A 57671-nucleotide genomic window follows, 5' to 3' on the forward strand; every position below is an offset into this window, starting at 1 on the left:
CTGGAACTCTTCGAAGTCGGGCTTGTACAAGCGGTCGTGGGTATCAAGGGCCACCGGCTCCAGGATCGGGGCAGGGGAGGGGGCGGCAATGGTGACGTCCAGCAGTTCGGGAACATCGATATGCTTGCTGGTCAGGCCTCCACGCAGCACATTATCCGAATTGGCCATGACCTCGATTCCCAAACCGCGCAGGTAGGCGTGGACGTTGCCGGCACCTAGGCTGATGGCCTGGCCAGGCTCCAGGAAGATCAAATTCAGCAGCAGTGCGACCAAGACCCCCGGATCGCCAGGATAGATCTTGTTGATCGAGGCTAGCTCGGCGAAATGGGCATTGCCGTGCAATTCGGGGCTGCCTGCCACTGCTTCGCTGATCTGCGCTACCAGCTGGGAAATTTCGTCCCCCGCGGTCAGCACATGCTTGAAAGTCCGGGCCAGCGGATCGGTGCCCTGCAGCAGGTCGAGCAGCTGGCCTATCGGTGCATGCGCCGAGTCCGGCAGCTGCGCGGCCAGGATCTGCAGGTCTTCAACAATCTGCGCTGGTTGGCGGAAGCCCGATAGCGCCACGAAGTCGGTCAGGGCAAAGAGCATCTCCGGCTTGTGGTTGTCATCGCGGTAGTTGCGGTCAGCAGCATCCAAAGGCTTGCCGTCCGCGTTTTCCCGGGCGAAACGCTCTTGCGCCTGCTTCAGCGTGGGGTGCGTCTGGATCGACAGCGGCTGGGTCGCCGAGAGCACCTTGAACAGGTAGGGCAGACGTCCGTAGCGCTGGGCGACTGCTGAACCCAATATGTGCTCTGGATCCTGGGCGATGAAATCATTGAGCGCTGTCCCGCTATCGGAGATCCGGCTCGGGCACCCGGGATGGGCACCGAGCCACATCTCGGCCTGCGGGGTGGTTTCCGCGGGCAGATCGAGCAGATCGGAAATCTGCGAAGCAGATCCCCAGTGGTAGTCCCTAATCGCGTTTTTCAACTCGAACACGTCTTTTGACCATAGCCTTTCAGGAGCGGTAGTTGGGTCGCATGGCGGTCGGGGGGTCTTGACCGTTTACGGAACCGAGCATTCGTCGTTATTGGCTGCGATCTCTGAAATCAACGTGCGGTAGCCGGCCATTTCCAATTGCACCAAGTACTCTTCGGTGATCGGGCTGCCATCTGGCTGGGTGAATTCCGGGCTGTCCTCTTTCGACAGCTTCGGAGCATTGTTCACGTCAGTGGTTTCCGGCGCTTCTTCGGAAGCCTGGGTTGTTTCTTCCGGAGCCGAGGACTTGGAGGTGTCCTCGCTCTTTTCAGGATTGTCCTTCTTCTTTTCCTTCTTCTTCTCCGGCTCGTTCTGCTTTGCGATCAACGTCTGGATACGCTCTTGCAGCTTGTCGAAGTCGGGGTAGGTGGAGAAGCTGCGTTCGAAGTCCGGCGCACCGAGGGTCAAGCGGGCCATTGGCTCCTTGGAGACTTTCTCGGCCAGGGATACGAAGGAACCGAGCTGACCTGCTGGAATGTCGGTTTCAACCAGCTGTTCACCGGCGGACATGATCGAAGTGAAATTGCTCAGGATCGTTTGCGGCTTGAACTGCTTGATGATTCCCTGCTGCAAGCACTGCTGGCGCTTGATGCGGTGGTAGTCATCGGTGAAGTCGCGTGAGCGAGCAAACCACAATGCCTGCTTGCCGGTGAATTCGTGGGTGCCCGGTGCGAACCAGTGCGTGCGCACGGTGCTGTTTTCGTGGTATTTCCCGTTGTAGGGAACCCATCCGCCGGAGTCGATGGTGACCCCGCCCAATGCGTCGACAAACTGCTCGAACCCGGCCATGTTGATCATGACGTAGCCCTGGACAGGGAGCCCCGTGGTGCCTTCCAGCGCGTCCATGGCAGCTTGCGCGCCGACGTTCTTCACGGTCTCGGGGAAAGCATCCGCGTGCTCGGTTTCGGCATTGCGGTAGATGGCGTTGAAGATGCATTCGTCGCCGCAGTTGTAGCCTTCGGGCCAGATCTTCTCCATGGGCGAGCCCGGGGCGAAGCGTGCGCTCTGGAAGTTGCGCGGCACCGAGATCAGCAAGCTCTTGCCGGTTTTGGCATCAACAGAAAGCAGAGCCGCAACGTCGGTGCGGACGCCTTCGCGGTTGGCACCGGAGTCGGCACCGAACACTGCGATGTTGTAGCGCCCGTCGACTGGCTCGAAGGCGGGTCCTTCATCGAATACGGCCACAATGGTTTCGCGTCCGGTATTCAGCAGCGAGGCGCCGTAGATGAAGACACCGCTGGTGGCCACCACGGCTGCCAGGGTGAAAATGGTAACGATGGCACGCATGCCAGGGGCCAGCAGCTTAGGCCGGATAATCACCAAGGTATTGATGAACATGATCAGCCAGCCCAGGGCCAGCGTGCCGAGCACAATGATCAAGAACAGCTGGAAGTTCGGGTGGGCAACCCAGCCGAGAATGATCGAACGATCAATGAAGTACAGGGCAACCAGCGCAAGAATGGCCAGCCAGCAGGCCATGGTGATGGACACTGCGATCCGTCCAAGCTTGCGATTTCCCGCGACCAGCTGAGCGCCGCCGGGGAAGAAGATGGTCAGCAGGACCAGGATCAGAGCCCGCTTGCTGCGCTGCGGAGAGCTGATGGTCTCCGGCTGGCGCAACGGACTTGGTGCGCGGTGACTGGCAGAACCCATGTACTTTTGGACTTTCCCTAGGAAGCGAAATTCTCGTTGGCAACTTCAGCGCGCAAAGCCGAACCCTTGGCATGGGCTTGCTCGCGCAGTGAATCTGCAAACTGAAGCAACTTTACCTGTAACGATTCGGCTAGCTCATCGGTTCCCGCTGCGAGCATGCGCACAGCCAGCAGGCCGGCATTGCGTGCTCCGCCAATGGAAACAGTTGCTACGGGGACTCCTGCAGGCATCTGGACGATGGAGAGCAGGGAGTCCATTCCATCTAGTTTAGCCAGTGGAACTGGAACTCCGATCACCGGCAGCGGTGTAACAGCTGCAAGCATGCCCGGAAGATGCGCGGCACCGCCTGCGCCGGCGATGATTGCGCGCAGTCCGCGTTCGTGGGCTTTCTTGCCGTAATCGATCATTTCTTCTGGCATGCGGTGCGCCGAAACGACGTCCGCTTCAAAAGGGATTCCGAATTCGGCCAGTGCCTGTGCGGCCAGGCGCATGACCGGCCAATCGGAATCAGAACCCATTACGAGGCCGACCAGTGGTGCTTCAGACATGAGATATTTCCTTGCGGTGTTCTAGTAAGAGCCGCTGCCCGGTACGCGGCAGCGGCTCTTGATCAAAATAAAGTCTAGACGGCGGCTTCGATGCCGTCGCGGATGAGCGCGGCAACCTTATTGGCCTGCGAACGAAGTTCATCTACGCTTTGCCCGGCGTTAGCCACAACGTTGACGTGGCCGATCTTGCGGCCCGGGCGCACGGACTTGCCGTAGGCATGGACTTTGACTTCTGGCGCTGCGGCCAAGGCGGCTTGGAAAGCCGAGTAGAGGTCCTGGTTGGCGCCGCCGAGGTAGTTCTTCATCACAGTCACGCCCAGCTCGCGGGTTTCGCCCAGCGGCAGATCCAGAACCGCACGCAGGTGCTGCTCGAATTGGCTGGTGACCGAACCGTTCATGGTCCAGTGGCCGGTGTTGTGCGGGCGCATGGCCAATTCGTTGATCACGAAACCGGCTCCTGAACCCGGGGTTTCAAAGAGCTCTGCGGCCATGACTCCGGTGACGCCGAATTCTTCGGCGATGCGCAAGGCCGCATCGGCTGCGGTGGCCGCGGTGGCTTCGTCAATATCCTGGGCAGGCGCGATCACTTCATCGCAGACTCCATCAACCTGGATGGTGTGGACCACGGGCCAAGCCTTGGCCTCGCCTGAAGGGGTGCGGGCTACCAACGCGGAAAGTTCGCGGGAGAACTCGACCTTGTCCTCGGCCAGCAGCGGGCCATGGGCGAACCAGTCGGCGGAATCCTTGGCGTCTTGGGCATTGTCCAGCATGCGCACGCCCTTGCCGTCGTAGCCGCCGCGCGGGGTCTTGAGCACAATGGGCCAGCCGGTCTGCTCACCGAAAGCGATCAGGGCATCGACATCGTCAACCTTGGCCCACGCAGGGTTCGGAAGTCCGAGGCGTTCGATGGCCTCGCGCATGACCAGCTTGTCCTGGGCATGGATCAGCGCAGCCGGACGGGGCTGGATGTTGACGCCCTCATTGATCAGGGTGGTCAAGAATTCGTTGGGCACGTGCTCGTGGTCAAAGGTGACAACGTCCTTGCCCTTGGCGAATTCACGCAGGGTTTCGAGGTCTTTGTAGTCGCCTACAGGAGCGTCGGGAACGCTTCGCGCAGCTGAAACATCAGGACCTTCGGCAAGAACATGCAGTTCGAAACCTAGGTTCAGGGCCTCGGGGGCCATCATTCGGGCTAGCTGCCCGCCACCAATCACACCAATTTTTGGAAAGCTCACGATTACAAGGGTATCGAAAGCGACGTTGAGAATCGCATGCGCGTTGTCTGATTACTCTCACAATTCGGTCAATTTCCAGAAAGTGCCGATAAAATAGCAAGATCGCGCGCTTCTCGTAGTGCTTAGCGCGCCTTGTTACTGCTAGCCAGACGGGAACAATATTCCCTGGAGGACAATTGCTCGAGCGCATCAAACTCAAAATAGCCGGACTCATCTCGTTGCTGTGGCGCGAGGTGGCGAAGTTCGGCGTCGTCGGTGGCGTTGCGTTCATCATCGACTCGGGGATCTACGTCTGGCTCCTGCACGGTTCCATGAGCGATTCCCAGGTTAAAGCGAAAATCATTGCTGGCGTCGTCGCGACGATGTTCTCTTGGGTGGCCAACCGCTACTGGACTTTCCGCCACCGCCGCCAGGCCAATGTGGTGCGCGAGCTCGTGATGTTCATCATCATGAATGCCATCGGCTTGGGCATTGCCGCGGCCTGCGTATGGGTCACCAAATACTGGCTGGGCTTGACCGATCCCACCTCGGTGTTCATTGCCGGTTCGGTAGTCGGCTTGGTGCTCGGCACCATCTTCCGTTTCTTCGCCTACCGTTTCTGGGTCTTCGGCAGCGCGATGGATGCGGAGGAAGAATTCGCCCACGACCACGAAGTTCTGGGCAATCACAAGGCCGATACCGGCGCTGACGCAGCGCACTCCGCTGGCCAGGCCGATACCGGCACGGTACCGACGGTGGCTCGCTAATCCGCTGGTTGGTAGTCGAAGTTAATGCGTTCGCCGTCGCGCAGGCGCTGGGTCACTTCCATCCCGTCCTCTACTAGCACAATTCCGTCACCCGCTGCCCACTGGCCAATGGCGAAGGGCAGCAAGGAGAGCACGGGTTGCTGAGCACGCACTAGAATTGTTCCTTGCGCCTTAGCTTCGGTATCGAATAACGCAGCAAGGCTGACCGGGGTGTCACCATTGGTTGCGATGGCTGAGGCATCACCAGTTACTGGCGAGGGATAGAACTGATCCCCGTAGGTACGCACGGAGGCATTGAAGTCTTCTGCGACAGGGCCGAGATCCGAGCCGAAGGACAGCGCGAGAGCTGCCGGGTTCACGGCAAGGATTTCAGAGCTGCTGGGGATGCGCTCATCATCCGGTTGGGCCGTCACCCACACCGATGCCTGCTGTGCATCATCATGCCCAGCATCGACCAGCGTGGCGCCATGGTGCAGCGCGGCCAGGGCCACGACCAGGGACTTCCAATGCGCCGGCAAATCGAGCACCACGATCGAGTCTTCATCGAGGTCGAAAACCTCGCCCAAGAGATTGGCGCTTTTCGCGACCCAATTGTCAAATACCCGTCCGGACAGCTCGATGCGTTCCCCGCTGACGGAGTACCAGGTGAGCCATGGGGAGGCTGAACTGCGCCGCGGCGCGAGAAGATTCTCGACAAATGTTCGTGATTGTAGGCTATTGCTCATTGGATGTCCTTAAATTTAATTACTGAGAATTCACCGAGAATTCAGCCAAGACGGGACTCGCCCACCTCATGTGCGTCTTTTGACGGCGTGTTGTGCCGGGAGTTTCCTGAGAACTCTTCTTAGAATGACCTCCCCGCTTGACTCTAGCGGAGTTACACGGCTGTAATTAGATGGTGAGTCCGGGCAGGTTCATCACTTTTCGCTAGTTCGATGGAATAAATGCTGCCGGATGGATCGGGAGCAATGACGGCCCGATCTCCTCAAACCAATCGAAAGGTCAACATCACCATGGCGAATCTGGAGCAGGGGTACTCCGAATTTTCGACCTCGGCTGTTGCGTCGGCTCAATATGGGCTGGAGGACGCACCATCCGACTGGTTTGTCGATCCTCAAGCCGGTGAGTCCGCACGGGTTGCAGTTGCAGCCGATCTGGAGACCGCGGCCGACAGCTTCCTGAAAGAGCACGACACGTTATCCGACACCGAAGAAATCTCCTCGGTTGGCTCGTGGGCTCCTGAGCTCGACGAGGATGACGAAGTGCGCGAAACCATCAAGGCAGTTTGGCTTGGTGTTGGCGGCGAAGTTGACGAGGGCGAGCTGGGCTGGCAGGCCCGTGCTCTGTGCGCACAGACTGACCCCGAAGCGTTCTTCCCTGAAAAGGGCGGATCGACTCGCGACGCGAAACGCGTCTGCGGCGCATGTGTTGTCCGTTCGGAATGTCTAGAATATGCCTTGAGCAATGACGAGCGCTTCGGAATCTGGGGAGGGCTCTCAGAGCGCGAACGTCGCCGTCTACGGAAACGAGCAATCTAATTCGTCCGCCAATTCACGTCACCGCCATCGTTGCTTCGCACGATGGCGCTGACTTTTTACCACGCACTTTGGCCGCACTGCGAAACCAGTCCCGGCCTATCGAACGCTTCGTCGGAGTTGACGCTTCGTCCTCTGACGCATCGCTAGAGGTCCTGCGGGCGAACTTGCCTTCCAACTCCGCCTTGCTGGTCGCCGATGAAGGATCCTTGGGGCTGTCGCTGGAAGTAGCGGTTTCGCAACTGCCCGAAGCGCGTTTGGACCGTGATGAATGGCTATGGATTATCCATGATGACTCCATGCCTGCTCCCGACGCGCTGGAACAGCTGACTCGGACCGTTGAGGCCTCCGAATCGGTATCCATTGCCGGTTGCAAGCTGCTGGACATCGATAACCCGCGCCACCTGGTCGAGGTGGGGTTGAGCGTGGACCGCAAGGCCCAGCGCCTGACCATGATCGATATCGACGAAGTCGACCAGGGCCAGTACGACGGACGAAGCGATTACTTTGCCGTGTCCTCGGCCGGCATGTTTATCCGGCGCGAGGTCTTTGAGCAGCTGGGCGGATTCGACCCGGCTATTCCGGGCCGTGGCGACGACGTGGACCTATGCTGGCGCAACCGCCTGGCCGGTCACCGCGTGGTCGTGGTGCCAAGTGCCAAGATGTACCACCAGGTCGAGGTTGTCGACTCGCTGGCAGGCCCGCGCGAAGCCAAGCGCTCGGAGGTCTTCCAGCGCTTGAAGTTCGCTTCGCCTTTGGAACTGCCGTTCTTGTGGATTGGATTGCTGCTCGGCGGCATCGGCCACTTCCTCGTAGCATTGCTGGCCAAGGACCCGGGCCATGGCTTCAGCCACCTGGCTTCGGTCCTGCGCGGACTGTTCTCCCCGGGCAAGCTGGCCGCTTCACGTCGCAACGTCGCCCAGATCCGCGAGATTCCACGCCGCCAGGTCCGCAAGCTGATGGTCTCCGGCGCACAGGTGCGCGAATACCGCCGCAATGTGAACACCGGGCGTGCCGATGGCGAGGTCTACGGGGATGGCAGTGGCGCCGACGCGATGGTTGAACCTAGCGGTGACAACTTCTCCGACTTCGTGCGAATCGCCCGTCCGCCGCGCACCACCGCAGTACTCTCGCTGATTCTGGCACTCTTGCTCTCCGGGGCCGCTTCGCTGGTTGCTTGGCGCAGCCTGCTTGGATCCACTGCTTTGTCCGGCGGCGCGCTGCGCCCGCTGTCCAACAGCAACCAGGAAATCGGCGCCAACGCCCTATCGTGGTGGCAGAACATCACCACCGGATTGAGCGCTCCGCCGGATAACTCCGATGTGCTGTTCTGGCTTTTCTCGCTGGTGACTTTCAACCATGCCAACGAAGCTTCGATCTATCTCTTCTTCGCCGCGATGCCGTTGGCCGCGCTGACCGCGTGGTGGGGCATTGGCGCGGTGAGCCGTTCGCGTGCTGTCCGGTTCTTCGCCGCATTGATCTGGGCCCTGTTGCCTTCGCTGGTCTCTTCGCTGGCCTCGGGACGAGTCGGCTCGGTATTGATCCACATCTTGCTGCCGCTGTTCTTCCTGGCAATTATCCGTGCCATGAATGCCCATGTGGCCATCGAAGGCGCGAAGCCCAAGAACCCGAAGCAGCAGTCCGTATCCGCATGGACCGCTTCGGCTAGCGCCGCCTTGCTGCTCTGGGTGATCTCCGCCGGTTCCGTTTCATTCTTCCTGACCGCCAGCATCCTGATTTACGTTTTGGCCATCTTCTCGGTGCGCCGCGCACGCAGCCTGTGGTGGATCCCGCTGCCTGCAATCGTGTGGAATCTTCCGCTGCTGTTTGCCGGCCTGGGCGATCTGCGGCTGCTGTTCACCGAGCCCGGTGCGGCGCGCGCGTTCTCGCCAGCTGCCCCATGGCAGATGCTGCTGGGCTTCCCGGAATCCTTCAACACCAACGCCTCGCTGGTGGGTTGGGACTTCCTGCCCGCCGGTCCGTGGGCTTTGGTCGCCGCACTGCTGGTCGGGGCTCCAATCATCGTGCTGGCTGTTTTCGGGACCTTGAGTTCTTCGCTCAGCCACAGTTCCAGCATGCGCCGGAACTCCCGCCGCCTGCTGTGGGGCGCAGTCCTGTCGCTGGCAGCGGGATGGGCCGTCGGTTTTGTCCCGTTCACCTTGGACTCGCACACCGCGGTGAGCGCCTACACCGGTCCGTTCGTCTCCTTTGCCATGTTTGCATTGCTTGCAGCTGCCGCCAACGCGCTAGCTGCCCTGCGCCATGAAGATCAGCCGCGCTCGATGCGGACGCAGGGTTCTCGTCCGGCGATGAGCCTGATGGCCGCATTCAGCGTGATCGCGGTTCTCGCTTCCGGCGCCGTGCTGCTTGGCGCCCAGCTGAATCCGGCCGCGGAGTCCGAAACGCTGACGTCCCTGAATTCGGCCCAGCAGGTCCACAGCTCCCAGCCTCGCACACTGCCTGCCACGGCAGCCGATGCGGGCCGCTCCGAATTCCAGAAGCGCACCTTGGTGCTCAGCCCGCGTTCCTCCGGTGAAATCGACAGCCAGTTGGTTTCGGGTTCCGGTGAAACCCTGGACAGCATCAGCCGCTACTCGCAGGTCAAGCAACTGACCGGACCGCTGCTGGATCCTGAACGCAATGAAGCTTCTGCCACCGCGCAGGTTCAGAGCAAAGCCGTAGCGATGCTGCTCTCCGAGTCTGCATTGGATTCGCGCGAATCGTTGCGCGACTTGGGCGTGGGCTTTGTCGTGCTCAACGAGACTGGTGAATCTGTCCCAGCGACCGTTCGCATCCTGGATGCGGCCACTGGGCTGGCATCGGTCGGCCAGACCGACAGCGGCTGGTTGTGGCGAGTGGATTATGAAGCCGATGAAGAGAATCAGGGCGCTGGATTTGCCCGCGTTGTCGCTGAAAACGGAGACGTGAGCGTATTGCCGACCCAGCGTGGCAAGATCGCCAATCTGGAAATTCCGGCTTCTGATGCCAAGCGGACCCTGGTCCTTGCAACAGCGTCGGATCCGAAGCTGCGGGCCAGCGTTGATGGCGAATCCCTGCGTTCGGTGTCCTATCCCGAGGATTCGGAAACTCGATGGGCCCAGGCTTACGAGCTTCCTGCCAAGGGCGGCAAGCTGACGTTGTCGCACAAGGACTCCACGGCCATACCGGTTCTGGTGCTCAGCGCGATAGTTCTGCTGATTACCGTCCTCTTGGCCATTCCGGTGCCAAGCTCGCGGCGATTCGCCAACTACCGCAACAACGAATACCGCTTCCGTGAACCACGCGACGAAAATGAAGAACTCGCCGACGGCTCGGCCGTTTTGGCGGCCGCCGAAGTCCAGAGCCCGGCTACCGGCACCATGCCACTGAGCCGACGCGAGGCACGCGAACGCGCCAGCGAGATGCGTGAGAACTTGACCCCGAAGCTCAGCGACCGGATTTCGGACGCCGATGCCGAGCAGGAGAAGAAGTAGTGAGCGACGAGAAGAACGTGAACTCAGCGGATTCTGCTGACAAGCCAACTGAACAGACCCCGGCCCCGAAACCGGCCTCCGCGCAACCAGAAGCCAAGGACACCACCCCAGTGTCGGCGACACTATCGCGTGCTGAGACAAAGGCTGCCAAGGCCCGGGCCAAGGTCGATGCCAAATTGGACAAGGCCCGCGCCAAGGAAGCCCAGGCCCGGTCCAAGGCCGAAGCGAAGAACGCCGAGAAAGCGGCGAAGGCTGAAGCCAAGGCCGCTCAGCGGGAAGAACCAAAAGCAAAGCCGCAGCCTGAGGCGAAGTCAGGGAACAAGGACGCCAAGGAAACGGTGCCCACCGCGCAGGCTGCCCAGGCGAAGGCTCAAGGCGAACCGGCGGAACAGAAGCCGGCTCCCAAGCCGGACTCCGTTCAAGCCGGATCGGAGCAGCCCGAGGCTGCGCACGCCAAACTGCCTGCAGCTGATGCAGCCGCCGCGGGCACCACTGATGCAGCTGCGCAGCCGGAACACTCCCAGGGCGCCGAGCCTGCCAAGAACGCCGGCCCAGCCGCGGCTGGAAGCAAGACGGGGCCTGGTGCCGCCCAGGACGCTGGACCGAAGAAGCCTGCAGCCCAGGACCCTGTAGTTGTTCCCGAACCAGTCAAGCCGCCGGCCGCAGAAGCGGCTAGGGCTTCCGGGAAGCAGAACGATGCCGGGGACTCCTCGGGGCAGCAAGGCGCAGCTGCGCAAGTTGCCGGCGTGGCAGCCACTGGTGCCGCAGCTGGCGCTGGTTCCACCGAGGCTGAGAAGAACCAGCCGGCCGGCCCGAAGCCTGGAGAAGAAGCCGCAAAGGCATCAGAACCGGAAGATCCGAAGGCTGCCAAGCGCCGCCATCGGCTGGAGAAGGTTCGCGCGCGGAACGCCGCGAAGGAAGAACTTGCCGCTGCCAGTGCGCTGGATGCGCCCGCAGCCGGGCCGCAGGCGGAATCGGCTGACGGCAACGTCTCGAAGCGTCGCCAGAAGCTGGACAAGGCCCGCGCCGCGGCCTCCAAGGATGCGGCTGCCGCGCCGACGCGCAAGAAGACCGGCGCGGTTCTGCTCAGCCTGGTAGCCGTCGCGGCTGCTGGCGCTGCAGTGGGTGCCGGATCAATTTTTGCCCCGGCACCGGCCGAAAAGTCTTTGCCAGCTGCCGTGACGAACCTGCCCGCAGGTGACTCCAGCAGCGTTTGCTCGGCAACCCCGCAGCTGCTCAAGGGCGTGGAAGGCACCGATGCGCAGTTCGCCCCAGGTGCCAAGGACATTTCCAGCAACTTGCGCAGCATTGCTGTTTCGGATCTGGCCAAGCGCATTCCGGGCTCCTCCTTCACCAAGCTCGATGGCAGCGGCGCGCATGAGCTGACTGGACGCATCGCTGAGGATGAAGCTGCCGAGGCCCGTGGCGCTGATGATGAGGGCCTGACCGGCCGCGCCAGCAAGATTTCAACCGCCAACGATATCGATGACGCCCAGGTCTACACCTTGCAGCCGCTGGGCGAACTCGCTTCGAAGGGCAGCGCCGTGCGCAGCTACCAAGCCAAGGATGGCGACCTGGCAGGGCTTGCTGCCGCAACGTGCCAGGCCCCGGCGTCCAACTGGCGATTCACCGGCCTGCAGACAAGTACCGGATCCACCAGCGTGATGCATTTGGCCAACCCAACGCATACCACTGCCCAGGTGTCCCTGCGGCTTCGAGGTCCAGACGGCTTGATCGACACCTCGACGCTGCAGAACATTGTCCTGGCAGCGGGGGAGAGCCGGGCCATCGTGCTCGGCGGCTACGCGCAGAACCTGAATTCTGTTTCGGCTGAAATCACCAGTGTTGGCGGAAAAATCACTGCATCGGTCCAACAGGCCGCCCTGCGCGGTTTGACCCCGTCGGGTGTTGAACTGGTCAGCGCCAACGCGACGGCTTCCAATAGCCAGGTGATTCCGGGAGTGTGGATCGAGAGCAAGGAGAATATTTCCAAGCTCAGCAAGGACAACAAGTCGTTGGTTCCACAGCTGCACGTTGCGGCAACAGGCTCCTCGGGCGCTGGATTCAAGGTGAAGGTCCTGGGCGAAGACGGCGAAGTCGCCGCCAGCTTCGACGATAACCTCGCCGTCGACTCCGACGCGACGAAGATTGTGGATCTGACCCAGCTGGCTGGTGGCTATTACACGGTAGTTGTCGAGTCCGATGCTCCGGTCACCGCAGCGGTGAAGATGGTTCGCGGTGCGGACCCGAAGGACTCCTCGGACACTGCCTGGGCGGTGAGCTCCAACGCGCTAGCCGGTACGCAGGCCATGCCGCTGTCGGCTAATGGCACTGGGAAATTCGCCATCGCCGCCGTAGCTGCAGACTCAGCGGTGGAAGCAGTGGTGGTTAATAAGGACGGCAAGCTGGAGGAACCGAAGAAACTCCAGATCAAGGCCGGGCAGAATGTTGTCTTTGACCCGAAATCTGTCTCCGAAGATGCCCAAGCAGTCATCTTCTCGACAGATGCCAACGCTTACCTGGCCCAGCTGGTGCTCGGTTCCGAACGTTCCATCGCTTGGGCTGCCATGCCACAGGCGAATGCCGGACGCGACGGCATTGTGGTGAACATCGGCGGCTAGGAATCCGCCATTAAGGAACTGGATAATTGAAGACCCCTTTCGCATGGCTGGCTGAGCGAATCACGCTGGAACGTAGTTCGCTCAAGGCAGCTTCGCTATCGGCAATGATCGCAGCGATTCTGATTATTGTCGGCGGCGGTGTCGTTCGAGTCACCGGGTCAGGACTAGGCTGCCCCGACTGGCCAACCTGCACCGGCGGCTCCATCGCGCCAACCGCTGAAATGGGGATTCACGCGACCATCGAGTTCGTCAATCGGCTGCTCACCTTTGTCCTGTGCGCAGCGGTTGGTTGGGTCATCATTGCCGCCCGACTGCAACGCGAACCAGTTCCGGGCATCACCCGATGGGCGTGGTTCCAGTTCTGGCTTGTTGTGCTCAATGCGGTCATTGGCGGGATCACCGTCTGGGTGAAACTGAACCCCTACGTAGTTGCCGCCCATTTCCTGGCTGCAACCTTGCTGCTCACTGCCGCTGCGGCCACCTGGGACAAGGTGCAGAATCTGGGAAACGCCGGCTCAAAAGCCAGTACGGATTCGCTGAAGTCGCTGGGAACCTGGTTAGTTGTTCTCAGCGCCCTGCTCGTCATTATTGGCACCGGGGTGACCGGCTCAGGTCCGCATGCCGGAGACTCGGCCGAGGTCCCGCGGATGGGCTTCGACTGGCTGCAGATCACTCTCGTGCATGCCGCAGCAGCCGTGGGCGCACTGGTTGTTGCTTTGGTGATGTGGCGTCAAGCAAGAAAAGAACAAGTACCGGACGTGGCGCACAAAGCCAAGCTCTACCTCTGGGTATTGGCCGGACAGGGGCTGCTCGGAGCGATCCAGGCCATGACCAGCCTGCCAGAGCTGCTTGTGGTCGCCCACCTGGTTGGTGCTGCGCTGGTATGGATCGGTGCCGTGCGCGTTGGCCTGGCCTCCCATGCGCCGGGACGTGAAAGCCGGATCCAGGCCAGCTAGAGAAGATGGCCCTAGTAGTCCGGATCCTCAGGGAAATATGCGGGGTCCACTTCCGAGATGGGTTTCATCCAAAGCTGCGCGACCTCGTGCACCACGCACTGATGGACCAGATCCAAGAGTTCGCCGGTGTTTTCCGCAATCTGCTCAATGGGCAAGCGATAAATGATGATGCGCGCTGGGCGGATAGCCGAAGCTGATTTTGATGATGCAAGCGGCACCCGCTCGCCCAGTGCAGCAGCCTGTTCCAGCAGCTTGTCACTGGGCACCGGATCAATCAGGAAATCGATCTTTTCAATTTCTCCGGGCCAGCGTTCCGAGAGCCTTTGCGCACTGGCCATCACGGCATCATCAAATCGTTCCGGCCGTGAACGGTAAGCAGGAAGATGCATGGGCATCAGCGGGCCACGCCGCCCGCGTCCGTGGCGGTGGCGACGGGAACCGCTTGGCGGATCAGGCAACTTGGAGTTCATTAACTCAGCCTAGCGCTTGCGACACTGTGCCGGTGCCCATCAGCCCGCAAATGGGCGAAGATCCCAAGGATGTGCTGACCAGCCGAGTAGAATGGCAAACGTGGAAGGTCTTCGTCTTTGTTCTCGCCCAGCCTGCCGTGAAACGGCCCGCGCTACTCTTACCTACGTATACGCAGATTCAACTGCTGTTCTTGGGCCTTTGGCGACGTACCCGGAACCGCACTGCTATGACCTGTGCGCCCGCCATGCGAACCGTCTGACAGTTCCCAGCGGGTGGAGCCTGATCCGTGGCGCCATCCCAGATGTGCTTGAACCAGAAGATGAGCTGAACGCGTTGGTGAATGCCGTCCGCGATCGCGAACCAAAGGTTCGCGAACCTCGCCATGCATCGGATTCGCCCATTGATTCGGTCCGTCCCCGCGATATCCGTGCACAGCGCTTTGACACTCGCGTCCGCTTGGCTGTGCTCCCAGCTGGCGACGAAGAAGCCTAGACCTTCTTCTCGAAGAATTCTTGAACCTGCATCGGCACTTCGGCGGCATCTGCAGCACCTCTTTGTGTCCTAGCTGAAATCCAATTGTGGTGTGGTAATCCGTCAGATGACTCGCCTCGCTGGATATGCTAAAGGCGCGTGCGCCGTACTCGGCCCGTAAAGCAACCCCAAAACAGCACACCATCGCGCGAATTGCAGGAGGACTCCTCATGGCTGAGGCGGCGAAAAACCCCACTGGAGGGCAAGGAACTACGGGCCAGCCGGCACCGGCTGCCACTGGCAACATGCCAGGCCCACAGACCAGCCTGAGCCAAAAAGCTGAAGAGCTTACTGCGCGCCTGGAAAAGCACAAGAACCAGGCCCAGGCAAACGCCGCTGCCCAAAAGGAAGAAGCCCGCAAAGAGGCCATCCGCCGCGCGATGTCCGGCAAAACCGACGCCGAGACCAAGAACCCAACTGCAGCTCCTGCAGCCAAGGCGCAGCCTGCCCCCGTGAAGCCAGCGGCAGACAAGCCTGCCGCGACCCCTGCGGCCAAGCCAGCTGAGGCCAAGCCTGCTGCGGCCAAAGCCCCGGCAACCAAGCAGCCGGTCAAGCCAGCGCCCGTCAAGCCCGCGGCGTCCAAGCAGGCAGCCGCCAAGCCAGTTGCGGCCAAACCTGCGGCCGCGAAGCCTGCCGCCAAGGCGCCCGCTGCGAAGCCGGCCGCTAAAGAGCCAGTAGAAGATGTCATTCGCGCCATCAAGCTGCCGCACGAAATCGAAGCGGAGAAGCAGGTGCAAAGCGAAGCCGCCGCCGGTGCCGGGAAGTCCGCTGAGCCGCAGGCCAGCGAGAAGGCAACCACCGCGCAAAGCGTGCCACCGGTGTCTGCTGCTCCGAAGACCGGATCCCTGCCAACAACAAAGGCTGCCGTTGCCCAGGCGCGCAACCGCGTCTTTGGCAGCTACGCGCCAGAACCGGAACCTTCCGAAGCGGCCGTGAAGCGCCGGGTTGCGCGCGAACGGGCGCTGAACTCGAAGCCGGCCCTGGGCCGTACTGCCCAGGTGATCGTGGCTCTGGTCTTCCCGCTGCTGACCTTGATCGCTGCCATCCGTTTGGTCGCGACGCCGGCTTTCCTGGCTCTGTCCTACGGCCGCCCTGGATTCCCGAGCGATTCCTTTGGTTTCACCGATTCTGAACGCCTGACCTACGGCAGCTACGGTGTGGATTACCTGAACAACTTTGCCGGCCCCGAATACTTGGCCGGCTTGAAGCTTTCCACCGGTTCAAGCATGTTCACCGAAGGGGAAGTCCAGCACATGGTGGACGTGAAGAACCTCATCGGGTTCGCCTATATCCTCGGAGCTTTTCTAGCGGTCATCTTGATCATCGGTGTTTGGTACCTCGCCAAGCGCTATGCAGGCGGCGTACGGCGTGCATTGTTCTCGGGAGCGATCTTGGCCTTGGCGGGCATTGCTGCGCTGGCCGTCTCCGCGATTGTGGGATGGGACAATTTCTTCACCCAGTTCCATGCCCTCTTCTTCTCCGACGGCACCTGGACCTTCAACGTCAGCGATACGCTGATCCGCCTGTACCCAGAGCAGTACTGGCTCGATAGCGCCATTGGCATCGCCGTGCTGGTGCTGGCCACGATCGTCGCTGTATTGATCAGTTGCTGGCCAACCGGCCGCCGCCGTGAGGCGGCCCGGCTGCGCCAGGAGGCCCGTGCGTTCGGCATTGGCAACTAGCTGGCACAAGGCTTAAAGCACTGGGGGAGCAGTTCATGGCGAACTGCTCCCCATTGCTTTACCCAGTGGGAATTACTGGCGGTAGAGGGCTTCCACGCGGCCTTCGAATTCTTCGAGAACGCTCTGGCGCTTGAGCTTCAACGAGTTGGTCAGGTGCCCGGAAGCTTCGGTGAATTCCTCTTCCAGGACCACGAACTTGCGAATGGACTCAGCCTTGGAGACGGTCAAGTTAGCGGTATCCACGTAGCTCTGGACCTCGGCGATCACTGCTGGGTTGATGGCCGCCTCAGCCAGGGTCATGGATTCAAGCCCCTTGGCCTTGGCCCACAGCACCAGTTCTTCGGGATCGAGGGTCATCATGGCCGTAATGAATGGGCGCTGTTCGCCAGCCAGTACGCACTGGGAGACGATGCGTCCGGCGCGGACCATCTCTTCCAACGGGCCAGGGGAGACGTTCTTGCCGCCGGCGGTGACGATCAGTTCCTTCTTGCGGCCAGTGACCTGGAGGAATCCTCCATCATCCAGGACACCGGTATCACCAGTCTTGAAATAGCCGTCTTCATCGAAGACTTCAGCCGTGGCGGCAGGATTGTTGTGATAGCTCGCGAAAACCCCAATGCCCTTGACCAGGATTTCACCGTCATCGGCGATCCTGATGGAGGTGCCGGGAAGCGGACGTCCCACGGTGCCCACGCGGATTCGTGATGCTTGATTCACGGTGGCTGGGGCGGTGGTTTCGGTCAGGCCGTAGCCTTCGAGCAGTTCAATGCCAGCGCCGCGGAAGAAATGAGCCAAGTCCGGGTTCAATGCACTGGCTCCGGAAATCGCGTAACCGCAGTGGCCGCCAAAGACGGCCTGCAACTTCGGGTAGAGGACCTTGCTGAACAAGGCATGGCGGGCACGCAGGCCCAAGGGCATGCGAGTCTTGAGGCCACGCGTACGCGCATCACGGATCTTGGAAACCTCGATGGCTGCCTGTTCTGCCTTGAGGAACAGCTCGGCCTTGCCGCCACGTTCGGCTGTGGCCAAAGCGGTGGTGCGAATTTTCTCGAAGACGCGCGGCACGGCCAGCAGGAAGCCGGGCTTGACCGCGGACATGTCCTCGACCAGATTGGCCATGGAACTGGAATGCGCAATCACCGATCCGCCGTGGATGCAGGTCTGTTGGACGGCACGAGCCAATACGTGGGCCAGCGGCAGGAACATCAGCGTTCGGCGCTCTTCCCCGAGCACTTCGAGCATATGGCCGGCCAGATTATGCGCCACCATGGCAAAGTTCGAGTGGGTCATATTGCAGCCCTTGGGACGTCCGGTGGTACCCGAGGTGTAGACCATCGTGGCCACGTCCTGGAGGGTCATGGAAGCACGGCGGGATTCGACCAGCTGCTCATCGACTTGGTTGGCAGGAACCATCAGCTGATGCAGGCCAGCGGAGGGAATAAGCGTCTTGTCCGCCGTGTCGGAGCCTTCAAAGATGTGGGTGCGAACAGGTTCGCCCAGCTGAGCCGCCGCCTGGCGGACGTTGGCGCGCAGCTCGTGGTTTTCGGCGAAAACCACGCGCGCACCGGAGTCGCGCAGGATCCATTCGATCTGGAAGGCGCTGGAAGTTTCGTAGATGGGGACCGTCACGCCTCCGGCGAACCACACCGCTTCCTCTGCCAAAGCCCATTCATAGCGGGTACGGGAAATAATGGCGACCTTGTCACCGGGCTGCAGCCCATCATTGATCAGCGCCATTGCCAGGCGCTTGACATCAATGAGGAAATCACCGGCACTGAGATCATGCCAGGTGCCGTCGCGCTGCACGCTGAACAGTGGTCGTTGCGCCCCACGTGCTACGCGATCAAGGAGTAGGCTCGTCGTGTTTACTTCTGGTGCTAGATCAGTGAGTAGCTCGACGGTTACTTCTTGCATTGAAGAATTGTCCTTTGGGATTCGATGGTCGTCTTAGTGGCCTATTTCATGGAAGCAGGTGGCCAAGCCACGGGCAGCCTAGCCCCAGCTGGGGAGCCACACGTGCAAGCGCCAGTAGTCATCCGCGATCATTTCCCCACTCCATATCGGCCAGAAAAAGGCCGACGTGACTAGGAATAACGCCATGAATATGGTGAGTACGATGATGCGTGATCGGTGCGCGGCACTGGAATTAGGGTCGCGTGGAATGAACCTGCCAATCATATACGTCAACGCGAGCACCATGAACGGAACCAGTGGCAGGGTGTAGAAGAAGAACATTGTGCGTTCTGGGTACATCAGCCACGGCAGGAACCCGGCCGCCACCGATGAGAGGATCGCTCCGGCGCGCCAATCACGGGCGCCAATCCACCACAGAATCAGCAAGAACATGCTGATGGTGCAGGCCCACCACATCAACGGGTTAGGCAGGTCGGTAATAACCTCGGTGCAACGCTCCAGCCCGCAGCCGTTGGCGCCCTTGTCGTAGCCTTCGAAGTAGAACAGCACTGGACGTCCGGCGAAGGGCCACGTCCACGGCGAGGATTGCCAGCCATGCTCGGAGTCGAGCCCGGTATGGAATTCGTAGCCAGCCTGGTGATAATGCCACAAGGAACGCAACGGCGAGGGCAGCCAGCTAATGCCTTCGCCGGGATTCTCCTCGGCCCAATGGCGGTATCGGCCGCCCTGGGTGATCAGCCACCCGGTCCACGTGGACAAATAGGTCAGCAGCACCAGCGGCAGCATGGTGAAGAAGGAATAGATTCCGTCGCGGATGAATGCCGCCGACTGCCACTTGTGAACTCCTGCGGTGCGCCGCGCACCAAAGTCCCAAAGCACCGCCATGAGGCAGAATACAGCTACGAAGGACAGCGCCGACCATTTAATGCCAACTGCGCCACCGAGCATGATCGCTGCGATCAGCCGCCATGGGCGCCACCAGAGCATAGGGCCATGAACGAGCAGGAAGTCATCTGGCCGGTTACCCTCGGGCACTGAAAGCTTCCGGGCAAGCACGGTTCTGCCATGTATCCGGTCTTTGAGCAGGGCATAAAACGCGGCAATCACAAAGAACATCAAGAAGATGTCCAGCAACGCGGTGCGCGACATGACTATGGAATGGCCGTCGATGGCCATGAGCAAACCGGCGATGCCGGCAAGGACGTGGGAACCGAAGAGCAAGCGGGCGCACAGAGTGACTAGCAGGACCGAGAGGGTGCCGACGAGCGCTGTGGAAAAACGCCAGCCGAAGCCATTGAAATCACCGAAGAGGAGCATGCCCACGCCGATCAACCACTTGCCCAGCGGCGGGTGGACGACAAAAGAAGCTTCAGCTTCCAGCTGCGGGTCGCCCGCGATGAACTTCCCGTCGCTGTCGTCAGCCCATTCGCGCTCGTATCCGCTTTGCAGCATCGCGAAAGCGTCCTTGACGTAATAGGTTTCATCAAAGATCAGCAGGTGCGGGTGCGCCAGGTTGACGAAGCGCAAGAGGCCGGCAATCAGTGTCACGACCAGCGGAATGATCCATATCAGCGGGCCGCTGGGAGCCACCACAGGCAGGAGCCGCTGTTTCAGGCTCTCGAAAGTGAAGGCCTGTCGCGCCGAGCGTACGTGGCCAGAGTCCGGAGTGTCTAAAACCGAGGTGCCCATCACCAATTCATGCTACCGGGGGAAAGTCCAGAAAGTGGGCTTTTCCTGCGTCGCGTAGGCTTAAGAATGTGCAGAACTCAGATAATGAGGGCGTAATCGTCCTGGGAGCCACCCCGATTGGCAATTTGTCCGACGCCTCCCCGCGTCTGCGGGAGATTATGGCCAGTGCCGATATCATCGCCGCGGAGGACACCAGAAACTTCCACCACCTGGCCCATGCCCTGGGCATTAAAATCACTGCGAGGGTGATGAGCCTGCATGAGCACAACGAGGCTCACAAGCTCTCCGAGGTGATTGACCTGGCCGCCGAGGGCGCGACTGTGCTGGTGGTTTCCGATGCAGGAATGCCGGCGGTATCGGACCCCGGCTACCCATTGGTGGCCGCTGCCTTGAGTGCTGGCATCCGTGTCACCGCGGTACCGGGCCCTTCTGCGGTGCTCACCGCGCTGGCCCTGTCCGGATTGCCAACTGGCCGTTTCACCTTTGAAGGCTTCCTGCCGCGCAAGGCGGGGGAACGCCGCAAGCGCCTGGATTCCTTGCTCGCCGAAGATCGCACCATGGTGTTCTTCGAGGCTCCTCACCGGCTGAGCGACTTCCTGGATGCCGCTATCGAAGCATTTGGCCAAGACCGCCAGGCCGCCGTAGCCCGCGAGCTGACCAAGAAGTTTGAAGAGGTCCGTCGAGATTCACTGGCAAATCTGCGCGCATGGGCAGAAGATGGCGTACGCGGAGAAATTGTTGTGGTTGTCCACGGAGCCCCGGAAGCCGAGGCCGCATCCATCGAGGATTTGCTTCCCAAGGTTGCAGCCCTCGTGGAGGAAGGCATGCGCATGAAGCAGGCCGTGGCCGAAGTGGCCGAAAAATTCGGCGTGCAGAAACGCGAGCTTTATGAAGCTGTTTTGGCAGCACGTCACGAAGCGGGAAAATAGCCGAAGTCGCATAGGCTAAATGCACAATGAATGCTCGCGTTTATCGTGCAGACGGCAATTTACAGCCACCACCTGCCAGGAATAGCGTAGACATCAAAGACGATCAGTTTTCATTATTTTCTATCAGGAGATGCTCGTATGTCGATTACTGCCCAGCGCGAAGCGGAACTGCTTGCCAAGGTGCCAACCGGCCTATTGATTAATGGCGAATGGAGGGATGCCTCCGACGGTGGCACCTTCGACGTGCTCGACCCGGCTACCGGCGAGAAGCTGCTGACGCTGGCCAGTGCTACGAGCGAAGACGCAATGGCTGCACTGGATGCAGCTGACGCAGTCCAAGCCGAATGGGCACTGACCGCACCACGCGAACGCGCGGAGATCCTGCGCCGTGCTTTCGACCTTGTCACCGAGCGCAAGGATGACTTCGCGCTGCTGATGAGCCTGGAAATGGGCAAACCACTGGCCGAGGCCTATGGCGAAGTAACCTATGGCGCCGAATTCCTGCGCTGGTTCTCCGAAGAAGCCGTACGCCACTACGGCCGCTACCTCACCACCCCCGAGGGCAAGAACAAGGTCCTGGTCCAGCACAAGCCGGTTGGCCCATGCCTGCTGATCACCCCATGGAACTTCCCGCTGGCCATGGCTACCCGCAAGGTCGGCCCGGCAGTAGCGGCAGGCTGCACCATGGTGCTCAAACCAGCCAAGCTGACCCCGCTGACTTCCCAGCTTTTCGCAGCCACGATGATGGAAGCAGGCCTTCCAGCTGGTGTGCTGAACGTGGTCTCCGGCGCTTCGGCCTCGAAGATCTCCGGCCCGCTGATGCAAGATGACCGCCTGCGCAAGGTTTCCTTCACCGGCTCGACCCCGGTGGGCAAGCAGCTGATGAAGGACGCCGCAGACAAGGTCCTGCGCACCTCGATGGAGTTGGGTGGCAACGCACCATTCATCGTCTTCGAGGATGCCGATCTGGATGCTGCTGTCGAGGGCGCCATGGCAGCCAAGATGCGCAACATGGGCGAAGCCTGCACCGCTGCTAACCGCTTCCTGGTCCATGAGGACGTTGCCGAGGAATTCACCGCCAAGTTCGCTGCAGCGATGAAGGCCCTGAAGCCAGGACGCGGCACCGAAGCCGACACCACGGTAGGCCCGCTGGTCGAGGAAAAGGCCCGCGACGAAGTCCACTCGCTGGTTGAAGCCGCCGTCGCCGCCGGCGCGACTGCCATCACCGGCGGTGCGCCAGTTGACGGCCCGGGCTACTTCTACCAGCCAACCGTGCTGGCCAATGTCGCCAACGACGCCAAGATCCTGAGCCAGGAAATCTTCGGCCCAGTGGCACCAGTGACCACGTTCAAGGATGAGGCCCAGGCTATCAAGCTGGCCAACTCCACCGAATACGGTTTGGCTTCCTACATCTACTCGCAGGACTTCAACCGCATGTTCCGTGTTTCGGAGCAGATCGAATTCGGCCTGGTTGGATTCAACGCTGGCGTGATCTCCAACGCCGCGGCACCATTCGGTGGCGTGAAGCAGTCGGGCCTGGGCCGCGAAGGCGGCGCCGAAGGCCTGGAGGAATACACCACCGTGCAGTACATCGGCATTGCCGATCCTTACGCAGCCAAGAAGTAGATTCTCCAGCTCGCGCCAAGGCCCGACCGGATTCTTCCGGTCGGGCCTTGGCCGGTTAAACCAATGGCTACATGTCGATTCGCGTGGATTCTTCCGAGCGCGAATGACGCGGGTGCACCGAAGCAGGGAACAAGAATGCCCTGATTCGTTGGATAAAGGACAGCTCGCCGCGCAAATTGCCCTGGATCGCGTGCAAGGCGTCAAGCAGCGGAGCGGCATCATCAGCGCTGGGATGCCTGTTGGCGTAGAAGCTCTCTTGGATGACAGTTTTCAGGGACTGCAAATCCTTGGCGACTTGGGGATGGTCTTCGCCCAGCCGGGTAGTGTAGTCACCGGCCGACTCGTGGCTGCCGGCCGGCCCCCGGTAATCGGCCCCAATAGCCTGCAGCTCGGCCAGCAGAGCTGGAGCGGCATCAGCGCCGCCACGGCGCACGCGTCCTAGCCGCTCCTCACGCAGGCGATGGCGACGCCACGGAGCAACTCCCAGTGCGAGGAAGGCCAGCAACAGGACCGCTGGCAACAGCCACACTGCCTTTGCGCCCTGGGTCCCAGAATCTGCGGACGGTGCCGGCGCAGAAGGCGCGGCGCTGGCCGGTAGGCTCGGGTTGCCGCGCTCGGTGGGCACTTGGGGTGCAGTGCTTTCTTGCGGGTTCGACGTAGGAGTTGGTTCCGGCGCGTAACTTGGCGAGTAGCCCCGACCCGGGGTGGGCTCGAACGGAATCCAACCCAGCCCGTTCAAATACAATTCTGGCCACGCGTGGGACTGTTTCCCGCTGACGGTATATCCGGTGAGCTCGGTACCTTCTTCCAGGCGCCGTTCCAGCATGCTCTGGGCGGTGTCCCCGGTGATTTCGAGAGTGTCTCCGCTGGCTTCACCGGGTGCATACCCCACGGCAATGCGCGAAGGGATTCCGGCTTCACGAGCCAGCAGGGCCATCGCCGAGGCGAAGTGCACGCAATACCCCTGGCGCCGGGCCAGGAATGCTTCGACAACTCGACGATTGGCCCCGTCGTAGCCTTCGCGCAGCGGGGTGCGTTCGGAGTACACGAAATTCCCGGAACGGAAGAAATGCTGCAAAGCCACGGCGGTATCAATGTCGTTGGCAGGCTTCCCCTTCTTGCCGAAAACCTCATCGAGGGTTTGCTGCAGCAACGGTTCCAATCCGTTGTCAGGATCCTGCGGAAGACGCAGGTATTCCTCGGGCAGCTGGTCGCTGGCGTCGACTCCCATGTGCCCGACATTGCGGACCATTTGCGTGCTGATGGCCAAATCCGCGTAGGCCACTGAAATGTCGTTGGTCGATGCCATGGCGTCGCCAGTGAGCCTAGCCACCGAGGTCTCGTAGGTCCAGTTCCAATCCCCGACGATGCCCTGCACGAAATAGGATTGGTTGGGCAACGGGAGGACCGGACTGCTGATGCCATCAGGCCAAGTCATTCGCAAGACTTCGTCGGTGCTGTTGAACGTGCTGAAATTCGTTGACACCGCGGAGGTGCCATCAAGCGTGTGCTGCATGGAGCTTTCGCTTGGTTCCCAGCGGTCTGCGGACAGATCCTTGATCACCTGAGTGCGCAGGTAAGGCGCTTCTTCTGCAGTTGTGTAGTAGTCCAGGATTGGAACACCGCTGTTCGAGCGGAGGTCTCTTCCGAGGTTGATCAGCGGATCGACATTGCTGGCCAGCAGATCACCCGAAGGACGTTGCCCCTCGGAGAACATGCCGCTGCGGAAACCAGGCATCCAGATGCTGGCCGCCAAGAGGGCACCGACACAGGCCATCACGCTGACACCCAGGATTCCCAGCGTCCTGGGCGTGGGAAGCATCACTTGGGAATGCTTGGAAGATGCAGGGGCAAAGAGATACGGAATCAGCGCAATATAGCCGAGCACTGCCGACAACAGCAGCGCGAGGTAGCCAATTCCGGCGCCTTCCTGCTTGAACAGCGACGCGATGATCGGTGCCAGAGACAAGGGAATGATGATCAGCATGGCCATGCGCCGCGAGCTGGCCAGCATTTCCACGATCAGGCTGATTGCCAAAGTGAAGCACAATACGCTGAAAGCCACAGAGCGGGAATTGGCTACCGGCGGCACTTGGGTAGCTAGCTGGATTCCCGCTTCACCAAGCACATTCCAGACCCATTGGGCGAGAGGCAAACCGTAGATGTTGCTTTCCCGGGCATCGCTGAGCGCAATGGATGCCACAGCGACGATTGCCGCAGCAGGAAGAGCACTCCAGCGCAAGCGGCGGACTGCGCGCAGCAGACCGGCGCACAGGTGCACGGCGAAGACCGGGAGGACCAAGGCCGGGAACCAGCTGGAGCCTTCAATGACCCCGGACAGCGAGGCGGCACCCGCTAATACAGCGACTGCAAGGCAGCAGGCAGCAGCAACCCGCACGAGCAGAAGCCGCATCGCGGGAGCCGAGCCAACGCTCGGATCCGGGTTGTCGGGAGTCGGGGCCAGAATGCTTGCCCCAGTACGGCCAGCGCTCATCATCCCCACATCTCGTCTATCGCCATATTGCCGGGAAGAATATGCACTTTCCAGCTGGTGCGAGCCAATTCAAGTTGTATCTGCCCATAGCGTTCAGGGTGGCTGACCAGCAGGAAAACCTCGACATTGCGCACGGTGCGCGAGAGCGTAGCCAGCCAAGCTGCCTGCGGCGCAGTGAGCTCTCCGAGGATCATGATGACCGGTTCTTCGCGGAACACCAAGAGCTCCTTGCGCAGGGTATTGCCCAGAATCTCGGAACCGTTGGCTTCAACTGTTCCGTTGGCCAAGGCCAGGTCCGAAGTTGCGGCATGGAAGTCTTCAAAACTGTTCAGCGCGCCGAGCTCGGAGACGCTTTGCGGGTCTCGTTGCGCCAACGAGGCCCCGGTGAGGTCCCGGAAGGCGAGCTGGTAGCCGCTAGTGGCATATCTCAGGCCGATGCTGCTGGCCAACGACAACGCATTTTCAAAGCGGCGGCTGCTGGTGAGTGCCTCCGCGTGAGCCTGCGGCAACGAGATCCTCAGATCCGATCCGCTGTGATTCCAATGCTCGAAGGAAGTGTCCAGGACCAGGAGCGCCTGCGCGGTTGCCACGTGGTTTTCCTGGCGGACCATGAGCTTTCCGTGCCGGGCACTGGCTTTCCAGTGCACCTGGCGGACGGAGTCGCCTTGCTGGTAGTCGCGCGTCGCGACATCGTAGTAGTCGGTGGTGGTGCTCCTGGAGAATTTCGCATCGCCAGTGAGCGTTCGTTCGCCGAGCGGGGCGAAACGATCCAAGCGGTGCAATTGGGAACGCACGGGGATCTGCAGGCTCGCTCCGGTGCGCACCATTCCCTGTATCAGCCCCAGAGGGTCCACGACTATTTGCTGGGCTGGTCCCACAAGGTGGATCCCGCGTGTGCGGAACACCAATTCGTATTCGATTGAACCCGGGGCCTGGAATCGTGGGCCGGGTCCGAAATCCTCCGGCAATTGTTCCTGGATGATGGAACGCTCAGCACACGACAAGCGGAACTTGCTGACCTCGCCAACGCTGGGAACCGCCGAGAGCAGCTCCCGGTGGATAATCGTGCGTCCGCGCAGGCGCAAGGCCAAACCCCAGTTCGCCAAAGCCAACGCCACCAGGGCCAGGCCCAAAGCCATCATTTCGTGCCGGCCCAGGAGATATGCCACGAACACCAGCAGGCCGCCAGCTCCGGCAGTGCACCAACCGCGCACGGTGAACAGGTCAAGGTGCCAACGCCGCAGGGCTGTCGCCGAATTTTCGGTGCGCGTCCAGGAGAGGGCATCGCGCGAATCGTAGCGGGGAATCTTCTCCATGGCTGCCCGTTAGCTCACTGGGGTGCTGGCAACAAGCTCTTGGATCACGGCGCTGGCATCCAAGCCGTCCGCAACCGCTCGCCGGGTCAGGATCAACCGGTGGTTCAGCACCATCTGGGCCACGCTGCGAACGTCTTCTGGCAAGACGTGGTCGCGTCCATGAATCGCGGCATGGGCTTTGGCCGCGCGAACCCACTGAATCAGTGCGCGAGGCGAGGCCCCCAGCGCCACCTGCGGGTGCTCGCGTGTGGCTCGGCCCAGATCCACCACGTAGGCGCCTAGCCGTTCGGTGACCGTCACCGCTTTAACCTGCTCAATCATGTATCCCAGATCAGCCAGCTGCACCACGGCTTGCAGTGCTTCCAATGGGTCGAACTGGTGCCGGCCGGTGAGCATGGTGATTTCGGCATCGCGTTGTGGGTAACCCAGCGAAAGCCGTGCCATGAATCGGTCACGCTGTGCCTCGGGCAGGGCGAATGTGCCCTCGGATTCCACCGGGTTCTGCGTGGCCACAACCATGAAAGGCTGCTCCAGCCGATGGGTGATCGAATCGACGGTGACTTGCTTTTCTTCCATGCATTCCAGCAATGCCGACTGGGTCTTGGCATTCGCACGATTGATTTCATCGGCGATGACGATATTGGCGAAGACCGGTCCGGGATGGAAAGTGAATTCGTGAGTCTGCGGGGAGTAAACCGAGACACCGGTGACGTCACTGGGCAAAAGGTCCGGGGTGAACTGGATGCGGTGCACCGAACCATTGACGCTGCGCGCCAATGACTTGGCCAGCATGGTCTTACCGACCCCGGGAACGTCTTCCACCAGCAGGTGGCCCTGTGCCAGCAGAACCGTCAATGCGCTAGTCACCGCCTCCGGCTTGCCGGTGATGACGCTCTGGACAGCATCAAAAATGCGCTGGCAATTGGACTGGAATGCCGAATCAAGCGACGGCACTGTTCGGTTTGCACTCATGCGCGGTTCCTCCTGAAGAACGAATCGTTGGCAAGATCGATCGCCGCAGCATTCATTCAATTGGGTCTTGCATCACATCATATGGGGATCTTTTGTCCAGCAACAGAGCCTAACTACCGGGAGCTGAGCACCTGATTGTCGTTGCTACCCCTAGTGGTGCCACAATTAACCACAGATTCGATCCCAGTATTCACGCGCAAAGGATAACCGTGTCCAAGAAGAAGCACACTGATCCCACCCTGGTTCCCGAGGCCTACCGCCCGACGGAGCAAGCCGCTGCAGCAGAGCAGGGGGAGCGGTCGCGTGCTTCTGGCAATGAAAAGGGCGGAAGCCAGCGCAATTTGCAGTACCCGGAAGCGCCAGAAGCGCTTCCAATGCCAGTGGTCGATAACCATACGCATCTGGATTTCCTTGACGGAACTGTGAAGGTCACGGCTGCCGATGCCCTGGCGGCGGCGGCAGCTGTTGGCGTGAAAGGGCTGATCCAGGTCGGCTGCGACGTGGAGTCATCGGAATACGCGGTCCAGGTAGCTAACGAGTACTCGAATATCCTGGCCGCGGTAGCCATTCACCCCAACGATGCCGCGCGTCTGGCTGAACGCGGGGAGCTGGAAGGAGCGATCGCGCGGATCGAAGAACTTGCCGCGGATCCGCGGGTGCGTGCAATTGGCGAAACCGGGTTGGACTACTTCCGTACCGGTGAAGACGGACGGGGCGCCCAGGAGCATTCCTTCCGGGAGCATCTGCGCATTGCGGTGGAGCAGGGCAAGGCCCTGCAGATCCATGACCGGGATGCCCATGAGGACGTGGTTCGTGTGCTCAAGGACGCGCCATTGCCGGGGAAAGTGGTCTTCCACTGCTTCTCTGGGGACGCGGCATTAGCCCGGATCTGCAACGACAACGGCTGGTACATGTCGTTCTCTGGAACTGTGACATTCAAGAATTCGCATGATCTTCGCGAGGCCTTGGCGCTGGCGGATCCAGAACTGCTTCTGGTAGAAACCGACGCACCGTTCTTGACGCCGCACCCCTTCCGGGGCCGCCCGAACGCCAGCTACATGATTCCGTACACGACTAGGTTCTTGGCGGAAACCAAGGGGATCGATCTGGCCGAATTCTGCACCCGGATCGATGCGAATACGCGAGAAGTGTACGGAGAATTCTAGACCCGGAGGTTGTGTGTCTCGTTACAGGACACTTGCCACAAATATAACAATTCGGTTACGGTGGATGAGATGTCCGGTACCGCCCCCGCCTATTTTCGGCACGGTGTGTTCAGGACAGCCTGATCCTCACGCCTTGCTGCAAGTGGAAACACGGCGCAACTTTGACTGAAGGACAGGCAGCGAACACTGCCGGGCCCAACCGGAGATCCTGACAGGATTCCCGCAGTTGGGTCTACAAACGATGGGGACCTCATTACCGTGACTCACTTGCTCAAGAAGACCTGGGTGAAATACCTGGCTCAGGCGCTCGCCGTAGCTGTGGTTATTGCCGGTGCTGTTTTCTATATTTCTGGCCAGAAATCGGTCGTCATGTCGGTGGACGGCCAGCGCCAGGAAATCACCACCCGTGCTGCCACCGTTGGCGCACTGCTGGAACAGCAGGACGTTGCCTTGGCTGAGCGCGACGAGATCTCCGCAGCACTGGATTCCGAGCTTGCCGACCAGCAGCTTGTTGATATCAAGCGCAACAAGTCGATCGAAGTAACCGTGGATGGCACCGAGCGCGTTGTGCACACTACCGGCATGACCGTTGCCGACGTGGTTGAACAGCTCGACCTGGATAAGGATTCCGAGGTTTCCCTCGATGAGGACATGCAGCTCGCAGCCTTGAGCGATGAATTGGAAGTCATCACTCCCAAGGAAATGACCCTGGTCGTCAAGGACAAGAAGAAGAAAATCGCAACGACTGCTTTGACCGTCAAGCAATTGCTTGCCGACGAGAAGATCAAGGTCGACGGCAACGACGAAATCAACGTCAAGATCAAGGACGAAACCGACAAGGACGTCAAGGACAGCGTCAAGCTGGCCGCGGGCACCACTGTCGAGGTGATCGACGTAACGGTCAAGACGTGGGACGAAACGCGCGACATCGACTTCGAGACCAAGAAGGTCAAGGACAGCTCGTTGGATAAGGGCGACACCGAGGTCAAGACCGAAGGCAAGAAGGGCGAGCGTGAGCTGACCCTGCGCCAGGAAACCCGCAACGGCAAGAAGGGCGAGGAAGAAGTCCTCAAGTCCAAGGTCACCAAGAAGCCCGTTGCCGAGGAAATCCGTGTTGGCACCAAGGAAGAGAAGAAGGAAACTTCAACTTCCAAGAACACTCCAACCCCGAGCAGCATCTCCTCGACTTGGGCTGCCCTGGCCAAGTGCGAATCCGGCGGCAACTGGTCGATCAACACCGGCAACGGCTACTACGGCGGACTGCAGTTCTCTGCATCGTCGTGGCGCAATGTGGGTGGCACCAAGTACGCACCGCTGCCGCACCAGGCAACTCCGCAGGAGCAGATCGCTGCAGCTGAAGTGCTGCGTCGATCAGGCGGCTGGGGCCACTGGCCATCGTGCTCGTCCAAGCTGGGCCTGCGCTAAAAGCAAAAGCCGAATAACAACGCGACGCGTCCACCATCACGGTGGATGCGTCGCGTTGTTATGTTTGGATCAATTTAGCTGAACTAGAATTGGATTTGTGATGTCTAAGGAATCTTTGCCGCTGCTTGGGGCCACCGAAATCCGTCGTCTGGCCGAAGAGCTGGGAATCCGCCCTACCAAGACGCTGGGGCAGAATTTTGTGATCGATGGGAACACCATCCGCCGCATTGTCGCCGCCGCCAAAGTCGACCCATCCGAAACAGTGCTGGAAGTAGGCCCGGGCCTAGGTTCCCTGACCCTGGGCATCATGGATGCCGCCGCCAAGGTCGTGGCCGTGGAGATCGATCCACCCCTGGCAAAGCGACTGCCGCAGACCATGGCAGAGTTCCGCCCTGGCCGAGAAGACGATCTGACCGTGATCCTTTCCGACGCCATGAAGGTCACCGAACTTCCCGGCGAGCCAACCTCGCTGGTCGCCAACCTTCCCTATAACGTTGCCGTCCCGGTGGTGCTGCACCTGCTGGAGCACTTCCCTTCCATCCGCAATGGCTTGGTTATGGTGCAGGACGAAGTTGCCGACCGGATGGCCGCCACCCCGGGCAATAAGATCTATGGCGTCCCATCGGTGAAGGGCGCCTGGTACGGAACCATGCGCAAGGCTGGCGTGATCGGCATGAACGTCTTCTGGCCAGCGCCGAAGATCCACTCCGGCCTGGTGGGGTTCACCCGCGACAAGGACCGCAGCGACGCCCCGGATCGCAAGGAAGTCTTCGCCATCATCGATGCAGCCTTCGCCCAGCGCCGCAAGACGCTGCGTGCTGCCCTCTCCGGCTGGGCAGGCTCCGGTGCTCGTGCCGAACAGATCCTGGTAGCAGCGGGCATTGATCCGAAGGAACGCGGCGAGAAGCTGGATATTGACCAGTACATCGACATTGCCCGTGCCGCACAGGATATTCCCGCTGAAGCTCCAGCTAGCGAGGCATAAGCATGTCTAAGCAGCGTGTCATCGCGACCGCACCGGGCAAAATCAACTGCTACTTCAAGGTCGGTCCTCCTCGCGAAGACGGATACCACGAAGTGGCGAGCCTCTACGTCGCGGTCTCCCTGGCCGAGCAGATTGAAGCGACGCTGCGCACCGACGGGGAATTGCAGCTGAGCCTGGAACCGAATTCCCCTGTGGTCTCCGAACCGGAAAGCTTTCCGTTGGGCGCAGGCAATCTGGTGCACCAGGCAGCCCAGCTGCTTCGTGAGCACACGGGCTGCAGCCTCGGAGCGAACCTGCACATCACCAAGCGCGTCCCGATCGCCGGCGGAATGGGTGGAGGCTCTGCAGACGCGGCGGCCACCCTGGTAGCCTGCAACGAATTGTGGGGAACCGGGCTGGACCGGGAAGAACTCGGCCGCTTGGGCGCACGCCTCGGTGCTGACGTGCCTTTCGCCTTGATGGGCGGGGCCGCCATCGGCCTGGGCATCGGCGACAAGCTTGCCCCGTTGCTGACTCGTGCCAAGACCCATTGGGTGCTGATCCCGGCCAGCTTTGGCCTATCGACCCCGCGAGTCTATGGCATGCTCGATCGGTTGCGTTCCGGCACGGAGATCGAAGTCCCGCAGGAAATCGATCCAGCGGTCATCGAAGCGCTGATGGCTTCGGACGCGCCAGCCTTGGCCCAGATACTGGCCAATGACCTGACCCAGGCTTCCTTGGCCCTTGCCCCGGAACTAGGCACCATGCGCGATATGGCAGAAGGCGCCGGTGCCCTGCGAGCCATGGTTTCCGGTTCGGGGCCGACCTTGGCTCTGCTGGTCGAAGATGCCGAGCATGCTGAAGAGGTCATGGCCCAATTGGGCGATGAGGTGGGCGTCGCTACCATCCCGGTGACCGCTCCAGCGCCCGGAGCGCACATCACCGTTTCCGAATAATTTTTCCGGAAGTCCCTGTCTGGCCTTGGGCCGGGCAGGGATTTCCTGCATCATTTTCCGCCACCCCTCTTGTTGCGCCCTGGGCCCGGCCCTAGGCTGAGTCCCAAGGCAATTATTGAGAGCCATTCATTTTGGATCTGGGGCGGAATACAACATGCTCAATGGACGCGTCTCGCACTGGTGGGAAGACATCGGCCTGCCAGAGCCACGCCAGCAATTACGCGGTCAGGGCACCGCAGATGTCGCCATCATCGGTGCCGGGTTCACCGGACTGTGGACCGCCTATTACCTGGCCAAGGCCAACACGGATCTTCGCATCACGATCCTCGAAGCCCGGCACGTGGGCTACGGCGCCTCGGGGCGCAATGGGGGATGGCTGACCAACACCATCACCGCTGGCCGCGAACGCTACCTGAAATCCCATGGCAGGCAAGCAGTCAATGACTTCCAGCTGGCCATGAACCGGACCGTCGCCGAGGTCATCGAGGTGTGCGCTGCCGAGGGGATCGATGCAGATATCCTGCAGGGCGGCGAACTCGAAGTTGCCTACACCCCTGCCCAGGAAAAGCGCTTGCGCGCCGATGCCATGGCCGACGCGCAATGGGAACACACGCACACCGAATTGCTGGAAGCCGAGGCAGCGCAAGGCAAGATCAACGTCGCCAATGCCCGGGCCGGGCTGTGGCATCCGCACGCGGCCAGGATCCATCCTGCAAAACTGGTACGCGGACTCGCCGAAGCCGTGGAGCGGCTCGGCGTACGGATCTATGAAAACACCCGCGCCACCACACTGCGCGCACGCCGCATCGAATTCGACGGTGGGTCATTGGACGCCGAGTACATCATCCGTGCCACCGAAGGGTTTACTGCCGGGCTAGCAGGACACAAGCGCTTGTGGCTCCCGATGAATTCGTCCTTGATTGCCACCGAACCGCTAGCTCCATCCATCTGGGACGAACTGGCATGGAACAACGGCGAGGTGCTGGGGGACTACGCCCACGTCTACATGTATGCCCAGCGCACCGCGGATAACCGCATTGCCATCGGAGGCCGGGGAATGCCGTATAAATATGGTTCGCGCACGGATGCCGATGGCCAGACGCCGCAAAGCACCGTGGAGGGACTGCAGGAAATCCTGCACCGCATGTTCCCGCAGACCCGGAATTCGAGAATCGATCATGCCTGGTCCGGGGTACTGGGAGTGCCGCGGGACTGGGCCGCTACCGTTGGGCTGGACCCGGCGACCGGACTGGGCTGGGCCGGCGGCTATGTCGGCACCGGGGTCGGCGCAGCGAACCTGGCCGGACGAACCTTGCGCGACTTGATCCTCGGGGAAAGCACTGAATTGGCCAATCTGCCGTGGGTCAATCACCAGGTGCGCAAATGGGAGCCGGAACCACTGCGCTGGCTGGCAACCAAGGGGCTCTATGCAGCCTATGGTGCCGCAGATCGAAGCGAACTGAAGGGACGGGGGAGCTCCTCGCCGCTGGCCGTGCTGGCCGATAGAATCACCGGAAAGCCTTGAGCGCTGGCACTGCGGGACATAGGCTGTGGCCATGGGACTTGATAAACGTGGAATCTATGTTTGCGCACTAGCACTAGTGCTCATTATTTCTGGCGTCTTGATGATCACGCTGATGCAGGCCGGAATCCTTGGCTGGGCACTGCAAGGTGCCGGAATCATCGTCATGGCCATCTCGGTGGGTGCGGCGCGTACGCCCAGGGCCCGTGCCTGAGGTGCGCGAGGAGCCCATGGGCGCCTGCAGCTTGTCGGCACGCGGCCAGAACTACCTCCTGCGCGAAGCACGGGCAACGGATCTTGAACAGATCATTGCCTTGATGGCAGATGATGAGATCCGTCGTGCAGAGCATGCGGACGCTGGGGACGCCGGGGAACAGTATTTGGAGGCTTTCAACGAGATTCACGCAGACCCAGCGCATACGCTGATCGTGGTGGAGGGCAATGACGGAGCCATTGCCGGCACGATGCAGCTGACCATGTTGCCGGGTCTTGCGCGCAGGGGAGCTAAGCGGATGCAGATCGAGGCAGTGCGCGTGGCAAGCGCGTTGCGCGGCGGGGGCCTGGGAACGGAAATGATCCGCTGGGCCATTTCCGAAGCCGAAAGCAAGAGAATTCCGCTGGTCCAGCTGACAAGCGACGCGCAACGCCAGGACGCGCACCGCTTTTACGAGGGGCTAGGATTTACCGCGTCGCATGTGGGCTTCAAAATGCACCTGGCTATAAGCCCTTGATCTTGTAGATTCGTTGCAATCCGGAGGTAGCCTGGCCCCATTCGCTCTTCGCGGCCCGCTGCTGGTGGGCCTCGAAAGCGGCGCTGTCTTCGAATTCCTCGTGCACCAGCCAGACCCAGGGATCGCCGGTTTGCGTGACAGAGAAAGAAATGCAGCCGTTTTCCGCCTTGGTGAGGCGTATATGCTCCGGCAGCAATTTCTCCACCAATTCAGCCTCAGCCGCGTCCGCGCACAGCAACCGGCCCTCCATGATCACAATTCCCATGTTCGCCAGTCTGCCACGATCTTTGGCGGATGGGGCAAAAACTCGTGGATCAGCGAAGGGCTCGGAAACCGAAAGTTTCCGAGCCCTTCGCCTGCGTCAAGGCAGAAGCGCTATCCGAGCAGCTCGGACAGTTCCAGCCAGCGCTCTTCCAACTCGTCGATCTGCGATTGGTACTCGTTGATCTCAGCGGTGAATTTGCCCAGCCCTTCATAGTCGCTCTGGTCATGATCGGCCATCTTGGCGTGGACCTTGGCGATCTTTTCCTCTAGCTGGCCGACCTTGCGTTCATTGGCATTCAGTTCCTTCTGCGCGGCACGCAGCTCTGCGCCCGAAGGGCCAGCAGGCTTGGCGGCAGTTTCGGAAGAAGCCTGCGAAGGATTGGACCCGCCAGTGGAACCTTCGGCAGCTCGCAGCAACAGGTACTCGTCCACGCCGCCGGGCACGTGGCGGAAGTTGCCGTTCAGGATCGCGTACTGCTGGTCGGTGACGCGTTCGAGCAGGTAGCGGTCGTGGGAGACCACGATCAAGGTGCCGGGCCAGGAATCCAGCAGGTCTTCCAGGGCCGCCAGCATGTCGGTATCGACATCATTGGTGGGCTCATCGAGGATCATCACGTTGGGCTCATCCATCAGGATCATCAGCAGCTGCAAGCGGCGGCGCTGGCCGCCGGAGAGTTCAGCAACCTTGGTCGACAGGTGTGCCGAGGAGAAGCCCAAGCGCTCCAGCAGCTGGGCCGGGGTCAGGTCCTTGCCATCCACATTGAACGTGGTGCGGTAGCGGGCGAGGATTTCGCGGACCTTGTCCTGGCCGATCTGCTCCAGTTCGCGGAACTGCTGGTCCAGCACGGCCAGCTTCACGGTCTGGCCGCGCTTGATCTTGCCGCCAGTTGGCTCCACGGTCCCGGCGATCAGGCCCAGCAAGGTGGATTTGCCGGCACCGTTGGCACCGAGCAGGCCGGTGCGTTCGCCCGGGCCGATGCGCCAGGTGAAGGGCTTGAGTACTTGCTTGGCGCCGAAGGAGACCTCCGTGTCCAGCAGGTCGATGACGTCCTTGCCCAGCCGGCTGGTGGCCATCTTCTGCAACTCCAGCGGGTTGCGTGCCGGCGGGACATCGGCGATCAGCTGGTTGGCTGCCTCAATGCGGAACTTCGGCTTGGAGGTACGGGCCGGGGCGCCGCGGCGCAGCCAGGCCAGTTCCTTCTTCATCATGTTCTGGCGCTTGTTTTCGGTGACCGCGGCGATGCGGTCGCGTTCCACGCGCTGCAGCACGTAGGCGGCGTAACCGCCCTCGAAGGGCTCGACCAGGCGGTCGTGCACTTCCCAGGTGGTGGTGCAGACCGCGTCGAGGAACCAGCGGTCGTGGGTGACGACCATCAGGCCGCCGGCGTTCTTGGACCAGCGGTTATTGATGTGCTCGGCGAGCCAGGAGATGCCTTCGACATCCAGGTGGTTGGTCGGTTCGTCCAGGATGACGACGTCCCAGTCCTGCACCAGCAGCGCGGCCAGAGCCACGCGGCGGCGCTGGCCGCCGGAGAGGGTGCTGACCTTCGCTTCCCAGTCCAGGTCGGCGACCAGCCCGGAGATGATGTCGCGGATGCGCGCTTCGCCGGCCCACTCGTGGTCGTCCATCTCGCCCACCACGCAGAAGTGCACGGTCGCTTCGGGATCCAGGGTGTCCGACTGGTCCAGCACGCCCACGCGCAGGCCGTTGCGCTTGGTAACACGCCCGGAGTTGGGCTCGATCCTGTCAGAGAGCATGCCGAGCAGCGAGGACTTGCCTTCGCCGTTGCGACCCACCAGGCCGATGCGGTCGCCATCGGAAATGCCGATGGTTACCGAGTCGAAAACGACATGGGTGGGATATTCCAGATGTAGGGCTTCGCCCCCGAGTAAATGAGCCACAATTTCCATTTTACGTTCCGGGAGCAAATCGAGGCCCTGGCAGGACCATCTGAGCGTGTGCCGTGCCAGGGGGCTTGGGCAGTTTAAAGCAGAGAATAAAAGTGAGTTTAGCTACGGTGTTTTGCGATTTCGCACATCGGGCTGATCATGGCAGAATAATTAGCGTGCTTGTCGGGCATGACCTGCGCAAGCCATTTTCCGCCCTGGTGTAATGGCAACACGCCAGCCTTTGGAGCTGTGCATTCTAGGTTCGAATCCTAGGGGCGGAACCAATGATGAAGCGTCACGCAAGTGGCGCTTTTATTTTTTAACCAGTTTCAGCGCACCCCGGAGCTCGCGATAGACTTGCTTTGAGGTTTTACTTCTCTGCCCAAAACCTTGAATCCAATTTGCAGGAGAATGCACTTGAGTGATCAGGTCAACGCACCAGTAGCTGTCATCGTCCTAGCCGCCGGCGCTGGCACTCGCATGAAATCGGCGAAGCCGAAGATCATGCATGAAATCGCAGGTCGGTCGATGATTGGCCACGCACTCTACGCGGCTTCCGCGTTGGAGCCGCAGAACCTGGTAGCGGTGGTCCGCCACCAGCGTGATCTGGTCGCAGAGCACATTCTGGGACAGTTCCCTTCCATCACCATTGCCGACCAGGATGAAATCCCGGGTACCGGCCGCGCCGTGCAGTTGGGCTTGGAAGCCGTGGACCCATCGCTTGAAGGCACCGTTGTGGTGACCTATGGCGATGTGCCGTTGCTCACCAGCGAGGTGCTCCAGGAACTGGTTGCTACGCACGAGTCGAACCGCAACTCCGTGACCGTGCTGACCACCGAATTGGATGACCCTAACGGCTACGGCCGCATCCTGCGCGATGAACAGGGCGAGGTGGCAGGAATCCGCGAGCAGAAGGACGCTTCGGCAGAAGAACTGCTGATCAAGGAAATCAACTCCGGCATCTACGCTTTCGATGCCCAGATCCTGCGTTCGGCGCTGACCGAGGTCACCACCGAAAATGCGCAGGGCGAAATGTACCTGACCGATGTGCTCGCCATCGCCCGCGCACGCGGTGGCCGCGTCGCCTCCTCGCAGATCGCTGACCGCTGGCAGATCGAGGGCGCCAACGACCGCGTCCAGGTTTCCAATCTGGCCCGCATCTACAACGAGCGCAAGACCGAATTCTGGATGCGCCAGGGCGTGACCATCGTTGATCCGGCGACCACGTGGATCGACGCTGACGTCATGATCGGCCAGGACGCCACCCTCAAGCCAGGCACCCAGCTGCACGGCGAGACCATCATCGGCGCCAATGCCACTGTTGGCCCGGACAGCACCCTGACCAACGTGGTTGTTGGCCAGCGCGCTACCGTGAAGCGCACCGACGCCACCGACTCGCGCATCGCTGATGGCGCCTCGGTTGGCCCGTTCGCCTACCTGCGTCCCGGCACCGACCTCGGTGCGGATGGCAAGATCGGCGCCTTCTACGAAACCAAGAACGTCACGATTGGCCGTGGCTCCAAGCTCTCGCACCTCGGCTACGCCGGAGATGCTGAAATCGGTGAATTCACCAATATCGGCTGCGGCAACATCACCGCAAACTACGATGGCGAAAAGAAGCACCGCACCAAGATCGGTTCGCATGTGCGCACCAGCTCCAACACCGTATTCGTTGCCCCGGTTGAAATCGGGGACGGCGCCTACACCGGAGCCGGAGCCATCGTCCGCAAGAACGTCCCGGCCGGTGCCTTGGCACTGTCTGTGGCACCGCAGCGCAACTCCGAGGGGTGGACGCTGGAAAAGCGCCCAGGCACCTCCTCGGCTGACGCAGCGTTCAAGTCCTCGCTGAACTCTTCGGCTTCCGAGTAATTCAGCTACAGACTTCATTTCCTCGACAACAACCTCATACGTGATAGCGAAGCGAGCGAGAAAGCAAACCCCATGAGTGAAATCAGCCATAACGTCGACAAGAAGCTGGTGCTGGCCACCGGTCGTGCGCACCCTGAGCTGGCTGCAGAAGTAGCCAAGGAACTCGACACCGAACTGCTGCCGTTGAACGCCTACGACTTCGCCAATGGCGAGATCTACGTGCGTTCGGATGAGTCGGTTCGCGGCAAGGACGTTTTCCTGCTGCAGTCCTACCCAGCACCAACGAACAACTGGCTGATGGAACAGCTGATCATGATTGACTCGATGAAGCGTGCTTCGGCCCGCCGCATCACTGTCGTGGCGCCGTTCTACCCTTACGCGCGCCAGGACAAGAAGGGCCGCGGCCGCGAGCCGATCTCGGCCCGCCTGGTTGCCGACCTGTTCAAGACCGCCGGTGCTGACCGCGTGATTTCCTGCGATCTGCACACCGCGCAGATCCAGGGCTTCTTCGACGGTCCGGTGGACCACCTGTTCGGCTTCCCGTTGCTGGCTGACTACATCAAGTCCAAGGTCGATGTAAATGAAGTCACCGTGGTTTCCCCTGACACCGGCCGCGTGCGCGTTGCCGAGCAGTGGGCAGATCGACTGGGCGGCACCCCGCTGGCCTTCGTCCACAAGTCCCGCGATCTGACGGTGCCTAACCAGGCCGAGTCCAAGACCGTGGTTGGCCAGGTGGAGGGCCGCATCGCGATCCTGATCGACGACATGATCGACACCGGCGGAACCATCGCAGGCGCTGTGCGCGTGCTGAAGGAAGCCGGCGCCAAGGACGTCATCATCGCGGCTACCCACGCGGTCTTCTCGGATCCGGCTGCCCAGCGTTTGGCTGATTGCGGTGCCCGCGAGGTTGTTGTCACCAACACCCTGCCAATCCCTGAAGAGAAGCGTTTCGAGAACCTCACCGTGCTCTCGATCGCCCCGACGATCGCCCGCGCGATCTCGGAAGTATTCCACGACGGTTCGGTCACGAACCTGTTTGACGGCCGCGCCTAGCAGCCCTCGTTTCGCAAAGCCTCTGGCCGGCACCTTAGGGTGCCGGCCAGAGGCGGTTAAGCGATCATTGACAGTGCCCGTAAGAGGAACCTCAGCTGGGACGCTGTCTCCGACTCTGATAGTCGAAGGTAACTAGGGCGACAGTATTTCCCAGTAACGTACTGGTGCATGCTTGTATATTGGTCCCATGCGCGCCATAGAAACAGTTCACGCGGAACCACGCGACTCGGATGATTCGCCCTGTTACCGAGTCAATTTTTGGGAAAAACCTCGTCCTGGGTATAGCTGGAACTTAGATGCTTTTGTACTGATTGGAGTGCAGGACGTATCTGAGGCACTCCGTTGGGTGGAGGAGCACGCGAATGGGAGGCCCTTCGAACTGTTCGCAGAAATGGGCTCCGAGCCCGAGAAACCGCTCGGTACTCCGCGAAAAGCATCTCTTATCCGTTTACTCGGAAACAATCCCAATGCTGGTTAAGCCTGCGAGGGTTATTAACAATTGACGTTCGGATCGCAGCGCTAAATAACATCAAGTGCGCTCCCGGCAGAGGAACCTTCTGCGGGACGCCGCGCTCCACACATTTCTTTTTGCAGACCCATCAACCTTGGATCCTCATCGGCGCTACAAACATCGCTGGATTGCCAGTTGTTAGCATGAGACCATGCGAACCGCCACAGCTATATCCACCATTGCACTTTTAAGCTTGCTTCTTTGCTCGTGTTCGCCAGGTGGAGTGAGCATACCGTCGGGTCATGAAGACCTTCCGCAATGCCCTCCAGCTTTGATTGAAGCAAATGGCCTGCGCGATCTCGGAGAACCTGGCTGTAACTTGCAAGGGTCTTCTCTCGTTCTTCCAGATGGAACAACCTTAGAAGTTGGCGAAGTTGGAGCAGTCCAAAGCCAACAGTTCATTTCGAGCGAGGGGTCTCAAAACTCAGAGTATTTGGTGGTGAATTGGGGTGTTCCTGGCGTAGGAGTCAGCAAAATTACGTCTGGGGAAACCGTCAGTTGGGCAACTAGCGATGCTGCACGATACCTTCAAGAGCAACAGCTACGACTTTAGGCTTTCAAGGCGCCCGGGCACTAACGGATTGCGGGACAATATCCGTTCTGATACTTCCGAGATCCGGCATATACGACTTTGAATCGTTGTACGACTAATTCTTCGGAATTTTAGTAAGGCTGAACGGAGTATGGTTCAACAAACCATTGCGAGCTATCAGCGTAGTTTCGTGGTCTTTCCCCACGGTGAAAGTCGTTGGCGATTGTCCCATGAGACTTTCAGAACCTCGATAGCGGATGCCCGCGCTAACGACGTGATCGCCAGCTTCTACAAAGCTTTTCCAAGGAACGCCCCATTGCGCGGGGTGTTCAACACCGTCGACGGACACGAACGGTTTAGCAAAGACACGAAGGAACGTTGAAGAGATCCAGTGCGGATGCACAGTGATTACTAGAGAAGATGGCATTTTCCTAGCCTATCCAAATACCCCATTGTTCCTGCTTTTCTAGCTGGGGAGTCAAGCCCTATAGCCGGCCCCGCTGGAGGAGAGCCTGCAAGGGGAACCTCCTGCGGGCAGTCGAAGGGCTATGCCTCGAGAATAACGCTGGTTTGGGTTCCTACGTATTCGAATCCTGCGCGGAGTGCCGTGCGAATCGAAGCGGTATTGTCCGTGCGGGCGCGCCACTGCGGAATGAGACCGCAGTTCATTGCTTGTTCCATTGCGATTGCAACAGCATTAGAACCGAACCCACTTTGCCGTTTCTCGGGTGCTGTGAGGACTCCGAGGTGAGCCAGTTTTCCTTCCCAAATATCGTAACCGGCACCCGCCAGTGGTTGTGGCCCATTGTTGCAATCGCTGAGTAGGACAAAGGTACTCTCCATCTCGCTCAAGCCTACTTCCGCCGAATCGTCGGGCAGGCAGATGTTCTCCAGTGCAATAGCGTGCTCTTGCTGGCGGCTCGCTGTCGGTCGGAGACTTGGGGTCGGTGGTGCTGTGTCGCAGTAATACAGTTCCGCTTCGCCGAGAGCTTGGCCGCCATATGGAGCGCTGATTTCCATCAGTTTCGCATGACTGGCAAGTTCGGCGTCGGTCAAGTTTTGGGCAGCTTCTTTCGCCCAGGAAGGGCCTACCAGAATCCCAGTTCCGAACAAGGAAACAAACATGAGCAGGGCACTATCGTCCTTTTCGCGATACACCCGATTGCCTTCGATTTCCAGAGCTTCCGGGGGGACGCCAAGGATCTGCGCCTAAGCCAATTGAATACTTGTGATGGTGCTGGATTTTAGCTTCATCCAGAAAGACTAGCCGATTCGAGAAGTAAGGATTGCTTAACTAATTTCAAGGAAAGAATATGAATAATGAATCCGGCCAAATATCAATGAACCCCAATTTAGTTTCCTAGCAGTCGACCTGAATTTGGGTGACATGCTCCTATAATCCTCATGGCCAGCCAAGGATTTTTACATTCCCGCAAGCCGGTCGTCATACGGGATATACGTGTTCTTGACTCGGCTAATTTTTGAAACACCGAGTTTTCAAACACTTCGGATTCCCATATACCCCGCCCGAGAAAATGCCCGGTGAAGGTGCCTTATACAGACACGGAAAACTATTATTTATGGTGGATCAAGGACCAAGAGGGGCAGCATGGAACTTGGCATACGCCAGGTCGCTGTGGGAGGGCTGGAACGCGCTGAGCTACTGCAACGCATGGTCCAAACAGGGGTTCAGCTTAACGACTACGCCAAAATGCTGTTAGCCCACCGGATTTTCGATGAGGTTGTGTCGGCCCCAAAAGGTGACCGTGGTAAGTCGTAATCTGCGACAGCTTGGTCTGGAGGTCGGAGCAACGTTGACTCAGGTCCTTGAACGCGCAGTCAGCGTCGGATTGAAGTTGTGCCCCGCCATGACCGGCCCGTATATGCGACTGGATTTCCTAGACCAAGCGTCTTCCAACAATTCAGTGCTCAGTGATGGGAAGAAGCCGGCTGATTCGTTGACCGTCGCTTCCGCGGCACCCGGCGATCAGGAATTCCCGCGCGGATTCTATCTGCGGATGGTGGATGGAGTGCCGTGGCTGCGCGGTTATCGCTGCGATGACGCCCACGGCTTTACGCTGGACGATACTTTTATTTTCCAAAGCCGTTGAGCGGAATCCAGGAATAGTGGCGTTCGCTACAGGTTTTCCCGTTGGCGATGGCAGCTGGTAGAATTGTTGACTGTGCCCAGGCGAGGGAAACACCAGCAATGGTGGGACCGTTATCGACAAGGCCGGAAAAGCTCTTTCATCTCCTAGATGTTGGATGCTTCCCGAGTCCACGCAAGGGCCTTAACGAAGCATTCATTTCCTAAGGAGAATTATCATGGCATCTGTCAACCTTGACGCCGTTGTACGTAGCGATTTCGGCAAGGGCGCTGCCCGCCAGGCTCGCCGCGATGGCCAGATCCCAGCAGTTGTCTACGGTGCAGGCTCCGAGCCACAGCACGTACTGCTTCCAGGCCGCGAAACCACCCTGGCCGTTCGCGACCGCGGTGTTGAGCTGGTTCTGAACATCGAAGGCAAGACCGTGAAGACCACCATCAAGGACATCCAGATCCACGCGCTGAACCGCACCGTTGATCACATGGACCTGATCATCGCTGCCTAATTACAGCGAACTAGGTTTTAGCTGAGCATCATGAGTGATGGAACTTGGCTCGTAGCCGGACTCGGGAACCCCGGGTCCGGCTACGCTGGCAATAGACACAATATCGGGCAGATGGTGCTCGATGAACTGGCTCATCGAGTCGGCTCGAAATTCAAGACCCACTCCTCGCGTTCCCAGGTTGTCGAAGGACGCATGGGGGTTGGCGGTCCACGCATCGTGCTGGCCAAGCCCATGGTTTTCATGAATCTTTCGGGCGGGCCGGTAGCTAACGCGGCGAAGTTCTTCGGCATCGATGCCGCCCGGCTGATTGTCGTGCACGACGAGATTGACATTCCCTTCGATACCATCAAGCTCAAGCGCGGTGGCGGTGAAGGCGGGCATAACGGCCTGCGGGATATCTCAAAGGCCATGGGCTCCAAGGACTACCTGCGCGTGCGCGCAGGCGTTGGGCGCCCTCCGGGCCGCATGGATACTGCCAAATGGGTTTTGCAGGACTTCTCCAAGACCGAAAAGGCCGATCTTCCGTTTCTGATCGACAATTGCGCTGACGCAGTGGAATTGCTGATGAACTCGGGATTGGAAGCTGCCCAGGCAAAATTCCATATCAGCTGACCGCTGATCCCTATGGGGCGCGGTGAAGCCAAGCGGGGACCGCTGGGGACTTGAACGGTCCGCAGCGGTCCTCGACTTCATTAAATTAGGAAAGCTATGGACCGAGGCGTTCCTTACTAAGGCCTAACTTAGATGTGCTTCGAGGCCCGGAGTGGAATAATTACCCAATGTACCCCTTGCCTAATAGGCCTGTGACGATTCTTTGCCACGGCCTGTCCGGCATCCATGACAATTATTCGGAGGACCACGTGCACACGATGACCGGTCAGCCAGAAGCCCTTGAGGCGTTGACAGCTGGAGAAGTTGAGCGCATCAAGGCCGACTTTGAAATTCTGGAGCACCAAGTCAACGGCGTTGACGTTGTGTACCTGGACTCCGGCGCCACCAGCCAGAAGCCGCGTTGCGTCTATGAAGCCGAGCAGCACTACTACGAGAACGCCAACGCAGCAGTACACCGCGGTGCGCATTCCTTGGCAGTTGAAGCTACCGAGATCTATGAGGAAGCACGCGAGAAGGTCGCCAAGTTCATCGGTGCACGCACCAACGAACTGGTGTGGACTGCCAATGCCACCGAAGCGCTGAACCTGATCAGCTACTCGATGTCCAATGCCTCCTTGGGGCGCGGGGGAGAGGCCGCGGCCCGATTCCGCTTGGGCCCGGGCGATGAAATCCTCACCACCGAACTTGAACACCACGCGAACCTGATCCCGTGGCAGGAACTGGCTTTCCGCACCGGTGCTACGCTGCGCTATGTGCCCGTCACCGAAGATGGTGCACTGCGCTACGAATTGCTTGATGAGCTGGTTACCGAGAAAACCAAGCTCGTTGCCTTCACCCACGTTTCGAATGTGCTGGGTACCATCACCGATACCCAGAAGTTCGTTGACGCTGCCCGCAAGGTCGGGGCCCTGACCGTGCTGGACGGATGCCAGTCCGTGCCGCACCTGCCGGTCGACGTGAAAGCCCTGGACGTTGACTTCATGGCCTTCTCCGGCCACAAGATGCTCGGCCCAACCGGAATCGGCGCACTCTACGGCCGTGAAGAACTGCTCAACGCAATGCCACCGTTCCTCACGGGTGGATCGATGATCACCGTGGTGGACATGGAGCACGCAGAATACATGCCATCGCCGCAGCGTTTCGAGGCCGGAACCCAGCGCATCGCCCAGACCCACGGCTTGGCTACCGCAGTCAGCTACCTGGATGAAATCGGCATGGGCCGTATCGCGGCCTGGGAAGAGCACCTCGGAGCAATGCTCTATGAGGGCATCTCGAAAATCGAAGGCGTGCGCGTCTTCGGTCCGGCCGACGCGCAGCGTATCGGTACTGTCCCGTTTGAAGTGATCGGGGTGCACCCGCATGATGTCGGCCAATACCTCGACTCGCGCGGCATTGCGGTACGCGTGGGCCACCACTGTGCGCAGCCGCTGCACCGCGCCCTGGGCGTGAATTCCACGACCCGCGCCAGCACCTATCTGTACAACACGGAAGAAGACATCAAGGCCCTGCTTGAGGCCTTGAGCTCCGTGCGCGAATACTTTGGAGTTTAAATGAACGAATTGGATCAGCTATACCAACAGGTCATCTTGGACCACTCGAAGCGCCGCATCGGTTCGCCGCTGGTTGAGACCACCGAAGGATTGCTGCACGGCGAGTCCCACCAGCACAACCCGATCTGCGGCGACCAGATCCGTGTCCGCGTAGAGCTTGATGACCAGGAGCATTTCACGTCGATGAGCTGGGAAGGCGATGGGTGCTCCATCTCCATGGCCTCTGCCTCGGTGCTGGCCGAGATGCTGCCTGAGCTGACCAAGGAAGAATTTCTTGGGAAGAGGGACTATTTCCGCGAGATGATGCGCTCCAAGGGAAACTTCCAGCCGGATGAAGAGGTGCTGGAAGACGCCGCTGCCTTCGTCGGCGTCTCGAAGTTCCCCGCACGCGTCAAGTGCGCAATGCTCGCTTGGGTAGCCGCTGAGGTCGCCATGCACGAGGCCCGCAAATAGTAGCAAAACCAAATAGCTCGGGCGCCGGCTTCCACATGTGGAAGCCGGCGCCCGAGCTATTTCTTCAGGATTCCAGAAGGCTACTTTCCTTCGTCGTCCTGCTGGTACACATCAGGGATGCCATCCTTATCGGCATCGCGGGTCTCGCGCTCGTGGATGACCTTGTATCGGCGGTTACGGGGAATCAGCCACAGGGCACCGAGGATCGCGGCAACGAATGAACCAGCCAGGATTGCTACCTTGGCATGCTCATAGTGCGCCGACTCCAAGCCGAAGGACAATTCGGAGACCAGCAGGGATACGGTGAAACCGATACCTGCCAGCAACGTGACACCCAGCAGGTCGCCCCAGCGGGCATCCTTGTCCAGCGAGGCCTTGGTGAACCGGGTCAGCACCCAGGTCGAGCCCATAATGCCGATCGGCTTGCCGAGCACCAGACCCAGCACGATGCCCCAGAACACCGGATCGGTGAGCAGGCCGCCGCTGCCATTGTCAGGGGAAATCACGGTCACGCCGGCGGCGAAGAAGGCGAAGATGGGAATGCATATGCCGGAGGACAGCGGGCGGAAACGGTGCTCGAATCGTTCAGCCAGGCCGATGCCGTCACGGCCATCGGTGCGCTTGACCGGGACACAGAAGCCCAAGACCACACCGGCGATGGTGGCGTGGATGCCGGAGCCGAAGACGAAGATCCAGGTAATGACACCCAGCGGCAGCAGGATTGCCCACGCGGCCCACGCACGCTTGGCGAAGAACTTGCCAAGGAAACGGGCAAGGACCGTGAAGAGAATGATGGGGATCAGCGACAGGCCCAGGTAGGACAGCTTCAGGTCATCGGTGAATATGACGGCGATAATGACAATAGCGATCAGGTCATCGACTACAGCCAGAGTCAGCAGGAAGATGCGCAGCGCTGCGGGAAGCGCCGAACCAATCACCGCGAGCACAGCCACGGCGAACGCAATGTCTGTTGCGGTTGGAATGGCCCAGCCACGCAACAACTCACCGCCACCGGACATGGAAGCGATAGCGACAAAGATCAACGCCGGCACCAGCACGCCGCCAAAAGCGGCCGCTACCGGTACGGCTGCCGTTTTCGCATTGCGCAGATCGCCAATGACGAATTCTTTTTTCAGCTCCAAGCCGGTCAGGAAGAAGAACACCGCCAGCAGAGCATCGGCAGCCCAGTGGCCGATGGACAGATTCAGATCCACACCGAAAAGGGTAGGTCCGAAGTGGAAATCACGCAGTGCGAAGTAGGACTCGCGCAGCGGGGTGTTAGCCCAGATCAATGCCAGCAAAGCGCCGGCGATGAGTACCATGCCGCCGACGGTTTCCTTGCGCAGGATGTCGCCGATACGGATAGATTCTTTATAGCTGGGGCGCGAAAACAGGTTCTTGCTGGAACCCGAAGACGGAGTTTGGGTCATGCTTTTAACTCGCTTATTTCGTTAAATGAATATTTCTCGCCGACCAGACTTCCCGGCACACCTGTCACCAACCCTAGCGCGAACAGTGCTTCAGAGCACAAATCCCCGGACGCTTTGCGAGAAATCGCACGTCCGGGGACTGAATGTGAAACGTAACTATTCGGAGTGGCTTATTTCGAAAGCCAGGCATTGACCTGAGCAGCCTGCAAATTCAGTGCCTTGCCCAGGTAAGGCTCCGCAGCCGAAGCCAACTTGCCGCCGATGAATGGAATCGACGAGGAAACCTTGGCGTCGATGGAGAATTCGGAAGTTTCGCCCTGGGCCTTGAGCTGTTCGGTGCCGCTGACGGTCACCGGAACACCGGCAACGGAGATCTTTACCGTAGCCGAGCGGTTGCCGGCAGCATCTGGTGCTGTCCACTGGTCTACCTGGGTGATCTCGATGGTCGCGCCAACGAACTTGCGGGCGATATCCGGAACGCGATCGGTGGGGACCGAACGAACGGTGGTCACGGTGAAGGCGCCTGCGGTATCGCCGTTCACGGAGAAATCGGTCAAGGAACCGTTGGCGACCTTGGTCAGGTGCTCGGCAAAGCCACGATCGCTAAGCGTAGCGATGACCTGGTCTGCAGGGTGGGCGATCTGAGTGCTTGCGTTCAATGCCATGAAAGCTAATCCCAATCTGGAAATCTAAGTGGCCGGGCAACGAAATCGCAGGCCCGGCAACGGACAGTATTAACACTATCTGCAAAGCCGCATTGGGTAGGCTAGGACTGCACCCAAAACAGCATATTGACGTTTCCGGCCGTGGAAAAACATTCACGGTCGGCGTTAGTGGTGTCGTTTCGACGTAATACAGTATGAATGCACCCGGCCAAGCGTCTGCATGAGAGGACCCGAACCCCCATGAGCCTAAGCGGACTTCATGATTTCCTGCGCGAGGAACCTTCCTTCAGGCGTATTGGGCAAAGCGCAGCTCATGACTACCCGACGCGCAGCGAAGAGCTGGAAATCGCGGCCCCGCAGGGCATGCGACCGATCCTCTCGGCGCATATCAGCCAGGCGCTGCGTGAAAGCAAGCATTCGGGGGTGACGCTCATCGTCACCGCGACCGGCCGTGAAGCCGAAGAAGTCTCCAGCTCACTGGGTGCCTACCTCCCGGCAGGCCAGATCGCCGAGTTCCCTTCTTGGGAAACCTTGCCCCATGAGCGCTTGTCGCCGCGAAGCGATACCGTGGGACGCCGCCTGGAAGTGCTGCGCCGCCTGCACGACCGGGATGAGAGCCTAAACATCATCATTGCTCCAATTCGTGCCGTGCTGCAGCCGTTGGTCGCCGGCCTTGGCGAATTGCGCCCGGTCATCCTGGAACTGGATGCCGAGCCGGGCTTCGATAAAGTCATCAAGGACTTGGCTGCTGCGGCTTATGCCCGAGTGGACATGGTGACGCACCGCGGCGAGTTTGCGGTGCGTGGTGGCATCATCGATGTTTTCCCGCCGACATTGGACCATCCGGTCCGTATTGATTTCTTCGGGGACCAGATCGACTCGATGCGATTCTTCGCCATCGCAGATCAGCGGTCCACTGATGATCCCGGTCCCACCCGGATCATTGCCACGCCCTGCCGTGAAATGCTCATCACCCCGCAGGTGATGAGCCGGGCAGCGAATCTGAAGAACCATTTCCCGGCGGCCCAGGAAATGCTCACCAAGATTGCCGGCGGCATCGCTGTTGAAGGCATGGAATCCTTGGCTCCGCTGCTGGTGGACAAGATGGTTCCGCTGCTGTCCTTGTTGCCGGAATCGTCCATTGCGCTGGTGATGGAGCCAGAGCGCGTGCGCGCCCGCGCGCATGACCTGAACGCCACCAATGCCGAATTCCTGGCTGCCGCGTGGGCTTCGGCTTCGGATGGAGCCAGCGCTCCGTTGGATCTGACCACCGCGGATTCCGAGCGAAAGCTGGCTACCGGTGATTTTGCCTCGCTGGCAGAAACCGTAGAACACGCACAAGCCGCCAAGGTTTCCTGGTGGGCTATTACCTCCCTGGGTGCCGATGACGAGCTGGATTTGGGCGCGGCCACCATCCGTGTCCCGGCCCGTGAACCGCACGGCTACCAGGGCGACATCGAGGCGATGATGGAATTCATCGCCGGACGCGTCAAGGACCAATGGCGTTTCGTCGTGGCTACCGAGGGTCCCGGCCCGGCAGCCCGCCTCTCGGAGCTTTTCGCCGAGTTCAAGATCCCGGCACACAGGGTGGATGACCTGTCCGCGGAACCCACCGCTGGACTGATCGAGATCACCCAGGCCACCGCCGGCCGCGGGTTTGTCTTCGAGGAACTGAAGCTGGGACTGCTCACCGAAGCAGACTTGCTGGGCCGCTCCAGCGCGTACCCGAACCGCAAGGGCCGCAAGCTGACGGTCAAGCGCAAGCGCAATGCCGTTGATCCGCTGAGCCTGCAGGCCGGGGACTACATCGTCCACGAACAGCACGGCATCGGCAAGTTCGTCGAGCTGATGGCCCGCAAGGTCAATGGCTCGGGCAAGGACGCCAAGCGCGAGTACCTGGTGGCGGAGTACGCCTCTTCCAAGCGCGGAGCCCCGGGGGACCGTCTGTTCGTCCCGATGGACCAGCTTCATATGGTCACCCGGTATGTCGGCGGCGAAGCTCCGACCTTGTCCAAAATGGGCGGTTCGGACTGGGCCAGCACCAAGTCCAAGGCGCGCAAAGCCGTCAAGGAAATTGCTGGCGACCTGATTAAGCTCTACTCGGCACGCATGGCCAGCCGTGGCCACGCCTTCGCATCAGACACCCCGTGGCAGAACGAGCTGGAAGAAGCCTTCGCGTTCATCGAGACTCCGGATCAGCTCACCGCCATCAACGAGGTGAAATCCGATATGGAGAAGGAAATCCCGATGGACCGGTTGATTTCCGGTGACGTGGGCTTTGGCAAAACCGAAATCGCGGTTCGCGCCGCCTTCAAGGCCGTCCAGGACTCCAAGCAGGTTGCCGTGCTGGTTCCTACCACCCTGCTGGCTTCCCAGCATCACCAGACCTTCACCGAACGCTATTCGGGCTTCCCAGTCCGCGTGAAGACCCTCTCGCGTTTCCAGAGCGCCAAGGAATCGAAGGAAATCCTGGCCGGCCTCAAGGACGGCAGCGTGGACATTGTCATCGGCACCCACCGCCTGCTCTCCAAGAACGTGGAGTTCAAGAACCTGGGCCTGGTCATCATTGACGAGGAACAGCGCTTCGGAGTGGAGCACAAGGAAGAGCTCAAGAAGATGCGCACCAACGTGGATGTGCTGGCGATGAGCGCCACCCCGATCCCGCGTACCTTGGAGATGTCGCTGACCGGCATCCGCGAAACCTCCACCTTGGCGACCCCGCCCGAAGAACGCCATCCGGTGCTGACCTACGTGGGTCCACGCAGCGACAAGCAGATTTCCGCGGCCATCAAGCGTGAGCTGATGCGCGATGGCCAGGTGTTCTTCGTGCACAACCGGGTCAGCTCCATTGAGCGGGTGGCGGCCGAATTGCGCGAGCTGGCCCCCGAAGCGCGCGTGGAGGTAGCCCACGGCAAGATGAGCGAATCCCGGCTGGAGCGGATCATCCAGGACTTCTGGGAGAAGAAATTCGACGTGCTGGTCTCCACCACCATCATCGAAACCGGCCTGGATATTTCCAATGCGAACACGCTGATTGTGGACCGCGCGAACAACTACGGCCTGTCCCAGCTGCACCAGCTGCGCGGGCGCGTAGGGCGCGGCCGTGAGCGTGCCTACGCCTACTTCCTGTGGGATGTAGAGAAACCGCTGGGGGAGGTCGCCCTGGAGCGCCTGAAAGCCGTTGCCGCGCACAACGAGCTTGGCTCCGGCTACCAGCTGGCCATGAAGGACCTGGAACTGCGTGGAGCCGGTAATCTGCTGGGTGGCGAGCAGTCCGGGCATATCGCCGGTGTGGGCTTCGACTTGTACCTGCGCCTGGTAGGCGAGGCCGTGGCCGATTACAAGGGCGAAGGCGAGGAAGAAGCCGCCGAGATGAAGATTGACCTGCCGGTCAATGCCCACCTGCCACACGACTATGTACCTGGTGAACGACTGCGTTTGGAAGCCTATCGCAACATTGCCCAGGCCGAGACCGACGAGGCGCTGGGTGAAGTCCGCGATGAGCTGGTGGATCGCTATGGCAAGCTTCCAACTCCGGTGGAGAACCTCATGCGCGTGGCGGCCCTGCGTATTCGCGCGCGTGCTGCGGGGCTGCATGATATCCAGCAGGTCGGCAACCACATCAAGCTGGCTCCGGCCAGAATTGAAGACCTGCCAGCTTCGCGCCAGGTGCGCTTGGAACGCCTGTACCCGGGGGCTGCGAACAAGCCGGCGCTGAATTCGATCTTCATCCCGAAGCCCAAGACCTCGCCCATTGGCGGACGGGACTTGGCCGACGGGGAGATCCTGGAGTGGGCGGAGAAGCTGCTCTACGCTATTTTCGAGCCAACACCCGCACCGGCAGCAAAGGACTGATTCGGTTGAACTCGCGGGCCAGTAGCATGCCTTTTCCGGCAGGCTGCTGGCCGGCGTTTGCTACCGCTGGCCCGAGGCAGCAGGCGAGGCCAGTTCTCCGGCGTAGCCCTTGATCGCCCGGGCGTAGAGCGAGGCATGGCGCGCTAATGCGCTGACCGCCAGCTGGACCGCTTCGGTGGATTGCCCGGCATCGTGCAGGGCCAGAACCAGGAAGGCCTGGGCGTCGGTAAAGATCGGTGAATCGGCAGTGATCTGCTGCAACAGTTCGATGGACTGGGTGTACTGCCCGAGATTGCGCAGCGTGCTGGCTAGCTGGAGCAGCGCTTCATCGTGCCTTGGCGCTTCCAGCCCAGCTTCCAGTGCCGCCCGGTAGGGGCCGACCGCTTGTTCTTCTTCCCCTAGGTAGTCGTGCAGGGACGCGACCTCGAAGAGCACCCGCGGATCCTGCGGATCCTTGCCCTGCACCAGGAGTGCCAGTTCGGTGCGCAACTGTTCAGAGCGTTTGCCATTGGCTGAGTTCCAGAACTCTTCGATGCGCTGATCCCATGATTCCATGGGGCCAGTCTAAGCGAGGCAAGGCAGATTAAACGCAAGAGAGGGAAACCCGGACACGGGTTTCCCTCTCTTGAAAAGTTCTAATTAATTCTGGTGGGCGTTAGCTGCCGCAACCAGATCCTCAGCCTTTTCCGCGCGACCCATCAGGTGCATCGGGATAGCGAAAGCCAGGAACATCAGAGCGAAGCTGACCAGGGTCGGCCACCAAGCAACCTCAAGGGTCCAGTAGCCCAAGGTGTAGACGCCAGCCGAGAACATCACGAAGAAGATCACGAGGTTGACGATATTGCCGACAAGGCGGCCTTCACCGGAATGGGCAGTGTTCTTGCCGTTCGAGTACACTTTTTCTCCTTGGGAAAACGGATTGGTGCGATTTCCTAGTAGCTGGAACCGCTTTGCTCTCCCTCTAGGATAGCAACTCCTGAGCTAGAACCTAGCCGGGTCGCACCGGCCGCAATCATGGCCCGCGCGGTTTCAACACTGCGAACGCCGCCCGAGGCCTTGACACCCATTTCCGGGCCGACGGTCTTGCGCATCAGCTCGACGTCTTCGACGGTCGCGCCGCCGGTGGAGAAACCGGTGGAAGTCTTGACGAAATCAGCGCCAGCGGCCTTTGCGGCCTCGCAGGCCAGGACCTTGGCTTCCTCGGTGAGCAAGCAGGTTTCGATGATGACCTTCAAGATGGCTCCACCTTCATGCGCGGCCTGCGCAATGGCGAAGATCTCGTTGACCAAGGCATCCCGATCGCCACGCAGGGCGGCGGCAACGTCGATCACCATGTCGATTTCGTTGGCACCGTCTGCAACTGCGTGCTTGGTTTCGAATACCTTGGTATCGGTGGCCGAGGCACCCAGCGGGAAACCGATGACCGAACAGGTCAGTACGTCCGAGCCTTCCAGCTCGCGCGAAACGGTGGAAACCCACAACGGGTTGACGCAGACCGACTTGAAGCCGTACTTCTTGGCTTCCTCGCAGATCTGCACAATTTGTTCGCGGGAAGCATTCTGAGCCAACAGGGTGTGATCGATGTAGCTTGCGATCTCGCGGGCGCTTAGTTCAGTCATCATTTCCTCTAACAATAAAGATTTCAATCATTTCAAATGAAGGTCTCGAAGGGGTAAGCCTAGTTGGCATTCAGGTAAGCTGCCAATTCATCCTTGATTGCCAAGACCTGCGCGGTAGCGCGTTTGCGGGCTTCAGGGACCTCGGCCAGATCATCGACCGGCTCAATAGTTTCCAAGTAGCACTTGAGTTTCGGTTCCGTTCCCGAGGGCCGAACGATCACGCGGGCACCGGAAAATGTATGCAAGACCATGGCGTTGGTCGCAGGGAGCTTCTCGGTGCCCCTGGACAGGTCGGTCACCTCGGAAACCTCGGAGCCGCCCAGCGAGGCCGGAGCGTTCTTGCGGATCCTTTCCATGAGCACCGGGATCTGCGCCAAGTCGGTGAAGCGCAGGGACAGCTGGTCGGTGACGTGCACGCCATGCTTGGCGGCCAGTTCATCCAGGCGGTCCGGGATGGAGCTGCCCGAGGCCTTCAACTGCGCAGCCAGATCGGCCAGGACGATCCCGGCAGAAATCCCGTCTTTGTCGCGCACCAGTTCCGGGGCTACGCAATAGCCCAGGGCTTCTTCGTAGCCGTAGCCCAGGTCCTCAACGCGTGAGATCCACTTGAATCCGGTCAAGGTTTCTTCGTGCTCGCGTCCGGCGTCCTTGGCGATGGCTGCCAGCATGCGCGAAGACACGATGGAATTGGCCAATTTCTTGCCCTCTGGCAAGGTCTTGGAGACCTGGTCCCCGAGCAGCCAACCTACCTCGTCGCCGCGCAGCATCCGCCAGCTGCCGCCGTCGAGGATGGCTGCCGCGCAACGGTCGGCATCGGGGTCATTGGCAATGACCAGATCAGCACCGACCGTGCGGGCCAGTTCCAGCGACAGGTCGATGGCCCCTGGCTCCTCGGGGTTAGGGAACTTCACGGTAGGGAAGAGCGGATCGGGGTGTTCCTGCTCAACGACCATGTGCACGTCGTCGAAACCAGCGTTCAGCAGGGCTTGGCGCATGGTGTGGCCACCCACGCCGTGCATTGCCGAAACCACAATTCGCAGATTCTTGCGTACCAGGCCCTGCGGCTGGTTCGCTTCGATGATCGGGTGGATGGAAGCGAGATAGGCTGCCTCGATATCGCCTTCTTCGCCTGGGGCCGGGAGCACTTCCCAACCGGACTGTGCCAGCGGGATCTGCGCCACTGGCTGGTCATGGTCAATCAAGGAAGCGATCTGCGCATCGATCGGGGAGACGATCTGAGCCCCGCGGCCCGGCGCATCGGTGATCCTGCCGCCCACGTATACCTTGTAGCCGTTGTCCCGTGGGGGGTTGTGGCTGGCCGTGACCATGACACCGGCTTCCGCGCTGAATTCACGAACGGCCCAAGCCAGCACCGGGGTCGGCAAGGCCGAGGGCATCAGCAGCACCTCAAAACCGGCAGCGGCGAAGACGGCGGCTGAATCCTTGGCGAAGGCATCCGAGTTGAAACGGGCATCGAATCCGATGACGACCTTCGGGACATATCCGCCGTTGGCCTTTTCGCCCAGGAAACGGGCGATGCCCGCAGCGGTGCGCAGGACTACCACACGGTTCATGCGCATCGGGCCGGCGCCCAATTCGGCACGCAGGCCTGCGGTGCCGAATTCCAGGACGCCGCTGAAGCGGTCGGCGATGTCCTCGAAGGCCAGCGCGTCGCCGTCGGTGACGCGCTGGATCAGCAATTGCAGTTCTTCCTGCGTTTGCGGATCGGGATCCTGGGCTGCCCATTGGCCCGCCGCATCAAGCAACTGGATTTTCTGCGTGTGATTCACTGATTTCCCTTCGAAGGACACTGACTGCTTCTTTGCGCCGATAATGCGAGGCTTAGAGCTTCGCGATGATCTGTGCCAGCAATTTGGAGATGCGCGGACCGGCGGCCTGGCCGGCCTCGATGACTTCCTCGTGGCTCAGCGGCACCGGGCTGATGCCGGCGGCCAGGTTGGTCACCAGGGAAATGCCGAAGATCTCCATGCCTGCATGGCGGGCGGCTATTGCTTCCAATGCGGTGGACATGCCGACCAGATCAGCACCGATCACCTTGGCGTACTGGACTTCGGCCGGGGTTTCGTAGTGCGGTCCGGTGAACTGCGCGTACACGCCCTGATCCAGGGTCGGATCAACTGCGAGGGCAATCTCGCGCAGGCGCGAGGAGTACAGGTCGGTCAGGTCAACGAAGGTCGCGCCCTCCAAAGGGGAGGCAGCAGTCAAGTTGATGTGGTCCGAGATCATTACCGGGGTGCCTGGGGTCCAGTTCGGATTCAGGCCGCCGCAACCGTTGGTGAGCACCAGCTGCTCGCAGCCGGCAGCTGCCGCGGTGCGGATGGGGTGGACGACAGCACGCACGCCTCGCCCTTCGTAGTAATGGGTGCGGGCACCCAGAACCAGGACCCGCTTTCCAGTGGACGTCAGGATCGAGGAGATGCTGCCCTTGTGCCCGGGTACGGCCGGGGCATGGAAGCCTGGAATGGGGGCGGCATCCAGGGTGTGGGTGGTTTCGCCGATGAGTTCGGCGGCCTGGCCCCAACCGGAGCCCAGGACCACCGCGATGTCGTGTTTTTCGACGCCGGTCTGTTCGGCGATTGCCTGGGCAGCTTGTGCCGCCAGGACCTGTGGGTCATTTTGCATATCAGTCACGGGAAATACGCTACCGGTAGCGGGGCGCTTTGTCAGGTGAAACTAGTGCTTCAGATTCAAAATCACGTTCCGGGATCGTGCTTCGATGTGCGCAATCACCGTGCATGGTGAACAATAGTGAATGTGAGCGCAGATCGTAGGAATGAAGCAACCCGTTTAGTTATTCTCGGCGGAGGACCTGGCGGCTACGAAGCTGCCATGGGTGCAGCCCAGCTGGGCGCCAATGTCACCGTCGTGGAGCGTGCAGGCATGGGCGGTTCAGCGGTGCTGACCGACGTCGTGCCCTCCAAGACCCTGATCGCTACGGCGGACGCAGTGCGCCGGGTGAAGCACGCAGAGACCTTTGGAGTCCACGTTGACGGCCTCGACTCGGCCGTCACCGACTTCTCGGTGGTGAACCACCGCCTGCTGGATCTTGCCAAGGAGCAGTCCTCGGATATCCGCACCACCCTCGAACGCGCTGGCGTGCGCATCGTGATCGGCGAGGGCCGCTTGCTGGACGACCACACGGTTGCCGTATCGCACCCGGATGGTTCCGAGCAGGAAATCGAAGCGGACGCCATGCTGATTGCCGTGGGAGCCCACCCGCGCGAACTGCCTACCGCCAAGCCTGATGGCGAGCGAATCTTCAACTGGACCCAGATCTACAACATGAACGAGGTGCCTGAACACCTGATCGTTGTAGGCTCCGGCGTTACCGGTGCAGAATTCGCTTCGGCGTACAACTTGCTCGGTGCCAAGGTCACGCTGGTTTCCTCGCGCGACCGCGTGCTGCCCGGCGAGGATGCAGACGCAGCTGGCGTGCTGGAAGATGCTTTCAAGGACAACGGCGTTAACGTTGTTTCCCAGGCTCGCGCCGAGGGCGTGGAGCGCCAGGGCGACAGGGTGCTGGTCACCTTGGCGGACGGTCGCGTGCTCGAAGGCAGCCACTGCCTGGTTGCAGTGGGCGGCATCCCCAATACCGCCAACATGGGTCTGGAAGAAGCCGGTGTGCAGCTGACCGACTCGGGCCACATCAAGGTCGATGGCGTTTCGCGCACTACCGCAACCAACATCTACGCTACCGGCGACTGCACGGGCGTCTTCGCCCTGGCTTCGGTAGCAGCCATGCAGGGCCGCATTGCCGTGGCCCACCTGCTCGGCGACTCGGTAAAGCCATTGAACCTGGATCTAGTGGCATCCAACGTCTTCACCTCCCCGGAAATCGCTACCGTGGGTGTGACCCAGCGTGCGGTTGCCGAGGGCAAGTACCAGGCCAACATCATCAAGGTTGACCTGAACACCAACGCTCGCGCCAAGATGATGAACGTGGACCAGGGCTTCGTGAAGATCGTTTCCCGCAAGGGCTCGGGCACTGTTATCGGCGGTGTTGTGGTTGCTCCGCGTGCCAGTGAATTGATCTTCTCGCTGGCACTGGCGGTCCAGAACAGCCTTCATGTTGATGACGTGGCTGAAACCTTCACCGTTTACCCGTCGTTGTCCGGTTCGCTGGCCGAAGCGGCACGTCGCCTGCACCGTCATCGGTAGGTTCTGAAGAACTTTTCCAGGGCGGCATTTCCCTTGCATTCAGGGAGATGCCGTCCTTTTGCCATTAATGCCGTAATACAAGCTCTTGTGACGCCATTCACTTTGCCGACCGACTCTGATATAAGTGTAAAAACCGTTTTCTCAGGTCACGTCTCAATATGTGGAAGCGCATATTCCTGCTAGTAGGCCCGTGAATTGCCGTTTGCTGTTCAGTTTCATTTCATCTGGTGTCCAAATGCTGGACATCAATATCCGAATACTGGTCACCGAGGTTTACGATTATGGCAACGTAAATGAACATCTGACTCGTACTTTCACTCTAAGGAGCAGCCTCCATGTCGCAGGCTAACCAAGCAGTGGCGCCGAAGGAAAACACCCGCGGTCGCGTGCTGTTTGCCAGCATGATT

General features: G+C 60.4%; 47 protein-coding genes, 1 tRNA gene and 1 pseudogene (2 of these 49 only partly in view). 27 read left to right on the plus strand and 22 right to left on the minus strand.

The annotated features are described in order from the left end of the window. The 4 genes from manA to CQ012_RS06835 all read right to left on the minus strand — a co-directional run. Window positions 1-978, minus strand: partial view of a mannose-6-phosphate isomerase, class I gene (gene manA, locus CQ012_RS06820; protein ID WP_105661715.1) — the 5' portion only. The gene continues 231 nt to the left of window position 1, outside the view; the window shows 978 of its 1209 coding nt (coding positions 1-978); the start codon lies at window positions 976-978; its stop codon lies beyond the left edge, outside the window. Window positions 979-1044: 66 nt separating this feature from the next. Beyond that, complete coding sequence (locus tag CQ012_RS06825; protein ID WP_105661716.1) at window positions 1045-2670, minus strand: LCP family glycopolymer transferase; 1626 nt, start codon at window positions 2668-2670, stop codon at window positions 1045-1047. A 17-nt stretch (window positions 2671-2687) separates the two neighbouring features. Continuing rightward, window positions 2688-3218, minus strand: coding sequence for a 5-(carboxyamino)imidazole ribonucleotide mutase (gene purE / locus CQ012_RS06830; RefSeq protein WP_105657464.1), 531 nt, complete (start codon window positions 3216-3218; stop codon window positions 2688-2690). A 74-nt stretch (window positions 3219-3292) separates the two neighbouring features. Continuing rightward, entirely contained in the window at window positions 3293-4453 is a 1161-nt protein-coding gene (locus CQ012_RS06835) for a 5-(carboxyamino)imidazole ribonucleotide synthase (RefSeq protein WP_105661717.1), read from the minus strand. Window positions 4454-4629: 176 nt separating this feature from the next. Between CQ012_RS06835 and CQ012_RS06840 the strand changes: the two genes are divergently transcribed. Beyond that, window positions 4630-5199, plus strand: a complete 570-nt coding sequence (locus tag CQ012_RS06840) for a GtrA family protein (protein WP_105657466.1) — start codon at window positions 4630-4632, stop codon at window positions 5197-5199. On the opposite strand, the gene CQ012_RS06845 is transcribed toward CQ012_RS06840, so the two are convergent. Next, complete coding sequence (locus tag CQ012_RS06845; RefSeq protein WP_146112920.1) at window positions 5196-5924, minus strand: TIGR03089 family protein; 729 nt, start codon at window positions 5922-5924, stop codon at window positions 5196-5198. The genes CQ012_RS06840 and CQ012_RS06845 overlap by 4 nt on opposite strands. A gap of 288 nt (window positions 5925-6212) precedes the next feature. Between CQ012_RS06845 and CQ012_RS17875 the strand changes: the two genes are divergently transcribed. The 4 genes from CQ012_RS17875 to CQ012_RS06865 are packed head-to-tail and all read left to right on the plus strand — an operon-like array spanning window position 6213 to window position 13784. Beyond that, window positions 6213-6737 carry a WhiB family transcriptional regulator gene (locus CQ012_RS17875; RefSeq protein WP_105657494.1) on the plus strand — a complete coding sequence of 175 codons (525 nt, stop codon included), beginning with the start codon at window positions 6213-6215 and terminating at the stop codon, window positions 6735-6737. Between the two features lie 11 nt (window positions 6738-6748). Continuing rightward, window positions 6749-10207 carry a glycosyltransferase family 2 protein gene (locus CQ012_RS06855; RefSeq protein WP_286134614.1) on the plus strand — a complete coding sequence of 1153 codons (3459 nt, stop codon included), beginning with the start codon at window positions 6749-6751 and terminating at the stop codon, window positions 10205-10207. Further along, window positions 10207-12828 (plus strand): DUF5719 family protein, encoded by a 2622-nt coding sequence (locus tag CQ012_RS06860; RefSeq protein ID WP_105661720.1) that lies wholly within the window; start codon window positions 10207-10209, stop codon window positions 12826-12828. Before CQ012_RS06855 ends, CQ012_RS06860 begins: the two co-directional genes overlap by 1 nt. Before the next feature lie 26 nt (window positions 12829-12854). Further along, entirely contained in the window at window positions 12855-13784 is a 930-nt protein-coding gene (locus CQ012_RS06865; RefSeq protein ID WP_105657470.1) for a COX15/CtaA family protein, read from the plus strand. 11 nt (window positions 13785-13795) lie between these two features. On the opposite strand, the gene CQ012_RS06870 is transcribed toward CQ012_RS06865, so the two are convergent. Next, on the minus strand, window positions 13796-14254 hold the full coding sequence (locus CQ012_RS06870) for a metallopeptidase family protein (protein WP_105661721.1): 459 nt from the start codon (window positions 14252-14254) through the stop codon (window positions 13796-13798). Window positions 14255-14345: 91 nt separating this feature from the next. On the opposite strand from CQ012_RS06870, the gene CQ012_RS06875 reads away from it, so the two are divergent. Both CQ012_RS06875 and CQ012_RS06880 read left to right on the plus strand, forming a co-directional pair. After that, window positions 14346-14747: a DUF3499 domain-containing protein gene (locus tag CQ012_RS06875; protein WP_208294212.1), complete on the plus strand. Its 402-nt coding sequence runs from the start codon at window positions 14346-14348 to the stop codon at window positions 14745-14747. A 284-nt stretch (window positions 14748-15031) separates the two neighbouring features. Next, window positions 15032-16468 (plus strand): TIGR01906 family membrane protein, encoded by a 1437-nt coding sequence (locus CQ012_RS06880; protein ID WP_105661722.1) that lies wholly within the window; start codon window positions 15032-15034, stop codon window positions 16466-16468. Window positions 16469-16540: 72 nt separating this feature from the next. Here CQ012_RS06880 and CQ012_RS06885 read toward each other — a convergent pair whose 3' ends face one another. Then, window positions 16541-18382, minus strand: coding sequence for an AMP-dependent synthetase/ligase (locus CQ012_RS06885; protein ID WP_105661723.1), 1842 nt, complete (start codon window positions 18380-18382; stop codon window positions 16541-16543). A gap of 78 nt (window positions 18383-18460) precedes the next feature. Then, complete coding sequence (locus tag CQ012_RS06890) at window positions 18461-20071, minus strand: dolichyl-phosphate-mannose--protein mannosyltransferase (RefSeq protein WP_105661724.1); 1611 nt, start codon at window positions 20069-20071, stop codon at window positions 18461-18463. Window positions 20072-20139: 68 nt separating this feature from the next. Here CQ012_RS06890 and rsmI point away from each other — a divergent pair, with 68 nt between their 5' ends. Both rsmI and CQ012_RS06900 read left to right on the plus strand, forming a co-directional pair. Next, entirely contained in the window at window positions 20140-21000 is an 861-nt protein-coding gene (gene rsmI, locus CQ012_RS06895; RefSeq protein ID WP_105657475.1) for a 16S rRNA (cytidine(1402)-2'-O)-methyltransferase, read from the plus strand. A 138-nt stretch (window positions 21001-21138) separates the two neighbouring features. Continuing rightward, window positions 21139-22626 (plus strand): NAD-dependent succinate-semialdehyde dehydrogenase, encoded by a 1488-nt coding sequence (locus CQ012_RS06900; RefSeq protein WP_105657476.1) that lies wholly within the window; start codon window positions 21139-21141, stop codon window positions 22624-22626. Between the two features lie 67 nt (window positions 22627-22693). Here the strand turns inward: CQ012_RS06900 and CQ012_RS06905 are convergent, their stop codons facing one another. The 3 genes from CQ012_RS06905 to CQ012_RS06915 are packed head-to-tail and all read right to left on the minus strand — an operon-like array spanning window position 22694 to window position 27408. Next, window positions 22694-25120: a transglutaminase TgpA family protein gene (locus CQ012_RS06905; protein ID WP_219844352.1), complete on the minus strand. Its 2427-nt coding sequence runs from the start codon at window positions 25118-25120 to the stop codon at window positions 22694-22696. Then, window positions 25120-26436 (minus strand): DUF58 domain-containing protein, encoded by a 1317-nt coding sequence (locus CQ012_RS06910; RefSeq protein WP_105661726.1) that lies wholly within the window; start codon window positions 26434-26436, stop codon window positions 25120-25122. Before CQ012_RS06910 ends, CQ012_RS06905 begins: the two co-directional genes overlap by 1 nt. A 9-nt stretch (window positions 26437-26445) precedes the next feature. After that, window positions 26446-27408, minus strand: coding sequence for an AAA family ATPase (locus tag CQ012_RS06915; protein ID WP_105657479.1), 963 nt, complete (start codon window positions 27406-27408; stop codon window positions 26446-26448). A 209-nt stretch (window positions 27409-27617) separates the two neighbouring features. Here CQ012_RS06915 and CQ012_RS06920 point away from each other — a divergent pair, with 209 nt between their 5' ends. The 7 genes from CQ012_RS06920 to CQ012_RS06945 all read left to right on the plus strand — a co-directional run bounded on the left by CQ012_RS06920 (window position 27618) and on the right by CQ012_RS06945 (window position 34172). Then, window positions 27618-28574: a TatD family hydrolase gene (locus CQ012_RS06920; protein WP_286134587.1), complete on the plus strand. Its 957-nt coding sequence runs from the start codon at window positions 27618-27620 to the stop codon at window positions 28572-28574. 258 nt (window positions 28575-28832) lie between these two features. After that, a complete protein-coding gene (locus tag CQ012_RS06925; RefSeq protein ID WP_105657481.1) occupies window positions 28833-29999 on the plus strand; it encodes a resuscitation-promoting factor in 1167 nt (388 codons plus the stop codon). A 100-nt stretch (window positions 30000-30099) separates the two neighbouring features. Further along, the gene (rsmA, locus tag CQ012_RS06930; RefSeq protein WP_105657482.1) at window positions 30100-30984 is read left to right on the plus strand and encodes a 16S rRNA (adenine(1518)-N(6)/adenine(1519)-N(6))-dimethyltransferase RsmA; all 885 of its coding nucleotides are present in this window, start codon (window positions 30100-30102) and stop codon (window positions 30982-30984) included. 2 nt (window positions 30985-30986) lie between these two features. Then, entirely contained in the window at window positions 30987-31919 is a 933-nt protein-coding gene (locus tag CQ012_RS06935; RefSeq protein WP_105661727.1) for a 4-(cytidine 5'-diphospho)-2-C-methyl-D-erythritol kinase, read from the plus strand. A 154-nt stretch (window positions 31920-32073) separates the two neighbouring features. After that, window positions 32074-33444, plus strand: a complete 1371-nt coding sequence (locus CQ012_RS06940) for an NAD(P)/FAD-dependent oxidoreductase (protein ID WP_105661728.1) — start codon at window positions 32074-32076, stop codon at window positions 33442-33444. 31 nt (window positions 33445-33475) lie between these two features. Next, window positions 33476-33655, plus strand: a complete 180-nt coding sequence (locus CQ012_RS17395) for a hypothetical protein (RefSeq protein ID WP_133833061.1) — start codon at window positions 33476-33478, stop codon at window positions 33653-33655. Window positions 33656-33671: 16 nt separating this feature from the next. After that, complete coding sequence (locus tag CQ012_RS06945) at window positions 33672-34172, plus strand: GNAT family N-acetyltransferase (RefSeq protein ID WP_105661729.1); 501 nt, start codon at window positions 33672-33674, stop codon at window positions 34170-34172. On the opposite strand, the gene CQ012_RS06950 is transcribed toward CQ012_RS06945, so the two are convergent. Both CQ012_RS06950 and CQ012_RS06955 read right to left on the minus strand, forming a co-directional pair. Further along, complete coding sequence (locus CQ012_RS06950) at window positions 34159-34437, minus strand: putative quinol monooxygenase (protein WP_105661730.1); 279 nt, start codon at window positions 34435-34437, stop codon at window positions 34159-34161. The genes CQ012_RS06945 and CQ012_RS06950 overlap by 14 nt on opposite strands. Before the next feature lie 110 nt (window positions 34438-34547). Continuing rightward, window positions 34548-36338, minus strand: coding sequence for an ABC-F family ATP-binding cassette domain-containing protein (locus CQ012_RS06955; protein ID WP_105661906.1), 1791 nt, complete (start codon window positions 36336-36338; stop codon window positions 34548-34550). Window positions 36339-36535: 197 nt separating this feature from the next. Between CQ012_RS06955 and CQ012_RS06960 the strand changes: the two genes are divergently transcribed. The 3 genes from CQ012_RS06960 to CQ012_RS06970 all read left to right on the plus strand — a co-directional run bounded on the left by CQ012_RS06960 (window position 36536) and on the right by CQ012_RS06970 (window position 39248). Next, window positions 36536-36610: transfer RNA gene (locus tag CQ012_RS06960), tRNA-Gln, on the plus strand. Between the two features lie 133 nt (window positions 36611-36743). Then, window positions 36744-38195, plus strand: a complete 1452-nt coding sequence (glmU, locus tag CQ012_RS06965; protein ID WP_388024133.1) for a bifunctional UDP-N-acetylglucosamine diphosphorylase/glucosamine-1-phosphate N-acetyltransferase GlmU — start codon at window positions 36744-36746, stop codon at window positions 38193-38195. A gap of 72 nt (window positions 38196-38267) precedes the next feature. Continuing rightward, window positions 38268-39248 carry a ribose-phosphate diphosphokinase gene (locus tag CQ012_RS06970; RefSeq protein ID WP_105657098.1) on the plus strand — a complete coding sequence of 327 codons (981 nt, stop codon included), beginning with the start codon at window positions 38268-38270 and terminating at the stop codon, window positions 39246-39248. A gap of 1158 nt (window positions 39249-40406) precedes the next feature. On the opposite strand, the gene CQ012_RS17400 is transcribed toward CQ012_RS06970, so the two are convergent. Then, on the minus strand, window positions 40407-40718 hold the full coding sequence (locus tag CQ012_RS17400) for a hypothetical protein (RefSeq protein WP_146112921.1): 312 nt from the start codon (window positions 40716-40718) through the stop codon (window positions 40407-40409). 119 nt (window positions 40719-40837) lie between these two features. Then, complete coding sequence (locus CQ012_RS06980; protein ID WP_105661733.1) at window positions 40838-41449, minus strand: GNAT family N-acetyltransferase; 612 nt, start codon at window positions 41447-41449, stop codon at window positions 40838-40840. Between the two features lie 656 nt (window positions 41450-42105). Here CQ012_RS06980 and CQ012_RS06985 point away from each other — a divergent pair. From CQ012_RS06985 to sufU, 5 genes and pseudogenes are all read left to right on the plus strand, one after another. Next, entirely contained in the window at window positions 42106-42402 is a 297-nt protein-coding gene (locus tag CQ012_RS06985) for a hypothetical protein (RefSeq protein ID WP_146112922.1), read from the plus strand. Window positions 42403-42616: 214 nt separating this feature from the next. Further along, a pseudogene (locus tag CQ012_RS06990) lies at window positions 42617-42889 on the plus strand (50S ribosomal protein L25); the annotation flags it as partial. Window positions 42890-42931: 42 nt separating this feature from the next. Next, a complete protein-coding gene (gene pth, locus CQ012_RS06995) occupies window positions 42932-43513 on the plus strand; it encodes an aminoacyl-tRNA hydrolase (protein ID WP_105657104.1) in 582 nt (193 codons plus the stop codon). Window positions 43514-43770: 257 nt separating this feature from the next. After that, window positions 43771-45063 carry a SufS family cysteine desulfurase gene (locus tag CQ012_RS07000; RefSeq protein ID WP_105657292.1) on the plus strand — a complete coding sequence of 431 codons (1293 nt, stop codon included), beginning with the start codon at window positions 43771-43773 and terminating at the stop codon, window positions 45061-45063. After that, entirely contained in the window at window positions 45064-45516 is a 453-nt protein-coding gene (sufU, locus tag CQ012_RS07005) for a Fe-S cluster assembly sulfur transfer protein SufU (RefSeq protein ID WP_105657105.1), read from the plus strand. 80 nt (window positions 45517-45596) lie between these two features. Here the strand turns inward: sufU and nhaA are convergent, their stop codons facing one another. Beyond that, on the minus strand, window positions 45597-46946 hold the full coding sequence (nhaA, locus tag CQ012_RS07010) for a Na+/H+ antiporter NhaA (protein WP_105661735.1): 1350 nt from the start codon (window positions 46944-46946) through the stop codon (window positions 45597-45599). A gap of 170 nt (window positions 46947-47116) precedes the next feature. After that, window positions 47117-47611, minus strand: coding sequence for a DUF2505 domain-containing protein (locus tag CQ012_RS07015; RefSeq protein WP_105657107.1), 495 nt, complete (start codon window positions 47609-47611; stop codon window positions 47117-47119). A gap of 240 nt (window positions 47612-47851) precedes the next feature. Here CQ012_RS07015 and mfd point away from each other — a divergent pair, with 240 nt between their 5' ends. Next, entirely contained in the window at window positions 47852-51466 is a 3615-nt protein-coding gene (gene mfd / locus CQ012_RS07020; protein ID WP_105661736.1) for a transcription-repair coupling factor, read from the plus strand. A gap of 60 nt (window positions 51467-51526) precedes the next feature. Here the strand turns inward: mfd and CQ012_RS07025 are convergent, their stop codons facing one another. From CQ012_RS07025 to CQ012_RS07045, 5 genes are all read right to left on the minus strand, one after another. Next, complete coding sequence (locus tag CQ012_RS07025) at window positions 51527-52021, minus strand: tetratricopeptide repeat protein (RefSeq protein WP_105661737.1); 495 nt, start codon at window positions 52019-52021, stop codon at window positions 51527-51529. 84 nt (window positions 52022-52105) lie between these two features. Beyond that, window positions 52106-52363 carry a hypothetical protein gene (locus tag CQ012_RS07030; protein WP_105657110.1) on the minus strand — a complete coding sequence of 86 codons (258 nt, stop codon included), beginning with the start codon at window positions 52361-52363 and terminating at the stop codon, window positions 52106-52108. 35 nt (window positions 52364-52398) lie between these two features. Further along, a complete protein-coding gene (gene deoC / locus CQ012_RS07035) occupies window positions 52399-53085 on the minus strand; it encodes a deoxyribose-phosphate aldolase (protein ID WP_388024126.1) in 687 nt (228 codons plus the stop codon). Between the two features lie 59 nt (window positions 53086-53144). Continuing rightward, a complete protein-coding gene (locus CQ012_RS07040) occupies window positions 53145-54875 on the minus strand; it encodes a phospho-sugar mutase (protein WP_105661907.1) in 1731 nt (576 codons plus the stop codon). A 52-nt stretch (window positions 54876-54927) separates the two neighbouring features. Then, window positions 54928-55728 carry a purine-nucleoside phosphorylase gene (locus tag CQ012_RS07045; RefSeq protein WP_105661739.1) on the minus strand — a complete coding sequence of 267 codons (801 nt, stop codon included), beginning with the start codon at window positions 55726-55728 and terminating at the stop codon, window positions 54928-54930. A gap of 126 nt (window positions 55729-55854) precedes the next feature. Between CQ012_RS07045 and CQ012_RS07050 the strand changes: the two genes are divergently transcribed. Beyond that, on the plus strand, window positions 55855-57264 hold the full coding sequence (locus tag CQ012_RS07050; RefSeq protein ID WP_181148819.1) for an NAD(P)H-quinone dehydrogenase: 1410 nt from the start codon (window positions 55855-55857) through the stop codon (window positions 57262-57264). A gap of 335 nt (window positions 57265-57599) precedes the next feature. Beyond that, window positions 57600-57671, plus strand: partial view of an MFS transporter gene (locus tag CQ012_RS07055; protein WP_105657113.1) — the 5' end (the start) only. It continues 1317 nt past the right edge of the window; only the first 72 of its 1389 coding nucleotides appear in the window; its start codon is at window positions 57600-57602; the stop codon falls past the right edge of the window.

Source organism: Arthrobacter sp. MYb214 (assembly GCF_002979865.1).
Classification (GTDB): Bacteria; Actinomycetota; Actinomycetes; order Actinomycetales; family Micrococcaceae; genus Glutamicibacter.

Excerpts from the sequence above, each read along its gene's own strand:
- CQ012_RS06890 (WP_105661724.1), bottom strand. The coding sequence starts at position 20,071 with ATGGGCACCTCGGTTTTAGACACTCCGGACTCTGGCCACGTACGCTCG.
- CQ012_RS06935 (WP_105661727.1), top strand. The coding sequence starts at position 30,987 with ATGTCTAAGCAGCGTGTCATCGCGACCGCACCGGGCAAAATCAACTGC.
- rsmA (WP_105657482.1), top strand. The coding sequence starts at position 30,100 with ATGTCTAAGGAATCTTTGCCGCTGCTTGGGGCCACCGAAATCCGTCGT.
- CQ012_RS06900 (WP_105657476.1), top strand. The coding sequence starts at position 21,139 with ATGTCGATTACTGCCCAGCGCGAAGCGGAACTGCTTGCCAAGGTGCCA.
- CQ012_RS07045 (WP_105661739.1), bottom strand. The coding sequence starts at position 55,728 with ATGCAAAATGACCCACAGGTCCTGGCGGCACAAGCTGCCCAGGCAATC.
- CQ012_RS06970 (WP_105657098.1), top strand. The coding sequence starts at position 38,268 with ATGAGTGAAATCAGCCATAACGTCGACAAGAAGCTGGTGCTGGCCACC.
- pth (WP_105657104.1), top strand. The coding sequence starts at position 42,932 with ATGAGTGATGGAACTTGGCTCGTAGCCGGACTCGGGAACCCCGGGTCC.
- CQ012_RS17400 (WP_146112921.1), bottom strand. The coding sequence starts at position 40,718 with ATGCCATCTTCTCTAGTAATCACTGTGCATCCGCACTGGATCTCTTCA.
- CQ012_RS17875 (WP_105657494.1), top strand. The coding sequence starts at position 6,213 with ATGGCGAATCTGGAGCAGGGGTACTCCGAATTTTCGACCTCGGCTGTT.
- CQ012_RS06950 (WP_105661730.1), bottom strand. The coding sequence starts at position 34,437 with ATGGGAATTGTGATCATGGAGGGCCGGTTGCTGTGCGCGGACGCGGCT.
- CQ012_RS07025 (WP_105661737.1), bottom strand. The coding sequence starts at position 52,021 with ATGGAATCATGGGATCAGCGCATCGAAGAGTTCTGGAACTCAGCCAAT.
- CQ012_RS06940 (WP_105661728.1), top strand. The coding sequence starts at position 32,074 with ATGCTCAATGGACGCGTCTCGCACTGGTGGGAAGACATCGGCCTGCCA.
- mfd (WP_105661736.1), top strand. The coding sequence starts at position 47,852 with ATGAGCCTAAGCGGACTTCATGATTTCCTGCGCGAGGAACCTTCCTTC.
- CQ012_RS17395 (WP_133833061.1), top strand. The coding sequence starts at position 33,476 with ATGGGACTTGATAAACGTGGAATCTATGTTTGCGCACTAGCACTAGTG.
- CQ012_RS06880 (WP_105661722.1), top strand. The coding sequence starts at position 15,032 with ATGCCAGGCCCACAGACCAGCCTGAGCCAAAAAGCTGAAGAGCTTACT.
- sufU (WP_105657105.1), top strand. The coding sequence starts at position 45,064 with ATGAACGAATTGGATCAGCTATACCAACAGGTCATCTTGGACCACTCG.
- CQ012_RS06945 (WP_105661729.1), top strand. The coding sequence starts at position 33,672 with ATGGGCGCCTGCAGCTTGTCGGCACGCGGCCAGAACTACCTCCTGCGC.
- CQ012_RS06845 (WP_146112920.1), bottom strand. The coding sequence starts at position 5,924 with ATGAGCAATAGCCTACAATCACGAACATTTGTCGAGAATCTTCTCGCG.
- CQ012_RS06885 (WP_105661723.1), bottom strand. The coding sequence starts at position 18,382 with ATGCAAGAAGTAACCGTCGAGCTACTCACTGATCTAGCACCAGAAGTA.
- CQ012_RS06870 (WP_105661721.1), bottom strand. The coding sequence starts at position 14,254 with ATGAACTCCAAGTTGCCTGATCCGCCAAGCGGTTCCCGTCGCCACCGC.
- CQ012_RS07000 (WP_105657292.1), top strand. The coding sequence starts at position 43,771 with ATGACCGGTCAGCCAGAAGCCCTTGAGGCGTTGACAGCTGGAGAAGTT.
- CQ012_RS07015 (WP_105657107.1), bottom strand. The coding sequence starts at position 47,611 with ATGGCATTGAACGCAAGCACTCAGATCGCCCACCCTGCAGACCAGGTC.
- CQ012_RS06825 (WP_105661716.1), bottom strand. The coding sequence starts at position 2,670 with ATGGGTTCTGCCAGTCACCGCGCACCAAGTCCGTTGCGCCAGCCGGAG.
- CQ012_RS06910 (WP_105661726.1), bottom strand. The coding sequence starts at position 26,436 with ATGGAGAAGATTCCCCGCTACGATTCGCGCGATGCCCTCTCCTGGACG.
- CQ012_RS06875 (WP_208294212.1), top strand. The coding sequence starts at position 14,346 with ATGGCAAACGTGGAAGGTCTTCGTCTTTGTTCTCGCCCAGCCTGCCGT.
- CQ012_RS06905 (WP_219844352.1), bottom strand. The coding sequence starts at position 25,120 with ATGAGCGCTGGCCGTACTGGGGCAAGCATTCTGGCCCCGACTCCCGAC.
- nhaA (WP_105661735.1), bottom strand. The coding sequence starts at position 46,946 with ATGACCCAAACTCCGTCTTCGGGTTCCAGCAAGAACCTGTTTTCGCGC.
- CQ012_RS06915 (WP_105657479.1), bottom strand. The coding sequence starts at position 27,408 with ATGAGTGCAAACCGAACAGTGCCGTCGCTTGATTCGGCATTCCAGTCC.
- purE (WP_105657464.1), bottom strand. The coding sequence starts at position 3,218 with ATGTCTGAAGCACCACTGGTCGGCCTCGTAATGGGTTCTGATTCCGAT.
- deoC (WP_388024126.1), bottom strand. The coding sequence starts at position 53,085 with ATGACTGAACTAAGCGCCCGCGAGATCGCAAGCTACATCGATCACACC.